Annotated in this window: 53 protein-coding genes and 1 pseudogene (1 of these 54 only partly in view); 28 read left to right on the top strand and 26 right to left on the bottom strand. The window is 63.0% G+C overall.

Annotation, left to right across the window (positions count from 1 at the left end):
- Both IAE39_RS07035 and IAE39_RS07030 read left to right on the top strand, forming a co-directional pair.
- Nucleotides 1-213, top strand: partial view of an Hcp family type VI secretion system effector gene (locus IAE39_RS07035; protein WP_201200691.1) — the final stretch only. The gene continues 273 nt to the left of window position 1, outside the view; the window shows 213 of its 486 coding nt (coding positions 274-486); its start codon lies off the left edge, out of view; its stop codon occupies nucleotides 211-213.
- Nucleotides 214-511: 298 nt separating this feature from the next.
- Nucleotides 512-1,069 (top strand): DUF4225 domain-containing protein, encoded by a 558-nt coding sequence (locus IAE39_RS07030; RefSeq protein WP_201200690.1) that lies wholly within the window; start codon nucleotides 512-514, stop codon nucleotides 1,067-1,069.
- A 347-nt stretch (nucleotides 1,070-1,416) separates the two neighbouring features.
- On the opposite strand, the gene IAE39_RS07025 is transcribed toward IAE39_RS07030, so the two are convergent.
- Genes IAE39_RS07025 through IAE39_RS07015 form a run of 3 tightly spaced genes read right to left on the bottom strand, consistent with a single transcriptional unit; the run spans nucleotide 1,417 to nucleotide 3,233 of the window.
- Nucleotides 1,417-1,938 (bottom strand): DUF2937 family protein, encoded by a 522-nt coding sequence (locus tag IAE39_RS07025; RefSeq protein ID WP_201200687.1) that lies wholly within the window; start codon nucleotides 1,936-1,938, stop codon nucleotides 1,417-1,419.
- A gap of 9 nt (nucleotides 1,939-1,947) precedes the next feature.
- Nucleotides 1,948-2,721, bottom strand: coding sequence for a class II glutamine amidotransferase (locus IAE39_RS07020; RefSeq protein WP_201200685.1), 774 nt, complete (start codon nucleotides 2,719-2,721; stop codon nucleotides 1,948-1,950).
- A 14-nt stretch (nucleotides 2,722-2,735) separates the two neighbouring features.
- Entirely contained in the window at nucleotides 2,736-3,233 is a 498-nt protein-coding gene (locus tag IAE39_RS07015; RefSeq protein WP_201200683.1) for an MFS transporter, read from the bottom strand.
- Nucleotides 3,234-3,347: 114 nt separating this feature from the next.
- Between IAE39_RS07015 and IAE39_RS07010 the strand changes: the two genes are divergently transcribed.
- Nucleotides 3,348-5,390: a S9 family peptidase gene (locus tag IAE39_RS07010; protein WP_201200681.1), complete on the top strand. Its 2,043-nt coding sequence runs from the start codon at nucleotides 3,348-3,350 to the stop codon at nucleotides 5,388-5,390.
- A gap of 159 nt (nucleotides 5,391-5,549) precedes the next feature.
- On the opposite strand, the gene IAE39_RS07005 is transcribed toward IAE39_RS07010, so the two are convergent.
- Nucleotides 5,550-5,828, bottom strand: a complete 279-nt coding sequence (locus tag IAE39_RS07005; RefSeq protein WP_201200679.1) for a hypothetical protein — start codon at nucleotides 5,826-5,828, stop codon at nucleotides 5,550-5,552.
- Nucleotides 5,829-5,961: 133 nt separating this feature from the next.
- Here IAE39_RS07005 and IAE39_RS07000 point away from each other — a divergent pair, with 133 nt between their 5' ends.
- A complete protein-coding gene (locus tag IAE39_RS07000; RefSeq protein WP_016488597.1) occupies nucleotides 5,962-6,333 on the top strand; it encodes a YajD family HNH nuclease in 372 nt (123 codons plus the stop codon).
- Between the two features lie 71 nt (nucleotides 6,334-6,404).
- Nucleotides 6,405-6,875 (top strand): RNA methyltransferase, encoded by a 471-nt coding sequence (locus tag IAE39_RS06995; protein WP_201200677.1) that lies wholly within the window; start codon nucleotides 6,405-6,407, stop codon nucleotides 6,873-6,875.
- Nucleotides 6,876-7,077: 202 nt separating this feature from the next.
- Here IAE39_RS06995 and IAE39_RS06990 read toward each other — a convergent pair whose 3' ends face one another.
- The 6 genes from IAE39_RS06990 to gabP form a co-directional block, all read right to left on the bottom strand.
- Entirely contained in the window at nucleotides 7,078-8,568 is a 1,491-nt protein-coding gene (locus tag IAE39_RS06990) for an aldehyde dehydrogenase (RefSeq protein WP_201200675.1), read from the bottom strand.
- A 13-nt stretch (nucleotides 8,569-8,581) separates the two neighbouring features.
- The gene (locus IAE39_RS06985) at nucleotides 8,582-9,475 is read right to left on the bottom strand and encodes a dihydrodipicolinate synthase family protein (protein ID WP_201200672.1); all 894 of its coding nucleotides are present in this window, start codon (nucleotides 9,473-9,475) and stop codon (nucleotides 8,582-8,584) included.
- 71 nt (nucleotides 9,476-9,546) lie between these two features.
- Nucleotides 9,547-10,875 (bottom strand): MFS transporter, encoded by a 1,329-nt coding sequence (locus IAE39_RS06980; protein WP_201200670.1) that lies wholly within the window; start codon nucleotides 10,873-10,875, stop codon nucleotides 9,547-9,549.
- A gap of 182 nt (nucleotides 10,876-11,057) precedes the next feature.
- Nucleotides 11,058-12,377: an NAD(P)/FAD-dependent oxidoreductase gene (locus IAE39_RS06975; protein WP_201200668.1), complete on the bottom strand. Its 1,320-nt coding sequence runs from the start codon at nucleotides 12,375-12,377 to the stop codon at nucleotides 11,058-11,060.
- A gap of 62 nt (nucleotides 12,378-12,439) precedes the next feature.
- Entirely contained in the window at nucleotides 12,440-13,156 is a 717-nt protein-coding gene (locus IAE39_RS06970) for a GntR family transcriptional regulator (protein ID WP_201200665.1), read from the bottom strand.
- A gap of 320 nt (nucleotides 13,157-13,476) precedes the next feature.
- On the bottom strand, nucleotides 13,477-14,874 hold the full coding sequence (gabP, locus tag IAE39_RS06965) for a GABA permease (RefSeq protein WP_201200664.1): 1,398 nt from the start codon (nucleotides 14,872-14,874) through the stop codon (nucleotides 13,477-13,479).
- A 273-nt stretch (nucleotides 14,875-15,147) separates the two neighbouring features.
- Here gabP and IAE39_RS06960 point away from each other — a divergent pair, with 273 nt between their 5' ends.
- On the top strand, nucleotides 15,148-15,486 hold the full coding sequence (locus IAE39_RS06960) for a DUF2892 domain-containing protein (protein ID WP_201200660.1): 339 nt from the start codon (nucleotides 15,148-15,150) through the stop codon (nucleotides 15,484-15,486).
- Between the two features lie 249 nt (nucleotides 15,487-15,735).
- Here the strand turns inward: IAE39_RS06960 and IAE39_RS06955 are convergent, their stop codons facing one another.
- Entirely contained in the window at nucleotides 15,736-16,944 is a 1,209-nt protein-coding gene (locus IAE39_RS06955; protein WP_201200658.1) for a hypothetical protein, read from the bottom strand.
- Nucleotides 16,945-16,985: 41 nt separating this feature from the next.
- Nucleotides 16,986-17,435, bottom strand: a complete 450-nt coding sequence (locus IAE39_RS06950) for a YcgN family cysteine cluster protein (RefSeq protein WP_201200656.1) — start codon at nucleotides 17,433-17,435, stop codon at nucleotides 16,986-16,988.
- 144 nt (nucleotides 17,436-17,579) lie between these two features.
- Between IAE39_RS06950 and IAE39_RS06945 the strand changes: the two genes are divergently transcribed.
- Complete coding sequence (locus tag IAE39_RS06945) at nucleotides 17,580-18,173, top strand: nitroreductase family protein (RefSeq protein WP_201200654.1); 594 nt, start codon at nucleotides 17,580-17,582, stop codon at nucleotides 18,171-18,173.
- A gap of 113 nt (nucleotides 18,174-18,286) precedes the next feature.
- Here IAE39_RS06945 and IAE39_RS06940 read toward each other — a convergent pair whose 3' ends face one another.
- The 4 genes from IAE39_RS06940 to IAE39_RS06925 form a co-directional block, all read right to left on the bottom strand.
- Nucleotides 18,287-19,219: a D-2-hydroxyacid dehydrogenase gene (locus IAE39_RS06940; RefSeq protein ID WP_201200652.1), complete on the bottom strand. Its 933-nt coding sequence runs from the start codon at nucleotides 19,217-19,219 to the stop codon at nucleotides 18,287-18,289.
- Between the two features lie 2 nt (nucleotides 19,220-19,221).
- Nucleotides 19,222-19,515 (bottom strand): YcgL domain-containing protein, encoded by a 294-nt coding sequence (locus IAE39_RS06935; protein ID WP_201200650.1) that lies wholly within the window; start codon nucleotides 19,513-19,515, stop codon nucleotides 19,222-19,224.
- On the bottom strand, nucleotides 19,512-20,645 hold the full coding sequence (gene rnd / locus IAE39_RS06930; protein WP_201200648.1) for a ribonuclease D: 1,134 nt from the start codon (nucleotides 20,643-20,645) through the stop codon (nucleotides 19,512-19,514). The genes IAE39_RS06935 and rnd overlap by 4 nt, the downstream gene beginning before the upstream one ends.
- A gap of 103 nt (nucleotides 20,646-20,748) precedes the next feature.
- Nucleotides 20,749-22,386, bottom strand: coding sequence for a phosphoethanolamine transferase (locus IAE39_RS06925; protein WP_201200646.1), 1,638 nt, complete (start codon nucleotides 22,384-22,386; stop codon nucleotides 20,749-20,751).
- Nucleotides 22,387-22,639: 253 nt separating this feature from the next.
- Here IAE39_RS06925 and IAE39_RS06920 point away from each other — a divergent pair, with 253 nt between their 5' ends.
- Nucleotides 22,640-22,876, top strand: a complete 237-nt coding sequence (locus IAE39_RS06920; protein ID WP_201200645.1) for a YdcH family protein — start codon at nucleotides 22,640-22,642, stop codon at nucleotides 22,874-22,876.
- A 104-nt stretch (nucleotides 22,877-22,980) separates the two neighbouring features.
- Here the strand turns inward: IAE39_RS06920 and IAE39_RS06915 are convergent, their stop codons facing one another.
- On the bottom strand, nucleotides 22,981-24,162 hold the full coding sequence (locus IAE39_RS06915; protein ID WP_201200729.1) for a trans-sulfuration enzyme family protein: 1,182 nt from the start codon (nucleotides 24,160-24,162) through the stop codon (nucleotides 22,981-22,983).
- Between the two features lie 93 nt (nucleotides 24,163-24,255).
- Here IAE39_RS06915 and IAE39_RS06910 point away from each other — a divergent pair, with 93 nt between their 5' ends.
- Nucleotides 24,256-24,717, top strand: coding sequence for an Lrp/AsnC family transcriptional regulator (locus IAE39_RS06910; RefSeq protein WP_201200644.1), 462 nt, complete (start codon nucleotides 24,256-24,258; stop codon nucleotides 24,715-24,717).
- Nucleotides 24,718-24,834: 117 nt separating this feature from the next.
- On the opposite strand, the gene IAE39_RS06905 is transcribed toward IAE39_RS06910, so the two are convergent.
- The gene (locus tag IAE39_RS06905; protein WP_201200642.1) at nucleotides 24,835-27,165 is read right to left on the bottom strand and encodes an FdhF/YdeP family oxidoreductase; all 2,331 of its coding nucleotides are present in this window, start codon (nucleotides 27,163-27,165) and stop codon (nucleotides 24,835-24,837) included.
- Between the two features lie 357 nt (nucleotides 27,166-27,522).
- Here IAE39_RS06905 and moaA point away from each other — a divergent pair, with 357 nt between their 5' ends.
- Together moaA and IAE39_RS06895 are read left to right on the top strand one after the other, a co-directional pair.
- Complete coding sequence (moaA, locus tag IAE39_RS06900) at nucleotides 27,523-28,527, top strand: GTP 3',8-cyclase MoaA (protein WP_201200641.1); 1,005 nt, start codon at nucleotides 27,523-27,525, stop codon at nucleotides 28,525-28,527.
- 20 nt (nucleotides 28,528-28,547) lie between these two features.
- Nucleotides 28,548-29,447, top strand: coding sequence for a bestrophin family protein (locus tag IAE39_RS06895; RefSeq protein ID WP_201200640.1), 900 nt, complete (start codon nucleotides 28,548-28,550; stop codon nucleotides 29,445-29,447).
- Between the two features lie 131 nt (nucleotides 29,448-29,578).
- Here the strand turns inward: IAE39_RS06895 and moaB are convergent, their stop codons facing one another.
- Entirely contained in the window at nucleotides 29,579-30,118 is a 540-nt protein-coding gene (moaB, locus tag IAE39_RS06890; RefSeq protein ID WP_201200638.1) for a molybdenum cofactor biosynthesis protein B, read from the bottom strand.
- Nucleotides 30,119-30,259: 141 nt separating this feature from the next.
- Between moaB and IAE39_RS06885 the strand changes: the two genes are divergently transcribed.
- Together IAE39_RS06885 and IAE39_RS06880 are read left to right on the top strand one after the other, a co-directional pair.
- Nucleotides 30,260-31,147: a LysR family transcriptional regulator gene (locus IAE39_RS06885; protein WP_201200636.1), complete on the top strand. Its 888-nt coding sequence runs from the start codon at nucleotides 30,260-30,262 to the stop codon at nucleotides 31,145-31,147.
- Between the two features lie 153 nt (nucleotides 31,148-31,300).
- Entirely contained in the window at nucleotides 31,301-32,197 is an 897-nt protein-coding gene (locus IAE39_RS06880; protein WP_201200635.1) for a DUF6216 family protein, read from the top strand.
- On the opposite strand, the gene IAE39_RS06875 is transcribed toward IAE39_RS06880, so the two are convergent.
- On the bottom strand, nucleotides 32,160-32,933 hold the full coding sequence (locus tag IAE39_RS06875; protein WP_201200634.1) for an AraC family transcriptional regulator: 774 nt from the start codon (nucleotides 32,931-32,933) through the stop codon (nucleotides 32,160-32,162). The two genes, IAE39_RS06880 and IAE39_RS06875, sit on opposite strands and share 38 nt — an antisense overlap.
- A 378-nt stretch (nucleotides 32,934-33,311) precedes the next feature.
- Here IAE39_RS06875 and IAE39_RS06870 point away from each other — a divergent pair, with 378 nt between their 5' ends.
- The 5 genes from IAE39_RS06870 (at nucleotide 33,312) to IAE39_RS06850 (ending at nucleotide 39,861) form a co-directional block, all read left to right on the top strand.
- Nucleotides 33,312-34,925, top strand: a complete 1,614-nt coding sequence (locus IAE39_RS06870) for an APC family permease (RefSeq protein ID WP_201200633.1) — start codon at nucleotides 33,312-33,314, stop codon at nucleotides 34,923-34,925.
- Between the two features lie 23 nt (nucleotides 34,926-34,948).
- A complete protein-coding gene (locus IAE39_RS06865) occupies nucleotides 34,949-35,875 on the top strand; it encodes a 4-hydroxyproline epimerase (RefSeq protein WP_201200632.1) in 927 nt (308 codons plus the stop codon).
- 45 nt (nucleotides 35,876-35,920) lie between these two features.
- Complete coding sequence (locus tag IAE39_RS06860; protein WP_201200631.1) at nucleotides 35,921-36,868, top strand: dihydrodipicolinate synthase family protein; 948 nt, start codon at nucleotides 35,921-35,923, stop codon at nucleotides 36,866-36,868.
- A 165-nt stretch (nucleotides 36,869-37,033) separates the two neighbouring features.
- Entirely contained in the window at nucleotides 37,034-38,611 is a 1,578-nt protein-coding gene (locus IAE39_RS06855) for an aldehyde dehydrogenase (NADP(+)) (RefSeq protein ID WP_201200630.1), read from the top strand.
- A 2-nt stretch (nucleotides 38,612-38,613) separates the two neighbouring features.
- Nucleotides 38,614-39,861: an NAD(P)/FAD-dependent oxidoreductase gene (locus IAE39_RS06850; protein WP_201200628.1), complete on the top strand. Its 1,248-nt coding sequence runs from the start codon at nucleotides 38,614-38,616 to the stop codon at nucleotides 39,859-39,861.
- Nucleotides 39,862-39,984: 123 nt separating this feature from the next.
- Here IAE39_RS06850 and xenA read toward each other — a convergent pair whose 3' ends face one another.
- Complete coding sequence (gene xenA, locus IAE39_RS06845; RefSeq protein WP_201200626.1) at nucleotides 39,985-41,076, bottom strand: xenobiotic reductase XenA; 1,092 nt, start codon at nucleotides 41,074-41,076, stop codon at nucleotides 39,985-39,987.
- A 49-nt stretch (nucleotides 41,077-41,125) separates the two neighbouring features.
- Between xenA and IAE39_RS06840 the strand changes: the two genes are divergently transcribed.
- Entirely contained in the window at nucleotides 41,126-41,461 is a 336-nt protein-coding gene (locus tag IAE39_RS06840; protein WP_201200623.1) for an ArsR/SmtB family transcription factor, read from the top strand.
- A 120-nt stretch (nucleotides 41,462-41,581) separates the two neighbouring features.
- Here IAE39_RS06840 and IAE39_RS06835 read toward each other — a convergent pair whose 3' ends face one another.
- The 3 genes from IAE39_RS06835 to mqo all read right to left on the bottom strand — a co-directional run bounded on the left by IAE39_RS06835 (nucleotide 41,582) and on the right by mqo (nucleotide 44,732).
- Nucleotides 41,582-42,199 carry a helix-turn-helix transcriptional regulator gene (locus tag IAE39_RS06835; RefSeq protein ID WP_201200621.1) on the bottom strand — a complete coding sequence of 206 codons (618 nt, stop codon included), beginning with the start codon at nucleotides 42,197-42,199 and terminating at the stop codon, nucleotides 41,582-41,584.
- Nucleotides 42,199-42,837 (bottom strand): hypothetical protein, encoded by a 639-nt coding sequence (locus IAE39_RS06830; protein WP_201200612.1) that lies wholly within the window; start codon nucleotides 42,835-42,837, stop codon nucleotides 42,199-42,201. The genes IAE39_RS06835 and IAE39_RS06830 overlap by 1 nt, the downstream gene beginning before the upstream one ends.
- A 257-nt stretch (nucleotides 42,838-43,094) precedes the next feature.
- Nucleotides 43,095-44,732 carry a malate dehydrogenase (quinone) gene (gene mqo / locus IAE39_RS06825; protein WP_201200610.1) on the bottom strand — a complete coding sequence of 546 codons (1,638 nt, stop codon included), beginning with the start codon at nucleotides 44,730-44,732 and terminating at the stop codon, nucleotides 43,095-43,097.
- A gap of 333 nt (nucleotides 44,733-45,065) precedes the next feature.
- On the opposite strand from mqo, the gene IAE39_RS06820 reads away from it, so the two are divergent.
- The 5 genes from IAE39_RS06820 to IAE39_RS06800 all read left to right on the top strand — a co-directional run bounded on the left by IAE39_RS06820 (nucleotide 45,066) and on the right by IAE39_RS06800 (nucleotide 51,507).
- Complete coding sequence (locus IAE39_RS06820; protein ID WP_201200608.1) at nucleotides 45,066-45,596, top strand: sigma-70 family RNA polymerase sigma factor; 531 nt, start codon at nucleotides 45,066-45,068, stop codon at nucleotides 45,594-45,596.
- A gap of 4 nt (nucleotides 45,597-45,600) precedes the next feature.
- Complete coding sequence (locus IAE39_RS06815; protein ID WP_201200606.1) at nucleotides 45,601-46,566, top strand: FecR domain-containing protein; 966 nt, start codon at nucleotides 45,601-45,603, stop codon at nucleotides 46,564-46,566.
- Nucleotides 46,567-46,809: 243 nt separating this feature from the next.
- Nucleotides 46,810-49,236, top strand: coding sequence for a TonB-dependent siderophore receptor (locus IAE39_RS06810; protein ID WP_201200605.1), 2,427 nt, complete (start codon nucleotides 46,810-46,812; stop codon nucleotides 49,234-49,236).
- A 288-nt stretch (nucleotides 49,237-49,524) separates the two neighbouring features.
- Nucleotides 49,525-50,577, top strand: a complete 1,053-nt coding sequence (locus tag IAE39_RS06805; protein ID WP_201200604.1) for a proline racemase family protein — start codon at nucleotides 49,525-49,527, stop codon at nucleotides 50,575-50,577.
- A 60-nt stretch (nucleotides 50,578-50,637) separates the two neighbouring features.
- Nucleotides 50,638-51,507, top strand: a complete 870-nt coding sequence (locus IAE39_RS06800) for a LysR family transcriptional regulator (RefSeq protein WP_201200598.1) — start codon at nucleotides 50,638-50,640, stop codon at nucleotides 51,505-51,507.
- Between the two features lie 88 nt (nucleotides 51,508-51,595).
- Here the strand turns inward: IAE39_RS06800 and IAE39_RS06795 are convergent, their stop codons facing one another.
- On the bottom strand, nucleotides 51,596-51,787 hold the full coding sequence (locus tag IAE39_RS06795; protein WP_003254720.1) for a YhfL family protein: 192 nt from the start codon (nucleotides 51,785-51,787) through the stop codon (nucleotides 51,596-51,598).
- 257 nt (nucleotides 51,788-52,044) lie between these two features.
- Between IAE39_RS06795 and IAE39_RS06790 the strand changes: the two genes are divergently transcribed.
- Nucleotides 52,045-52,662: a LysE family transporter gene (locus IAE39_RS06790; RefSeq protein ID WP_201200597.1), complete on the top strand. Its 618-nt coding sequence runs from the start codon at nucleotides 52,045-52,047 to the stop codon at nucleotides 52,660-52,662.
- Nucleotides 52,663-52,694: 32 nt separating this feature from the next.
- Here IAE39_RS06790 and IAE39_RS06785 read toward each other — a convergent pair whose 3' ends face one another.
- Nucleotides 52,695-53,858, bottom strand: a complete 1,164-nt coding sequence (locus IAE39_RS06785) for an ATP-binding protein (RefSeq protein ID WP_201200593.1) — start codon at nucleotides 53,856-53,858, stop codon at nucleotides 52,695-52,697.
- A gap of 415 nt (nucleotides 53,859-54,273) precedes the next feature.
- On the opposite strand from IAE39_RS06785, the gene IAE39_RS06780 reads away from it, so the two are divergent.
- The 3 genes and pseudogenes from IAE39_RS06780 to IAE39_RS06770 form a co-directional block, all read left to right on the top strand.
- Nucleotides 54,274-54,537, top strand: coding sequence for a hypothetical protein (locus IAE39_RS06780; RefSeq protein ID WP_201200592.1), 264 nt, complete (start codon nucleotides 54,274-54,276; stop codon nucleotides 54,535-54,537).
- Nucleotides 54,538-54,674: 137 nt separating this feature from the next.
- Nucleotides 54,675-54,947 (top strand): DUF3077 domain-containing protein, encoded by a 273-nt coding sequence (locus IAE39_RS06775; protein ID WP_201200591.1) that lies wholly within the window; start codon nucleotides 54,675-54,677, stop codon nucleotides 54,945-54,947.
- Nucleotides 54,944-55,111, top strand: a pseudogene (locus IAE39_RS06770) (addiction module antidote protein); the annotation flags it as partial. The gene IAE39_RS06775 and the pseudogene IAE39_RS06770, both read left to right, overlap by 4 nt.
- Nucleotides 55,112-55,326: the final 215 nt, after the last annotated feature.

Here is a 55,326-nt window from a genome sequence, read left to right as displayed (position 1 = left end):
TTCCGCAGAAACAAAAATAGCGAGCATGAGCACTATTTTCAAATAACTCTATCCGATGGGTTACTTGTGGACCATCGCATCGAGATGCCGCACTCCATCCTGCTCAACGACCAAGACCCACAGGAGTACCTTGCCATTCGCTATGGATTCATCGGCTGGCATCATCTGGGAGCAAATACCAGTGGCTACGCGAACTGGGGCGAGGGCTTGTGAAGCCGCTTGACAGCAATACACTCGCCAACTCCACCGAAATATCCGCAGTCAATGACATGGCAAATCGCTTGACGCTATATGCACGCCACATCGGGGTGCAATGCTTGAGTGACGAGCGGCTTCGGGCCAAGTTTACCCAGGAAATATCACGTACGGGGCAGGCAATCGTTAATGCGGTTCAAGATGGCCGGCTATCGCCTGAGGAAGCGAAAAAATCACTAGGCTCTGTACGAAAAGTCTTGAGACGCAGGGGCAGGCAAGGCGAAAACAGCCGAGGAAGCGGAGTGTACTGGAGTACATGAGCATTCCGAGGCTGTTTTCAACGCAGCATGGACAAGTATCAAGGCTTTTCGTACAGAGCCTAACAAGGGAACATTCGCTCCTTTTTGAACAAGCACTAGAATATAGCAAGCTTGTTGCAGGCGTTGCCGCCGGAGTACTCCAGATAGGTACCGGGGTTGCGGTGTGCAAATTGTCGCTTGGACTGGGCTGCGCGCTTGGGGGGCTACCACTGATACTCCATGGTGCCAACAACATTTACGAAAACGGGCGTAATATCGTTACCAGGCGAAGTGACACCATTGGCCCAGTACGTAAAGGCTACCAAAAAATAGCCGAAATATCGGGTGGACGCGCATCTCAAGGCAACATTGGGTACGGCGCTGTAGATATAGGTCTGTCAGCATTCGGCATGAGCCGTATGATCCTGAAAACCGGCACATGGCGACTTTTTCGTTACATCGAAGCAGACAAAATTCGGGCTTACAGGGAGATGGGGAAAGGTTCGATTATGTTTGAGGTCGGAATAGACATGATGACGGGTGAGCAAATTCTGGTTGAATGGGAAAAGCAATGAATCCCCTGTCTTTCTCAATTATGATCATAGGCAGCGTAGCCACTGCATTCATATTACGACACCTGTGTTCCGGACGACATCTGGGCTATTCGCTGCTCTCTATCTGCTTTGCCTACAACATCTTCTTCATAACGTATTATATGAGAGCAATTGAACAATCCTACTTCTTGTTTTTTGGCTATCAACCACTCTTACTGAAGTCAAATCCAGCTTTGGGATGGATGACTCTAATTGGAATTTTCCTGCATTGCGGCGCGATGCCCAGCAAGCGAGAGCCAGGAAGAAAATGGCGCTAATCCTATTAGCGCGAAACTGGCGTGAACAGCTAGCCACATGCGCGGCAGAACTCAGCGCCAGCTCTCTTTCACCACCCGGCGCCGCCCACCGAGGATCACCCAACCAATCCCCAGCAACACGCTCTCGACCACAAACGCCAGCACAAACCCTGCGCCAACACCCCAGCCAACCGCCTCGGGCACCAGCAGAATCTGGTAGCTGTAGCCGTTCAGGGTTTCTTCGCGCAGCTGCGGGTCGGCCTGCACCAGCACATGCCATGTGCGCTCGGCCCATGGCCCTTGCAGTGCCTGCCATTCGTTTTCCAGCAGTTCGTTGCGGATCATCAGGCTTGCGATGCTGTTGGCATCACTGTTGAACACCGGGTCGTCACTGCTGCGATAGTGCCGCAGCAACGCCTGCAGGTCGCCATTGAAGAAGCGTTCGGCCGTTTGCCGGAAGCCATCCAGCGCCTCGCGCGACTCGAATAGGTGTGCCTCGACCCGCTGGCTGTAGTCCTTGACCAGCCCCGGGACCTGGATACCGGCCAGCAGGCCGAAGGTGAACAGCAGCAACCGCAGGTAACTTCTGAACATGCAGCGTCCTTAGCTCTGGCCGTGCGCTGTGCACTCTCCGTGCCGCCACAAGGCCCATTGACCCGGCTCGTAGCGGTGCCAGGTCTCGTTCTCGGTCAGGGCCTCGGTGGCAATCACCGTGACCACGTCGTTGGGGGTGGTTTCGGTATGAAAATCGACGATCAGGTCGACATCCTTCAAGCGCGCCGCACCAAACGGTGCACGCCGGGTAATGTGCACCAGCTTGGTCGAACAGAAGCAGAACAACCAGTCACCGTCGCTGAGCATGCAGTTGAACACGCCCTGGCCACGGTAGCCGGCACAGGCTTCGACCAGCACCGGCAGCAGCTGTTCCACCGGCACCGGCTCGGGGAAGGCGCTACGGATGCGGTTGAGCAGGTCGCAGAAAGCCGCTTCGCTGTCGGTGTCGCCCACCGGCCGGTAGAAACTCGCCAGGCCCTTGAACTCGCCCAGCTGGCCGTTGTGCGCGAAGCACCAGTTGCGGCCCCACATTTCCCGCACGAACGGGTGGGTGTTGGACAGGCACACCTTGCCGACGTTGGCCTGGCGAATGTGACCAATGACCACTTCGCTCTTGATCGGGTAGCGCTGCACCAGGTTGGCTACTTCCGACTCGCTGCTGGCCGCCGGGTCCTGGAACAGGCGCAGGCCGCGCCCCTCGTAGAAGCCGATACCCCAGCCGTCACGGTGAGGGCCGGTGCGGCCACCGCGCTGCATCAGGCCGGTGAAGCTGAAGACGATGTCGGTAGGGACGTTGGCACTCATGCCCAACAGTTCGCACATGGCTGGGTCTCCGCTTACAGACGGGGCTCGACCCGGCCATTGCCACGCGGGGCGGCGGGCGGCGGGTCGTCACGGTAACGGTCGCTGCGCTCGGCGGCCAGTGGCGCCTGGGCGCCGAACTGGTCATCTTCGGCCAGCTGACGCTGGGCGGCGGCTTCAGCCTGCGCACGGCGCTCGCGGGCGCGCTTTTCCAGCGGCCAGCGCAGCAGCACGAAGAGGAAATACAGGGCAAAGGCGATCAGGCCATACATGGCAAAGTCGGACACCGCGCGCCAGGCGTTGTTGCCGACCTTGAAGGCGACATCCAGGGCGGTGATGGCGATGGCCGGGGCAAAGCTTTCCTTGACCGGGTCGACAATGGTCGGGGTCAGCAGCAGCACCGCCAGCAGCACCCGCAGCGGTTCGCGCAGCCAGCGCCACATCCAGCCGGTGAGCTTGAAGCCCACCAGGAGGCAGCCCAGGGCCGCAACCGCGTACAGGCCCCAGGCGAAGGTGTAGTCGTTCTCGATCATGGTGTTCGTGCAAGCCAGGCAAAGAGTTGCCTATGATAAACACTTTTCCGGGCTGTAGGAGCGGGTTTACCCGCGAAGAGGCCAGCACAGGCAACCCCAACCAAGAGACCCTCAATGCCAACCAAGCCCCAACCCCCGATTGCCCACGCCGACCAGGCCGCCGACCCGTACGCCTGGCTGCAACAACGCGACACCCCCGGGGTACTCGCCTACCTGCAAGCCGAAAACACCTACCAGGAAGCTTGCCTGGCCAACCAGGCACAACTGCGCGAGCAGCTGTTCGAAGAGATCAAGGGCCGCATCCAGGAAACCGACCTGTCGTTGCCATCACCCTGGGGCCCGTACCTGTATTACACCCGCACCACTGCCGGCGACGAGTACCCGCGCCACTACCGCTGCCCGCGCCCGGCCGACGACTCCAACACGGTCGATGAAAGCCAGGAACAGTTGCTGCTCGACCCCAACGCCCTGGCCAACGGCGGTTTTCTTTCGCTTGGCGCGTTCAACGTCAGCCCCGACCACCGCCTGCTGGCCTACAGCCTCGATACCAGTGGCGACGAGGTCTACAGCCTGTACGTCAAGGACCTGGCCAGCGGCAACGTCACTGCCCTGCCCTTCGATGACTGCGACGGCAGCCTGACCTGGGCCAACGACAGCCAGACGCTGTTCTTCGCCGAACTGGACGACACCCACCGGCCATGGCGCCTGCGCCGCCATACCCTGGGCAGTGCCGGCGCACAGACCGTGTTCGAAGAGCCCGACGGGCGCTTCTTCCTGCATTGCTACCGCACCAGCTCCGAGCGCCAGCTGGTGCTGCTGCTGAACAGCAAGACCACCAGCGAAGCCTGGGTACTCGACGCGCAAACCCCGCAGGCGCCCTTCGTCTGCCTGGCGCCGCGGGTCGAAGGCCACGAATACTTCCCCGACCACGGCCAGCTCGACGGCGAGTGGCGTTGGTTTATCCGCACCAACCAGGACGGCATCAACTTCGCCCTGTATCACGCCCCGGTGGCGCCGGTGCCCAGCCGTGAACAATGGCAAGTGCTGGTGGCGCACCGTGACGCGATCATGCTCGAAGGCCTCAGCCTGAATGCCGGCGCGCTGACCCTGAGCCTGCGCGAAGGCGGCCTGCCGATCATCGAAGTGCGCCCGCAAGGCCTGCCGGGCTACCGCGTCGAGCTGCCGGATGCGGCCTACAGCCTGTATGTGCAAGACAGCCTGGAGTTCGCCAGCCCACGCCTGCGCCTGCGTTACGAAGCCCTCAACCGCCCGGCCCAGGTACGCCAGCTGGAGCTGGCCACAGGCGCCCAGGCCGTACTTAAGCAAACCCCGGTTCTGGGTGCGTTCGATGCCGACGACTATGTCAGCGAGCGCCTGTGGGCCACAGCCGCCGATGGCACCCAGGTACCGATCAGCCTGGTGCGCCGCCGCCAGGACCTGGGCCAGACCGTGCCGCTGTACCTGTATGGCTACGGCGCCTATGGCGAAAGCCTCGACCCGTGGTTCTCGCATGCGCGCCTGAGCCTGCTGCAGCGCGGCGTAGCCTTTGCCATCGCCCATGTACGGGGTGGCGGCGAACTGGGCGAAGCGTGGTACCGCGCCGGCAAGCAGGCGCACAAACACAATACCTTCAGCGACTTCATCGCCTGTGCCGAGCACCTGATCGCCGAGGGCGTGACCGGCGCCGATCGGCTGGCGATCAGTGGTGGCAGCGCTGGCGGCCTGTTGATTGGCGCGGTGCTCAACCTGCGCCCCGAGCTGTTCCGCTGTGCGATTGCCGAAGTGCCGTTCGTCGACGTGCTCAACACCATGCTCGACCCCGAGCTGCCGTTGACCGTGACCGAGTACGACGAATGGGGCAACCCTGAGGAGCCGGAGGTGTACGCGCGGATCAAGGCTTATGCGCCCTACGAGAACGTGAAGGCACAGGCCTACCCGGCGATGCTGGTGGTGGCGGGCTACAACGACAGCCGCGTGCAGTACTGGGAAGCGGCCAAGTGGGTGGCGCGGCTGCGCACGCTGAAGACTGACGGCAACTTGCTGCTGCTCAAGACCGAGATGGGCGCCGGGCATGGCGGGATGAGCGGGCGGTATCAGGGGTTGAAGGATGTGGCGCTGGAGTATGCGTTCGTGTTTGGCGAATTAGGGGTGGCGTAAAATCCAGCGTTGAATACCCGCGCCGCCCCCTGTGGGAGCGGGTTTACCCGCGAAGAAGACACCGCGGTGGATGGCACGGGCTTCGCCCGTGTTCGCGGGTGAACCCGCTCCCACAGGGACCACGGGCCTCCAACAGAAGCCGGTGCAGGCTGGCTTTATTCAATCATCATCCACCACCGGCTTCGCCGGCTCCGGCCGCAACCCGGGCAATGGCTGGTCCTTCGGCGGCCCCGGCACCGGCATCGGTGGCAACAACGGCGCCCCCGGCTGGCTGTCATAAGCCTTGGGCGGCGTACTCGGGGTTATCTGCGGGTATGGCGTAGGCGTAGGCGTACCCGGCGCACCGGGCACCGGCGTGGTCAGCCGGGGTGGCGTGCTGGCGGCTTCGGCCATGGGCAGGCCGGCCATGACCAGCGCGGCGAGGATCGCATGAAACATCAGCAACCTCCTGTCGGGAACCTTCCTACAGGCTACGCCTAAATCAAAGCTTTCGCCTGTCCGCCTGCCCTGCAAGCGCGCTAGACTCAATGGCATAACCGTCACTTGCCTGATCAGAACAAAGGAAACACCCATGAGTTCCACCTCTTCCGCCGCCGCCACCGCGCGCCTGGACCGCATCCTTGCCGATGCCAAGCGCGACAAGGAAATGGGCTACCGCGACAAGGCCCTGAGAATGTACCCGCACGTATGCGGCCGCTGCGCCCGCGAGTTCGCCGGCAAGCGCCTGAGCGAGCTGACCGTGCACCACCGTGACCACAACCACGACAACAACCCGCAGGACGGCTCCAACTGGGAGCTGCTGTGCCTGTACTGCCACGACAACGAGCACTCGCGCTACACCGACCAGCAGTACTTCAGCGAAGGCTCCACCAGCACCCCGAGCATCGCCAAGGCCACCCACAACCCGTTCGCTGCGTTGGCCGGCATGCTGAAGAAAGACTGACCATCGATTCGCCCCCCGCTGCTACCGGGCAGCCCGTATAATCGCGCTTTTTTCGCGAAGGGCCCCGGTACGTGGCAAACAAACGATACAGCTGCATCGGCCTGTTCAACCCCAAGTCCCCAGAAAACGTCGGCTCGGTAATGCGCGCCGCGGGCTGCTATGGCGTCAATTCGGTGTTTTACACCGGCAAACGGTACGAACGCGCGCGTGACTTCGTCACCGACACCAAGCGCGTGCACTACGACATCCCGCTGATCGGCATCGACGACCTGCAACGTATCGTTCCGCTGGGCTGCACGCCGGTGGCGGTGGAGCTGGTGGAAGGGGCGCGGCCATTGCCGGAGTACACCCACCCGGACCGGGCCATCTACATCTTCGGGCCGGAGGATGGTTCGCTGAGCGAAGAGGTGCGGGGGTGGTGTGAAGAGACGATCTACATACCGACCGAGGGTTGCATGAACCTGGCGGCGACGGTGAATGTGGTGCTATATGACCGGATGGCCAAGGGGCTGAATACCCGGTCGGGGCCCAAGTTCAAGTAATAAAAAGGCCGCCATTGTGGTAGCAGGGCCGGCCTCTTCGCGGCGGTTCGACGCCTCGATGAACCCGCTCCCACAAGTAACGCACAACCATCAAGGCAGTGGAGATCCTGTGGGAGCGGGTTCACCCGCGAAAGGGCCAGCCCTGCAAACACAGGGCGGCCAGGTGCCGAACTCCGTCAGAACAGCACCGGTCTTGCTCAGATCACGAAGCGTTGATCCAGATGGTCTTCAGCTCCGTGTATTGGTCATGGGCCCAGATGGACTTGTCGCGCCCACCAAAGCCAGACTCCTTGTAGCCCCCGAACGGCGTGGTCACATCCCCCTCACCGAAGCAGTTGACCGTTACCACGCCCGCGCGGATTTCACGCGACAGGCGCAGCGCATTGCGCAGGCTGCCGGTGTAAGCCGAAGCGGCCAGGCCGTAAACGGTATCGTTGGCCAGCTCGATCGCTTCGTCGATGGTCTCGAAGCTGGTCACGCTCAGCACCGGGCCAAAGATTTCCTCGACGAACAGTTTGTTGTCGCGGCCAACGTTGTCGACGATGGTCGGCTGCACGAACACGCCTTCTTCGGTTTCGCCGCCCTGAACGATGCTGAGTTTCTGCTCGGCAGCATATTCCAGATACGACTTGACCTTCTCGAAGTGCGACTTGCTGACCATCGCGCCCAGGCGGTTGTCCGGGTCCAGCGGGTCGCCCAGCTTCCAGTCCTTCAGGTGCTTGGCGATCAGGCCCAGCAACTCGTCCTTGACGTCCTTGTGCACGATCAGGCGCGACGAGGCGGAGCAGTTCTCGCCCATGTTCCAGAACGCACCGGCGGTGACGAACTGGGCCACTTCGTCGAGGTCTTCACAGTCGTTCATGACCACGGCCGGGTTCTTGCCACCCAGCTCCAAAACGATGCGCTTGAGGTTGGACTCGGCAGCGTATTTCAGGAACAGGCGACCGGTGTCGGTGGAACCGGTGAAGCTGACCATCGGGATGTCCATGTGGCGGCCGATGGCCTCACCCACTTCGCGGCCACCACCAGGCACCAGGTTGAACACGCCAGCCGGAATGCCGGCCTCGTGGGCCAGTTCGGCCACGCGCAGGGCGCTGAGGGTGGTTTCCTTGGCTGGCTTGACCACGATCGAGCAACCGGCGGCCAGCGACGGGGCGATCTTCCAGGCCAGCATCAGCAGCGGGAAGTTCCACGGCAGTACCAGGCCGACCACGCCGATGGCTTCACGCACCACCATGGTCACGGCAGCGTTGCCGGTCGGGGCGGTGGCGTCGTAGATCTTGTCGATCAGCTCGGCGTGCCAGCGGATGGTGTGGATGGTTTCCGGCACGTCGACGGTCTGGCACTCGCTGACCGGCTTGCCGCTGTCCAGCGCTTCCAGCACCGCCAGCTCGTGGGCGTTGTCTTCCAGCAGCTGGGCGAACTTCTGCAGCACGTGCTTGCGGTCATTCGGCTGCATCTTCGACCAGGTGCCTTCTTCGAACACACGCTTGGCCGCGGCCACGGCCACGTTGACGTCATTGACGTCGCAGGCGGCGACCTCGGCCAGCTGCTTGCCGGTGGCCGGGTTGGTGGTGACGAAGGTGCGACCGGAGATGGCGTCGCGGAACTCACCGTCGATGAACGCCTGGGTGCGCAGTTGCAGTTCGGCGGCGATGGCCGCGTATTGTTCCTTGCTCAGCAATTCAGCCATTTTTCCGGCCTCCTTATTGGATCTGGGCGATGGTGGCTTTCAGCTCGGTGACCACGCGCTTGAGTTCTTGCTTCTCGGCGTCATCCAGGTCGTACAGCGGCTTGCGCACGCCACCGGTCTTCAGGCCGTTCAGGGCCACGCCGTTCTTGATCGCCTGAACGAACTTGCCACCTTCGAGGAAGTCCATCAGCGGCATCATGGCGCTCATGATCTTGCGGCCTTTGTCGAAGTTCTTCTCGATCACGCAGGCCTCATACAAGGCTACGTGCTCGCGCGGGATGAAGTTGGAGCCGGCGCAGACCCAGCTCTGGGCGCCCCAGGCGAAGAACTCCAGGGCCTGATCGTCCCAGCCGCACGACAACTGGATGTTCGGGCGCTGGATGGCCAGGCGGTGCAGCTGGGCCATGTCACCGGAGCTTTCCTTGATGGCGACGATGTTCTTCACGTCGGCAACGGCGTCGAAGAACTCCTCGCCCATGCTCACGCTCATGCGGCCCGGGTAGTTGTAGAGCATGATCGGCAGGCCGGCGGCGGCGTCGACGGCTTTGACGTGCAGGGCGATTTCCTGCTGGGTCGGCAACGCGTACGGTGGGGTACCGACCAGCAGCGCGTCAGCCTTGATTTCCTTGGCATGCTGGGCGAACGCCACGGCATCTTCGGTGCGGATGCCACCGGTGCCGACGATCAGCGGCAGGCGGCCATTGAGCACGTCCTTGGCCTGGGCAGCCAGCTCGATGCGCTCCTGGGTGGTGTGGGCGTAGTACTCGCCGGTGGAGCCGCCAATGATGACGCCGTGGATCTTCGACTCGACCAGGTATTCGAGGACCTCGGCGAACGCCGCCTTGTCGATCGAGCCGTCCGCAGCCAGCGGGGTGATTGCCGGGGTATAGATGCCTTGGAATTTCACGGTAGGTTCTCCAGTGCGTTGCTCAGTGTGGTATAGCCCGCAGCAGCGTCGCTGCGGTGGGTTGTTTGGGTTCAGCTCAGCGATGCCGCTTGTTGCAGGTTCAGCGAACGGGTTTCCGGTGCCAGCGCGACCGAGAAGGCCAGGCCGACGAAGGTCACGGCGGCGGCGGCATACATGGTTGCGCCGATGCCGTAGCTATCCAGGGCGATGGGCACCAGCCAGGTGCCGACGGCTGCGCCGATACGCGACATCGAGGTGCCCACGCCCACCGCGCCAGCGCGGATCTCGGTGGGGAACAGTTCGTTGGGGTAGACCAGCTGCAGCACCTGGGCGCCGCCGATGAACAGCGCGTAGGCGCCGAACAGGGCGAGGATGAGCATCTCGTTGCCGTTGCTGAAGGCGCCCAGGCCCAGCAGTGCCAGCCCCGACCAGAAGAAGCTGTGCAGCAGTGTGGTACGGCGGCCAATGGTGTTCAGCAGGCGGGTGCCGATGATGCAACCGACCACGAACAGGCAAGTGATGGCGACCGAACCGATGGCTGCCCAGTCCCCTTTCAGGTTGAGCGCACCCAACACCTTCGGGGCGAAAGCGTAGACGGCGAACACCGGGATCACCGAGCAGGTCCAGAACATGGTGACGAACAGCATGCGTTTGCCGTAGCCGGAGTGCAGCAGGCTAATGAACGACAGCTTGCGCGACTTGGGCTCTTCCGGCAGGTTGCTCAGCGAGAAGCCATTGCCGTACACGCGCTTGATCACCTGCTCGGCTTCAGCCGAACGGCCTTTGCTGATCAGCCAGCGTGGCGATTCCGGGGTACCCAGGCGAATGGCGAACAGCAGCGCGCCAATCACCGCGGCACTGGCCAGCACCAGGCGCCAGGCATCGTCACCGCCGTGGCGCAGGATGGCTTCACCGACCATGTAGGCGGTGGCCGCACCGGCGAACCACAGCACGGTCAGGGTGGCCAGGCGTGGGCCACGGTTTTTCTTGGGCAGGAACTCCACCAGCAGCGAAGTGGCCACCGGGTACTCGATGCCCACCGCAATGCCGATGGCAAAGCGCAGCAGGAACAGGGCCAGCGCCGACTCCACCCAGAACTGCGCCACCGAGGCCAGGATAAACAGGGTCGGGCCGACGAAGAACACGCGCTTGCGGCCGAAACGGTCGGTCAGCCAACCGCCGAAGAAGCCACCGAAGAAAATCCCGATCAGCGCCGAGGCGGCAATCATGCCCTGCCAGAAACTGGTCAGGCTCAGGCCCGCGGACATCTGCACCATGGCCACGCCGATGATGCTCAGTACATAACCGTCGACGAACGAGCCGCCACCGGAACGCAGGGTCAGCAACTGGTGAAAGTTGTTGATCGGTACTTCTTCAATCGAAACATTCGGACTTGTCATTATTGTTCCTACCACGTCTGCTACATGCACAAATTCAAGGCGAGCGTGCCCGCGAAACTGAAAACACTGTTCAGCCCCGGGTACCCGGTAATTACTACCGGCCGTCAATTTCAGGCTGCGTGAGCCCGTGCCGGCGTTATCGACGCCGACCTTTCTGTTCTATGCCTATTGCCTGTTATCGATCAGCTTTCTTTGCCAGCGCGGAACTGCCCCCACATCAGGTTGGCGTTCAGGCCCAGGGAAACCAGGGGCTGCGGCGGGTTTGCGCAAGGCCCGGGGGCATTGAGCAGGAATTCGATCAGTTCGTTCTTGTCACCGGCCAGCCAGTCGGCCAGCAACTTGCCGGTGACCGTGCCCCGGGTAACGCCCAAGCCGTTGCAGCACAGTGCGCCGACCACATTGGGCGCCAACTTGCCAAAGAAGCCCATGTGGTTGCGCGACAATGCCAGTGCACCGCCCCAGGTGTATTCGAAGTTCACCCCGGGCAACATCGGGAAACGCCGGGCGAACGATTCGCGGTGGCGCTCGACAAATCGCTCCAGGTACTTGCGGTTGCTGCGCCCGTCGGGGTTGTAGCTGAAACTGTTGCGGATCAGCAGGCGGTTGTCGACGGTGCGGCGCATGGTGGTGCCGAACGGGTCGGCAGGGATCACGCCCCAGTACGGCTTGCCGCCCAGGCGCGCCTGCTCTTCCTCGGTCAGCGGGCGGGTGATACTGCCGTAGGTGAACACCGGCAGCATGCGGCCCTTGAGGAAGCCGAAGCTCATGCCAAAGGCATTGGTCGTGAGCACCAGCTTGTCGGCGGTAATCGAACCGTTGGCGTGGCGCAACACGACCTTGTCACCGTACTCGACGTCGGTGATCGGCGTGTGCTCGTACAGCGAAACATTGCTCGGCAGGCTGTCGGCCAGGCCTTTGACCAGTGCCGAGGGCTGCAGCAAAGCGGTGCCAGGGGTGAACAGGCCCTTGCGGTAGAAGTGCGTGCCGATGTGGTCTGGCAGATCGCGGCCTTCGATCACTTCGTAAGGCTGGCCAAGCTTGTCCAGGCCACGGCGATAGGCATCCAGCACGGCAATGCCACGGTCTTCGATGGCCGCCTGGTATTTGCCGCAGTGGCGGAACTGGCACTCGATGTCGTAGCGTTCGATCAGTTCCTTCAGGTACGACTGGCCGCCCAGGTTGAGCTTGAGCACGGTCTTGGCGATGTCGATGTCGCCAATGTAGTCCTCGGCGCCGATGTCGTGCGGCAGGTCGATGGCAAAGCCGGCGTTGCGCCCGGAGGTGCCAAAGCCGACCTCCTGCGCCTCGATCAGCACGATCTCGTCATCCGGAAAGTTCGTTGCCAGCTGCCGCGCAGCGGCCAGGCCGGTAAAGCCGGCGCCGACCACTACCCAACGCGCCTGGCTGTGACCATTGTGGGCCGGCCTTGGCGTGCGGGGCTTGCTCAGGTGATACCAGCCACAGGTGGCATCATCGGCAGGTAACGAACTTATTCTTGTCATGTCACTAACCTGGATCTTGTTGTTTGACGAGTGGTCAGCGCCAGTGGCCCGACCGGGGTATTTCATATCTGGATCGGTACATCCAGCCCTTGCGGTGCGGCGTACTCAGCCATGCGCCGACGCGACAGTTCCATGTGTTCACGCGCCAACTGGCCAGCGGTGGGCGCATCACGGCGCTCGATGGCTTCGATCATCTGCTCGTGCTGTTCGCAGGCGATCTCGAGGTCGCGCTGCATGTCGTCGGTGGTCGGGTGGCGGTAGAAAATCTTGCCCAGGCGGGTATGGTCGATCAGCAGCCGGCGCAGGCTTGGCATCAGGTAATCGTTGTGCGCCATCTTGCCGATTTCGAGGTGGAAGGCGTCGTTGTAGAGCACGCGGTTTTCCACGTCGCGCTCTTCGATGGCCTGGCGGAATTTAGCCTGGATGGCCTTGAGCACTTCGATTTCATCGGCACTGGCGTAGGTGGCGGCCAGCTGGGTGGTGGCCACGTAGATAAGCGGCGCGGCAACGTAGAAGCTGTGCAGCGACTCGTGGTTCATGGCGGCGACGCGTGGCGCGCGGTTGGCTTCCAGTTCGATGTAGCCTTCGGCTGCGATCTGGCGCAGCAGCTCACGGACCGGGGGGCGCGAAAGGCCAAATTCGTCGCACAGGGCCAGTTCGTCCACCACCGCGCCCGGGGCCAGTTCCATGCTGAGGATCCGGCGGCGCAGTGCTTCGGCAAGGACGGCTTTGCGGTCCTGCGGCACTTCAGCGATGAGTGGTTGAGCACTGGCTTTCATGGCGGCCTTCTTTGTTGTCATAGAGCTATGTCTACTATTTGTATAACGACTATATGGCACTGTTAGACAATGTGTCTACAGCATTTTCGATGAACGGTGAAATCTGCCTGGGCCTTTGTTTTTAGGGGGTTCAAGAGGGCCCAAAGGTGGAATTAAACACCCTGGGGGCTGCATTGCCAAACCGGACAGGTAATTATCCAGATCAGACAAATGGGCAAAATGTGCCGGCCTCTTCGCGGGTGAACCCGCTCCCACAGGGACCGCACAAACAAAAAAGCCACCTGCAGGCAGATGGCTTTCTTTCAATCACGCATATCCCATTACGCGGTCGCCAGCGCCTCCCGCCGCGCATGCCGCCTGCTGGTAATCACCCCCAGCGCCAGGATCACCAGCGCCAACGCCAAGGTCAGCGACACTTCCATACGGTGCTTGGGCATGACAAACATGGTGCCCAGGGCAAAGATGATGAAACCGATCACTGCATAGGTCAGCCAGGGATACAGCCACATCTTGAAGGCAATCTCCACGTTCTGCCGCTGCAGGATGGCGCGCATGCGCAGTTGCGAGAAGGCAATCGCCAGGTACACCAGCAAGGCAATCGACCCGGAGCTGGCCAGCAGGAAGGCAAACACCTCGGCCGGGGCAAAGTAGTTGACGATGGTTGCCAGCATGCCGATCAGCGTGCTGCCGATCACCGCCGCACGCGGCACGCCTACCTTGGAGGTGCGCTGGATGAAGCCCGGCGCATCACCCCGCTTGCTCAGCGAGTAAAGCATCCGCGACGAAATGTAGATCGACGAGTTCAGGCAACTGGCTACTGCCACCAGCACCACCATGTCCACCAGCAGCTTGGCGTAAGGGATGTGCATGATTTCCAGTGCGCGCTGGTACGAGCCCTGCACCGGCAGCAGTGGGTCGTTCCATGGCACCACCGAGATGATCACGAAGATCGACAGCAGGTAGAACACGCTGATGCGCCAGATCACCGAGCGGGTGGCCTTGGCGATGTTGCGCGCCGGGTCTTTCGACTCGGAGGCGGCGATGGTCACCGCTTCGGTACCCAGGTAGCTGAACATGGTGGTAAGCAAGGCGCCGATGATCGCCGTCCAGCCATTGGGCATGAAGCCGCCCTCCTGCTGCAGCAGCAGTGGCAGACCACTGACTTCACGACCCGGCAGCACCCCGGCCAACGCCGCTGCGCCCAAGGCGATGAAGGCAACGATGGCGATGACCTTGAGCATGGCGAACCAGAACTCGAATTCGCCGTACTTGGCCACGCTGAACAGGTTGGTGGCGGTCAGCAGCACGGTCATGCTCAGGGCGAAGAACCAGGCATCGATGTGCGGGAACCAGTTGTTGAGCACCACGCCGGCGGCAATGGCTTCGATGGGAATCACCAGCACCCAGAACCACCAGTACAACCAGCCGATGGTAAAGCCGGCCCAACGACCGATGGCGCGGTCGGCGTAGGTGGAGAACGAGCCGGTATCGGGGCTGGCGACCGCCATTTCCCCGAGCATGCGCATGACCAGCACCACCAGCGCACCTGCCAGTGCGTAGGCGACGATGGCCGAAGGGCCGGCCGCCGCGATGGCGTGCCCGGAGCCGATGAACAACCCGGCACCGATCACCCCGGCGATGGACAGCATGGTCACATGGCGTTGCTTGAAGCCTTGCGCCAGCTGATTGCCGGCGCCACTCGCGCTTGTCATTGTCATCCTGATCCCTGCTTTTGTTTTCTTTGTGGGGGGACGTGAAGCTCCTGGATCGAAACCCAGCGTGGATGAGCTTCGCGCCCGGTCACGGTACGCCAGCGAGGGGGCACTCAAGTTGCCTGAATCCGCCACGGACTTGACCATAGATGACATTGGCAGCGCTGAAAGCTGCATGGCAGAGCCCTGAAGGCGACATGAGTTGCCGCTGGGCGACCTGAATGAACGCGGGCGGCGCGCTGCGGGTCAGCTGCTTACATTTCACATGGAGGGGTTGTCATGCTCGATATCCATTCCGCTGCGTCGTCGCAGCACAATGTCCAGGGTCTGGAGCGGGTCAGTTCGTTGGCGGGGGGCGCGCTGATGTTCAGCAAGGGGCTGCGCCATGGCGGCCTGGTCGGATTGCTGCAGATGGTGGTGGGCGGGCTGGCCGTGGCGCGTGGGGTCAGCGGGCATTGCTCGACCAAGGCCTGGTGGCAGCGGCATCGCCGGGAGTATCAGCGGTTGCGGTTGGATATCGAGCGTAGTGCGGCGGAGCTGGAGGCGTTGAAGGCCAGCGCCAAGGCGGCGACGCGCGGGGTGACGGTGACGGGCAAGGATCCGTTGGCTGGCGGTTGATTAATGCATTGCCTGTGCTGGCCCTATCGCCGGCAAGCCTCCCACAGGTCGCTGATGGCTGCAGGGACATCACTGGCCTGTGCCGGCCTTTTCGCGGGTAAACCCGCTCCCACAGGGCGCTCATGGCTGCAGGGATATCACTGGCCTGTGCGGGCCTATTCGCGGGTAAACCCGCTCCTACAACGGGCGGTGATTGCCCTGTAGGAGCGGGTTTACCCGCGAAGAGGCCGGCACAGGCGATAGAGATGTCTAACGCAACGCCTTGCTCTGCAACACCTCGGACCGCCGCCCCAGCACATTCTCGCTGATCTGCACGAACTCTTCGGTGCTCACGCTCGGCAAGCGCATCAACCCGCGCACCACATCGTCCAGCGAGCGCTTGGCCTGGGTGTGAATGCGGATTTCCTTGTCCAGCGCCTGCAGCAGCATCACTCCACGGGCCACCTGGGCCGGGGTGGCGCGCTCGCCCTTGAGCCGGGTGACCTTGGCGCCCTGCTTGCTCAGGCGCGCCTGCCAGGCCTGGTAGCGGTCATCGCTCACCCCGCCGGAACGGCGCAACAACTCACTGGCGTAATAGTCGGTCAGGCTTTCCACCAGCCAGTCACTGTTGTCACGCCCACGAATCTGCGCAAACAACTGCACCACTTCACGCAACAACGGGCTGCTGCCGTTCTCGCTGACCATCGGCCGAGCACTGTGCAGGTACAACGAGCCCTGCGCCGCCATCGCTCCGCGCCACATGCCGTCACGTGCGCCCACCAGCAAAAGCTTCGGCGGGTTGCGCGGGAATACCGCCTGCAACTGCGGCCAGACGAAGGTGAGCAAGGTCAGGCTGTCCATGCGCCGCATGCCCTGCCCCACCGGCGCGGCCACGGTCACGTCGGTTTCGCCCAGGCGGGCGCGGCGGCTGCCCAAGTCACCGGCGAGCATCCAGCCAGTAGGGCGGTCGAACAGGCGCGATACATTGTCGATGCGGAACTTGTCCTTGCCGACGCGCGGCCAGGACGTCTCGATGCTCTTCCAGCCCTCCGGCAGGTCGAATGCCAGGCGCGCCACCAGCTCGGTCCCATCCTGCTGGTCGAGGCGTGCGGGCGGCACCAACTGGTCGCCCAGGAACAGCGCCCAGTGCGGGGTGATACGCGACGAAAACGCGCCGCTGGCAAGCTTCTGGTCCAGCAGCACGCGGTAGCTTAGGCTGGTCTTGCCGGCCGCAGGCTGCCATACCCCGCGCTGACCTTTCAGTTGCCATTGGCCATCGGCCTGGAAGCCGCTGTAGGCCCCGGCCTTGCCCAGGTCGAAGTCAAGGCTGCGCACCGCGCTGCCGTCAGCCAAGGTCAGGCGAACTTCCGCCTGGCCGCTGGCAGGCAGCAGGCGCACTTCGTAGTCGAGATTGACCTTTTTCGCCCAGGCGGGCGCACTGGCCATCAGGCCCAACAGCAACAACAGCTGGCAACGCATACAGAAACTCCTTGTTTCCCCGTGGCAGCGGGCCGCGCCGGTCAGCTGGCGCGGAAAATCAGGTGGTCTTCCCAGTCGTCTTCGTGCACATCCTGCTCCCTGAGCATACGCCCCGCCTGGGAAATGCGCTGTTCATGGACCTGCTGGCGATCGCCGCAGACCAGGTGATGCCAGGCAGGCAGGTCCTTGCCCTCACTGACCAGGCGGTAACCGCAGGTGCTCGGCAGCCAGGTAAACTGGTCAGCCTTGCCCGGGGTGAGCTGGATGCAGTCTGGCACCTGGGCGAAGCGGTTGGGGTAGTCGCTGCACTGGCAGGTTTGCAGGTCCAGCAACTTGCAGGCAATGCGCGTGTAGTAAACGCTGTTGTCGTCCTCGTCCTCGAGCTTTTGCAGGCAGCACAGGCCGCAGCCGTCGCACAGCGACTCCCACTCTTGCGGGTTGAGTTGTTCGAGGGTCTTGCGCCGCCAGAACGGCGCGTTTTCAGCGATCATTACACGGGTTTCCTGCATTCATCTTGAGGCCACGGCGCGCGGCGGCGCCAGTCTAGAGCCTGGCCTTCGGCAAAGCCAGACCGCTTGTCAGTCGCGACGGGACGCAGTAGCGTGCGCGTTTCCCGTCCTTTTGCAGGAGCCGCCATGAGCGCCAACCCCCGCATTGCCGATTACGCCATCAACGAGCAGTTCATCAACCGCTGGTCGCCACGCGCCTTCACCGCCGAGCCGATCAGCGAAGAGACCCTGCTGAGCTTCCTGGAAGCCGCCCGCTGGGCACCGTCGGCGTACAACTCGCAGCCTTGGCGCTTCCTGTATGCCCGCCGTGATACGCCGAGCTGGGAGCGTTACCTGAGCCTGCTGGTGCCGTTCAACCGCAGCTGGGCGCAACAGGCGTCGGCGCTGGTGATGGTGATCTCCAAGACCACCTTCGGCGCCCCGGGTGCCACCGAAGAAAAACCGGCGCTGTGGCACACCTTCGACACCGGCTCCGCCTGGGGGCACCTGGCCCTGCAGGCCAGCATCAGTGGCTGGCATACCCACGGCATGGCCGGTTTCGACCAGGAGCTGGCACGTCAGGAGTTGAAGATTCCTGAAGGCTATGTGCTGCATGCCATGGTGGCGATCGGCAAGCTGGGTGACAAGGCCAGCCTGGACGAAGCGCTGCAGTCGCGTGAAGTGCCTAGCCCGCGCAAGCCGCTGAGTGAGCTGGCGGCTGAGGGTGATTTCAGCCTGTAAGCCTTGTGTCGTCTGTACCGGCCTCTTCGCGGGTAAACCCGCTCCTACAAGGGGATCACCACCCGATGTAGGAGCGGGTTCACCCGCGAAGAGGCCCGTACAAGCACTACAAATCAATAACCCCGGGCGAAGTCGACTTCACCACGCATCCCCTGCCCTGCTTCATACGCCCGCACATTCTCGACAAACAACCGCACCATCGCCGCTGGCGAGGTGGGCGCCGAGCTGTGCCCGGTCAGCAGCAAGCCCCAGGCCGTCCAGAACGGGTGCTGCTTGGGCAGCGGCTCCTGCCGGCACACATCGATCACTGCCCCGGCCAGATGGCCCTCTTTCAGCGCCTCTACCAAGTCAGCATCCACCACTGCCGCGCCACGCCCGGCATTGATGAACAGCGCCGTAGGCTGGAAGCACTTGAACAGCGCCGTGTCGTACAGGTCGTGGGTAGCCGGGGTATCCGGCAGCAGGTTGAGCACGTAGTCGACCTGGCCAACCATGCGCGGCAGGTCGGCCAGCGCCGCCACTTCGACGAACGGTGCCTGTTCACGGGCGCTGCTGGCAACTCCGTACAGCACCACGCCAAACGGCTGCAGGAACTCGGCCACGCGCTGGCCGATGTCGCCGGTGCCCACGATCAGCACCTTGCGCCCTTCCAGGGTGCGCCCCGGGCGGTCGTCCCAGCGCCGCTCGACCTGGCTGACCAGGCGCGACAGCACCTCGCGCTCATGGCCTAGCAGGTAGGTAAGCATGTATTCGGCCATCACCTGGCCAAAGATACCCACCGCACGGGTCAGGCGGTAATCACGCGGCAAGCCGTCGGCCAGCAACGGCGTGATGCCGGCCCAGGTCGACTGTACCCACTCGGGCTTGTGGCCCTGGCGCAGCAAGCTCGCCAGCAGGTCTGGCTGGCCCAGCCACACCGGGCACCGGGGTGCCTGGCGGGCCAGTTCGGCCGAGTCGCCACTGGTCAGGATTTCCACTTCAGGCGCGGCTGCGCGCAAAAGCTCGGCGTAGCGGGCATGGTCATGCTCGGCAATCAGTACGCGCATGATCAGGCCGGGTCGTTACGGCGCAGCAGCTCTTCGGGCAGGTGCTCGATGTAGTCGTCATCCGGCGGCGGCATCTGCAGGTGATAGCCCTGGTTGTCGAGGTTTTCCAGCACCTTGGTGATGTCTTCGCGGGCCAGCTTGCGCTCGGGGCTGAGCACCAGGTCGAAGGCGTGCACTGGGGTGCCGAAGAACGGCAGCAGGCCTTCGGGCACGCGCTCCAGGCCATCGGCCTTGAGCACGTACAGGTACATTTCGTTCTTGCGGGGGCTCTTGTAAATCGAGCAAATGCGTTTCATCGGGTTTCTCCAGCGCCTGCAAGGCTGTCCAGCAGGGCCTGGCCCATGCGCTCACGGCGCCAGCCGCGCAGCGAATCGGGCAATTGATAAGGGCCATTGGGGTAGCCGCTCTTGAGCAGCGCCTCCAGGGCTTTCTTGCGCAGCATCAGCTCGGGGGCAATGCCCAGGCGCTCGCCTTCGGCCTGGCCGATGGCGCGCAGCTGCTTGAGGATGCCGGCGGCTTCGATCGGCAGCGGCTCGGGCAAAGGCGCTGGCCACTGCTCGGGCGGCAGGCTGGCGGCGCGCTTGATCAGCTGGATCAGGTACTCACCGTCCTGACGAATGGTGCGCGGGTGCATCTCGTCGATCTTGGCCAGTGCCGACAGGTTGTTCGGCTGGCCCTTGGCCATGGGCCACAGCGAGTGCTCCTTGAGGATGCGGTTGCGCGGCACATCGCGGCTGCGCGCTTCACGCTCACGCCAGGCGCACAGCTCGCGCAGTACTGCCAGTTGCTGCGGGGCCAGCTTCCAGGCCAGCTTGACGTCGCGGTACAGGCTTTCGGGTTCGACTTCGCGGCGCAAGGCGGCCACCAGCTCGGCACCGTCCTCCAGCACCCAGGCGTACTTGTCGTCACTCAGGCGCGGGCGCAGCGCGGTGAACAGCTCGGCGAGGTGCACGGCATCCTCGGCAGCGTAGCTGACCTGGGTTTCCGATAGCGGGCGCTGCAACCAGTCGGAGCGGGTTTCACCCTTGGGCAGCTCGATGCCCAGCACTTCCTGCACCAGGCGCGAATAGCCCATGGAGAAGCCCAGGTTCAGGTAACCGGCGGCCAGCTGGGTGTCGAACAGCGGTTGGGGCAGCTTGCCGGTCAGGCGCAGCAGCACCTCGAGGTCTTCGCTGCAGGCGTGCAGCACCTTGACCACGCCGCTGTCTTCCAGCAGGTCGGCCAACGGTTGCCAGTTGCCGATCAGCAACGGGTCGATCAGGAAGGCCCGCTGGCCGTCGCCGATCTGGATCAGCCCGGCTTTCGGGTAAAAGGTGTCGACCCGCATGAATTCGGTATCGACGGCGACAAAGGGCAGCTGGTGCCAGTCGCGGCAGTGTTCGGCCAGGCTCTGGTCGTCACGGATCCAGTGAATTTCGATGGCCACAAGGCTCTCCCACTAACATTGGCGCGCAGTATATACGGCGCGGGCACTGCTGGTGAAACCCGGGCCATCCTTGATATCGATCAATGGTGCAGTTTGTGAGGCGTCAGCGCTTGGCCGCCAGCCAGGGGCGGCAGCTGGCGAACATATCCAGCGACTGCTGGTAGACCTCGGTGTGCACCTGCAGCAGGCCGAGCATCGAGTGGAACAGGTTGTCCTGCGACAGCGGGGCATCGCCGAGCTTGGCCAGGCAGTCGGTATCGACGCCGAAGTCCTCCTTGTAGCTGTCGGAGAACCAGGTCAGCAGCGGTACGTGTTTCTGTTGCTCAGGGGCGATGGCGTACGGTGTGCCGTGCAGGAACAGGTTGTACTCACCCAGCGACTCGCCATGGTCGGACAGGTAGATCATCGCCGTGTCGACCTTGTCCTGCTTGCTGCGCAAGGTATCGATCAGCGAAGCCAGCACTTTGTCGGTATAGGCCAGGGTGTTGTCGTAGCCGTTGATGATCTCTTCTTCACTGCACTGGTTCAGCGCGTTGCTCTTGCATACCGGGGTGAAACGTTCGCCGCCGTTGGGGTAGCGTTTGAAGTACTCGGGGCCGTGGCTGCCCATCTGGTGCAGCACCAGCACGGTGTCCTTGTCGAGGTTGTCGATCAGTTCGTCCAGGCCCTGCAGCAGGATCTGGTCATGGCATTCGCCATTGGCGCACAGCTGCGGGTCCTTGAGGTTGCTGACATCAATGAACTGCACGCGGTCGCAGGTGCCCTTGCAGCCCGACTGGTTGTCGCGCCACTGCACGGCCAGGCCGGCACGCTGGAGGATATCCAGCAGCCCTTCACGGTTTTTCGCCACCCGGGCATCGTAGTCCTTGCGCTTCATGCCGGAGAACATGCACGGCACCGACACGGCTGTTTCAGTGCCGCACGAGTGCACATCGGAGAACGCCAGCAGGCCCTGTTCCTTGGCCAGGTTCGGTGTGGTATCGCGGTCATAGCCCAGCACGCCAAAGTGGTCTGCCCGGGCACTTTCACCCACCACCAGCACGGTCAGCGACTTGCGCTCGTGTTTTTGCCAGGCGGCATCGCGCTTGGCATCTTCGCCGTAAAGCTGGAACGGGCGCGACGCCGTACCGACGCGCTCACTGACATAACCAATGGAGGCGCCGACGATATTGCTCGGGGTAAGCATCAGGCGCAGTTCGTGGTGATTGCGAAACAGCGACGACAGCCCTTGATAGTTGACCAGCGCCACCGAGCCAAGCGCCACCACGCAGGCGCCACTGACCACCAGCTTGCCGAGCAACTCGCGGTGCCAGCGGCGATAGGCGATAGGCGCCTTCCACAAAAGCACCGAAGGCAATACACCCAGTAGCAAGATATAGGCGGCAAACTTGAACGACATCAGGTCACGCACTTCCGCAACATTGGTCTCGGCCATATTACGGAACATGCCGGCATCAATAAGTACGCCGTACTGGTTCATGAAGTAAGCCACGCCCGCGCCACTCATGAACAACACAATGAGCAACGGTTTCAATACATAGCGGAAGGCAAAAAAGGTGAGGACCAGATTGAAGGCGAACAGCATCAGCACGGCAAACGCCAGGCTCAGCCACAGCCCCGACAGCCCGGGGGGCACAACCTCTTGCAGGTGTTCCCAGAGGAACATGTTGAAGCCGATCAGCAGGTAAAGGCTGGCCAGCAGCGTGACCCATTCAGTCCGCAGGGATTTGAAGTTGAGCATCAGCGTTCGCAATCAAGAGTGATTATCAACCCCCAGGCCGGATGGCACCGTGGGAAAGTTGGGCGAACTCTAGAAAGTGCGTCATCAATTTTTTGTGAAAAAGTCGGTAGCAATTTCGTGAACAGGCGTCTTTTATCAAATACGTGAAAGCCGTTCAGCTGCCATTCAGCCAGGCAGCCGTCACCAGGCTACGCAAAGACGGCTATCCTCAGAGGTCAGGACCTTACCGACAACCCCTGACAGAGGTGAAGAAATGCCAGTTCCGCATGATCTGCTCGCTGACCTGCACGTTACCGCTGATGCATTCCAGGCGCTCATGGACAAGGACCAGGCGCTGCATTCGCTGCACAAGGAATACAACGCCAAGGACAAAGAGGTGGTCGCCGCCGAAGGCAACGGCACCTACGACGAGGCCGTCAACCAGCTGCGCAGGGAGCGCTTGCTGATCAAGGACAAGATCGAACGGATCATTCATCCGCCCAAATCCTGATGGAAATGTATTGAATTCACTGGCCTCTTCGCGGGTGAACCCGCTCCTACATCGGACCGCGTACCTTGTAGGAGCGGGTTCACCCGCGAATAGGCCAGCAGCCCTTACACAGCAATCAAAGCCTGCAACGCCCCATCCAGGTCCTCGACCAGGTCGCGGTAATCCTCGATCCCCACCGACAACCGCAGCAGGTTCTCGCTGATCCCCATCACGCCTTTCTGCTCCGGGCTCAGCGAGCAGTGCGACATGCTCCACGAGTGGTTGATCATGCTCTCCACGCCACCCAGCGAGTCGGCCAGTACAAAGATCTGCAGCGCCTCTACCAGGCGGTTGAGCGCGGCGCGGTCGCCTTTCACCTTCATCGCCACCACCGCCCCGCCACTGCGCATCTGGCGTTTGCACAGCTCATGTTGCGGGTGGCTCTCCAGCCCCGGGTAATACACCTGCTCGACCTGCGCGTGGCCCTCGAGGAAGCGTGCTACCTGCAGGGCATTGCTGCACTGGCGCTCCATGCGTACATCCAGGGTTTTCAGGCCACGCAGGGCCAGGTAGCAGTCGAACGGCCCCTGTACCGCACCAATCGCCATGCTGATGCGGCGCAGGCGCGCCAGCAGCGCATCGTTGGCCGCCACTACCACGCCACCGGTGAGGTCGGAGTGGCCGCCGATGTACTTGCTGGCCGAGTGCATCACCAGGTCAACGCCCAGGGTGATCGGGCGCTGGTTCCAGGGCGAGCAGAAGGTATTGTCGATGCAGGTGAGAATGCCGCGCGCCTTGGCCAGGTCGCACACGGCCTTGATGTCGACGAGGTGCAGCAACGGGTTGGTCGGCGACTCGATCCAGATCAGCTGGGTTTCTGGCTTGATCGCGGCAGCCACGGCGTCGAGGTCGTTGAGGTCGACATAGGTGGTGGTCAGGCCCGAAGTGCGGCTGCGGTAGTCTTCCATGATGCGGAAGGTGCCGCCGTACACGCCGTTCATCACCACCACGTGGGCATCCTTGGGCAGCAGTTCCAGCACCGTGGCAGTGGCATTCACCCCCGAGGCGCAGGCGACCGCACCCACGCCCTCTTCCAGCGCGGCGACACAGGTTTCATAGGCATGCCGGGTGGGGTTGCCGACGCGGCTGTAGGAGTACTCCGGCTTGTCGTCCAGGCTGCGCTTGGTGAACGAGCTGGCGGTGACGATGGCCGGGAAAATGGCGTTGTCGGCAACGCTGAACTGCTCGCCGGCGTGGATGGTACGGGTGGCGAAATTGCGCGGCTTGTCGGACATGGTCAGGCCCATTGGCAGAATGAAAGCCGCCACTATGGCACAAGCCAAATCTTCTGGGCTTGGGGTAATCTGTGAAATATTTTTCCGGCACGGCCAACGCGCGATATGGACAGTTTCGACCAGCACATTCTTACCCTGCTTCAGCGCGATGCCTCGATTTCGCTGAAAGACCTGGCCGAGGCCGTCAACCTGTCTACCACGCCGTGCTGGAAGCGGGTCAAGCGCCTGGAGGAGGACGGCTACATTGTTGGCCGTGTCGCCCTGCTCGACCCGGAGAAGCTGGGGTTGGGGCTTACCGTGTTCGTCCAGCTCAAGACCCAGCGCCACGACAGCGCCTGGCTGGAGCAGTTTGCCGCGACCGTGACCGGGTTCGAGGAAGTGATGGAGTTCTACCGCATGTCGGGGGACTGGGACTATATGCTGCGGGTGGTGGTGAGGGATATTGCGGCGTATGACCGGTTTTACAAAAAGCTGATTACCAGCACCGATGGGCTGTCGAACATTACCTCCAGCTTTGCCATGGAGCAGATGAAGTACACCACGGCTTACCCGGTGAACCGTGCCTGAATAGGTGCTGGATTCTTCGCGGGCTCGCCCGCTCCCACAGGTTCACCAAAACCTTGAGGACTGTGGAGTCCCTGTGGGAGCGGGTTTACCCGCGAAGAGGCCAGCACAGGCAACCCATCAATCCGAAGCCAGCACCGCCGCAATGCGGTTCCCGGCCTTGGCCTTCTCCACCTTGATCGCCACAAACTTCGAGGTCGGGGTATAGGTGCCCTCGCCATAACTCTCCAGCGGCACCAGCGGGTTGGTCTCCGGGTAATACGCCGCCGCCTGCCCTTCCGGCACGTCATACGCCACCAGGCGGAACCCCGACACCCGCCGCTCCACACCATCCTCCCACAGCGACACCAGGTCCACCTGCTCGCCCGGCTCGAAGCCCAGGCGGCGAATGTCGGCCTCGTTGACGAACACCACTTCACGCAGGCCGAACACCCCGCGGTAACGGTCGTCCAGGCCATACAGCGTGGTGTTGTACTGATCGTGCGAACGCAGGGTTTGCAGGATCAGGTCAGGCTTGTCGCCACGGGCCAACACCTTGGCGTTGACCAATTCCTCGGGCAGCGCGTGGGGCATGAAGCGGGCTTTGCCCGTGGCCGTGCGGAAGTTGCGGTCGGCCGCGTTGTTGCCCAGGTGGAAACCGCCCGGGCTGTTCAAGCGCTCATTGAAGCCGGTGAAGCCAGGAATGACGTCGGAAATCATGTCGCGAATACGGTTGTAATCGGCCACCGCATACTCCCAGTCGATCGGCTGGTTGCCCAGCGTGGCCTTGGCCATGCCGGCGATGATCCACGGCTCCGAGCGCATGTGTGGCGAGCGTGGGCGCAACTGGCCGTTGGAAATGTGCACCATGCTGAAGGTGTCTTCCACGGTCACACCTTGCGGCCCTTCGCTTTGCAGGTCGATTTCGGTACGGCCCAGGCACGGCAGAATCAGCGCATCGCGGCCCGTGACCAGGTGCGAGCGGTTGAGCTTGGTGGAAATCTGCACGGTCAGCGCGCAGTTCTGCAGCGCCGCATGGGTGCGCGGGGTGTCCGGGGTGGCCTGGGCAAAGTTGCCGCCCAGGGCGACGAACACCTTGGCCCGCCCTTCTTCCATGGCCTTGATCGCCAGTACCGCGTTATGCCCGTGGGCCCGCGGCACACGGAACTGGAAGCGTTTTTCGATGGCATCGAGCAGGGCCGCCTTGGGTTTCTCGTCGATACCCATGGTGCGGTCGCCCTGAACGTTGCTGTGGCCGCGCACGGGCGACAGGCCGGCGCCTGGCTTGCCGACGTTGCCGCGCAACAGTTGCAGGTTGACGATTTCCTGCACGGTCGGCACCGAATGGCGGTGCTGGGTGACGCCCATGGCCCAGCACATGATGACCCGCTCGGCCTTGCGGTACATGCGCGCAGCCAGCTCGATCTCGGCCAGGGTCAAGCCCGACTGCTTGACGATATGCTCCCAGGGGGTAGCGTCCACCGCCGCCAGGTAGTCATCGAGGCCACTGGTGTGCTCGGCGATGAAGGCATGGTCAAACACCGCTGGCTCGCCCTTGGCCTGGGCCTCACGCTCCCACTGCAACAGGAACTTGGCAATGCCGCGCATGGCCGCCATGTCGCCACCCAAAGCCGGGCGGAAGTAGGCGCTGGAGGTTGGCTCGGAGCCGTTGCTGAGCATCTCGAACGGGTGCTGCGGGTGCTGGAAGCGCTCCAGGCCACGCTCTTTCAGCGGGTTGAAGCACACCACCTGGGCACCGCGCTTGACCGCCTCGCGCAGCGGTTCGAGCATGCGCGGGTGGTTGGTGCCAGGGTTCTGGCCGATGACGAAGATCGCGTCGGCCAGCTCCAGGTCGTGGAACACCACGGTACCCTTGCCCACCCCGAGTGTTTCCGACATGCCCGCACCGCTGGCCTCGTGGCACATGTTCGAGCAATCGGGGAAGTTGTTGGTGCCGTAGGCGCGCACGAACAGCTGGTAGAGGAATGCCGCCTCGTTGCTGGCCCGGCCCGAGGTGTAGAACTCGGCCTCATCCGGCGACTGCAGCGCACGCAGGTGCTTGGCAACCAGCTCGAAGGCCTCTTGCCAGGTGGTTTCCACATAGTGGTCGGTGGCTGCGTCGTAGCGCATCGGGTGCGTAAGGCGGCCCTGGTATTCGAGCCAGTAGTCGGTCTGGTCTTTCAGCGCACTTACACTGTATTTGGCGAAGAACGCCGGGTCTACCGAACGGCCGGTGGCCTCCCAGTTGACCGCCTTGGCGCCGTTTTCGCAGAACTTGACCATGTCGCTTTCCGGCGACTCGCCCCAGGCGCAGCCGGGGCAGTCGAAGCCGCCGTTCTGGTTGGTCTTGAGCATGGCCCGCAGGTTCTTGAAGGCGTTCTCGCTGCCCAGCCAGCTCTTGGTCACGCTTTTCAGCGCGCCCCAGCCGGCGGCGGCGCCTTTGTAGTCCCTGATGTGTTCGTCCTGGCTCATGCGATGAATCCTCACGCTTCGATGCTTTTATCCAGCGTATGGAGCGGGGGGTGGGGGCGTCCAATCGAAAGATCTTACGGCGTGATAGGCGGTTTCGATCATGGGCTGGAACCGTGTCGCGGCCTTCGCGGGCGCGCCCGCTCCCACAGGTACAGCGCAGCTTTCAAAACCTGTGTAATCCTCGGTGGGAGCGGGTTTACCCGCGAATGCAGCAACCCGATACCCGCTTGGAAACACAGGGCCTGCAGCCTTGATAGAGGCCATCGATCAAGCAGTCGGACAAAGCAATTTGACGCCCCTGCCCCCAGGTTATAGCTTGGAGTTGTGTCCCAACCCCTTCGAGATTCGAGCGCGAACGTGGAACAGAACAGCCGGGCCCTGATCGACGGCTTCAACCGGAAAATCGACTACCTGCGGATGTCGGTCACAGACCGCTGCGACTTCCGCTGCGTGTACTGCATGGCCGAAGACATGCAGTTTTTGCCGCGCCAGCAGATCCTCAGCCTCGAAGAACTGTTCCAGGTGGCCGAGCGCTTTGTTGCCCTCGGCACCCGCAAGATCCGCCTGACCGGTGGCGAGCCGCTGGTACGCCAGGGCATCGTCGAGCTGTGCGGTCGCATCGCCGCCCTGCCCGGCCTGCGCGAACTGTGCATGACCAGCAACGGCTCGCAACTCGGGCGCCTGGCCCAACCGCTGTTCGACGCGGGCGTTACCCGGCTGAACATCAGCCTCGACAGCCTGGACGCCGAGCGCTTCAAGCAACTGACCCGCACCGGCGACCTGCACCAGGTCATTGCCGGCATCGACGCGGCGCGGCGGGCCGGCTTCAAACGCACCAAGCTCAATTGCGTGGTACTCAAGGGCCGCAACGACCACGAACTGGTCGACCTGGTGCGCTTTGCCATCGACCGCGAGCTGGACATCACCTTTATCGAAGAAATGCCCCTGGGTGTGATAAGCGAGCACGAGCGCGGCGAGTCGTTCTGCTCCAGCGATGAAGTACGTGGGCTGTTGGCCGAACAGTTCACCCTGGTCGAGTCGACCGAATCCTCGCAGGGCCCGGCCCGTTACTGGCGCCTGGCCGAAGCGGCCAACACCCGGGTCGGCTTCATTTCGCCGCACAGCCACAACTTCTGCGCCACCTGCAACCGCGTGCGCCTCACCGTTGAAGGGCGCCTGCTGCTGTGCCTGGGCAACGAGCACTCGGTCGACCTCAAACACGTGCTGCGCGCCCACCCGGGCAACACCGAACGCCTGGAAAAGGCCATCCGCGACTCCCTGCACCTCAAGCCTTACCGCCACCACTTCGAAGTCGGTGGTGAGGTGCAGATCCTGCGCTTCATGAACATGACCGGCGGCTAAGCAGCCGTCTCTGGAATTCCATGATCGTCCACCCCAACCCCGATGTACTGCGTGTGCTGTTCACCCTCAAAGGGTCGATCGTCAAGCGCATCGCCCTGCGCTGCCTGATGGTCACCCTGCTGGCCGCGCTGATCGTGCTGGTGGAGCGGCATTACCCGGCGTTTTTCTACCCGGTCAGCGCCACGCCATTCACCTTGCTGGGCCTGTCGCTGTCGATCTTCATGAGCTTTCGCAACAACGCCTGTTATGACCGTTGGTGGGAAGGGCGCAAGGCCTGGGGCAAGCTGATTATCGAAACCCGCTCGTTCGTGCGTGAAAGCGTGGTGATCGGCGATGAAAAACTGCGTGCCGAGTTGCTGCGCAGCCTGTGCGGGTTTGCCCATGCGCTGAATGCGCGTTTGCGCAATGAATGTGAAATGCGCGCGGCCAAGCCCTGGCTGGCGGAAGACAGCAAGGTCAGCGCGCACAATGTGTGTGATGGCATCCTGCAAGAGATTGGCGCGCACTGTTCGCAACTGGCTGCGCAGCAACACATCAGCGATTGGCGCTACAGCCTGCTGGAGCAGCGGCTGGTGGGCCTGACCGAAGTGCAGGCTACCTGCGAGCGGATCAAGGGCACACCGCTGCCCTTCCCCTATACGCTGTTGCTGCACCGCACCATCTATATCTTCTGCATTCTGCTGCCGTTTGCTCTGGCCGAGCCGCTGGGCTGGCTGGCGCCGCTGTTCACTACCATCGTGGGTTACACGTTCTTCGGGCTGGATGCGATTGGTAATGAGCTGGAAGATCCGTTCGGGCGGGATGAGAATGATTTGCCGACCGATGCCATGGTGCGGACCGTGGAGCGGGATGTGCTGGCGGGGTTGGGGGAACAGCAGTTGCCGCCGGCGTTGTTGCCGGTGGGGTATGTGTTGAGTTGAGCGATTGTGGGTGCCTGTGCTGGCCTCTTCGCGGGTAAACCCGCTCCTACAAGGTACAGCGCAAGGCTTGAAACCGGTGGGGTCGTTGTAGGAGCGGGTTCACCCGCGAAGAGGCCAGCACAGGAGAAAACTCAGCCGCGGCTGGAGCAAGCCTCGATCGGCAACAGGTGCTTGACGAAGTTGCACGGCCGGTGCCGCGCATCCAGCTGCTCCGCCAAAATCCCTTCCCACGCCGTACGGCAAGCCCCGGTAGACCCCGGCAGGCAGCACACCAACGTACGGTTGGACAGCCCGGCCAGCGCCCGGCTCTGCACGGTCGAGGTGCCGATGTCCAGAATCGACAATGCCCGGAACAGCTCACCAAAGCCATCGATGCGTTTCTCCAGCAGGCACTCGACCGCCTCCGGCGTGCTGTCACGCCCGGTAAAGCCGGTACCGCCGGTGATCAGCACCACCTGCACCTGCTCATCGGCAATCCAGGTGGCCACCTGGGCGCGGATCTTGTACAGGTCGTCCTTGAGCAGCGCCCGCGCCACCAGGCGGTGGCCGACCTCTACCGAACGGCTGGCCAGCAGTTCACCGGAAGTATCGTTGTCGTAGGTGCGGGTGTCGCTGACAGTCAGCACGGCGATGTTCAGCGGTACGAAGACCGCATCAGGTTGGACGCGCACGTTTGAAGCTCCTTGAATGGCATTATCGCCACGCTAGAGGCATGCCCCCGGGGCGTCCAATCGATATGGCGTACCGGCCGATCAATGACATCTATCGCAGACGTAGGTTAAGGTCTGCACAACCAGACGCCAGGCATTTCCATGGACATCAAGCAGCTCAAGTTCCTCATCGCCCTCGACCAGACCCGCCATTTCGGCCAGGCGGCGGCGCTGTGCCACATCACCCAGCCGACGCTGTCCATGCGCCTGCGCAACCTGGAAGATGAACTGGACCTGGTGCTGGTCAAGCGTGGCCAGCGCTTCGAAGGTTTTACCGAGGCCGGCGAGCGCATCCTGGCCTGGGCGCGCACCCTGCTCGCCGCCCACGACGGCCTGCAGGCCGAGGCGGCCAGCTGCCGTGGCCAGGTGGTCGGCAGCCTGCGCCTGGGCACGGTACCGCTGGCCAGTTTCAACCCCATGCACCTGCTGCTGCCGCTGCGCGAGAAATACCCCGAGCTGCACTTCCAGCTGAGCTCGCTGAGTTCGGAGCAGGTCATCGACGGGCTCAGCCGCAACCAGCTCGACCTGGGTATCTGCTACCTGGACCAGGTCAATACCAGCTTCTTCGAAGTGATCGAACTGGGCACCACCACCATGGGCCTGCTGCACGACACCCGGCATTTCCAGTTTGCCGGCGACACCCTGCGCTGGGACGAGCTGAGCGACATTCCGCTGGGGCTGCTGAGCAAAGGCATGCACTACCGCCAGTCGCTGGACCTGAGCTTCCGCAGCCGTGGCCTGGAGCCCAATTCGGTACTGGAAAGTGACTCGAGCTTCCAACTGATCCAGGCCATCAACACCGGCATGTGCTGCGCGATCATGCCGCTGGGCTGCGGCCTGGAAGACCTCAGCGAGCACCTGCGCATCCTGCCGGTGGCCGACGCTGCCATCCACAGCCAGGTGGGTTTGCTGCTGCGCCGCAGCGAGCCGCGTTCGGCGATTGCCGAGCAGTGTTTTGCCGAGGCGCGCGTGTTGTTCGCCAGAGCCTGAGCACGTTGCCAGCAATTTAGAAGTTTCCCACAAACAACTCAGAAGTTTCGCTAACGACAGGTCAGATTAAGCGCCTTTATCATCGTCGTTTCATCGGACCTGTGGGCCTGCGACGTGTATGGCAGGCCTGCTTACATCGTTAAAGGAGCTGACATGAGCACTTCAACCAACCTGGCCTCATCGTTCTGGAGCGTAGAAAACCTGGCGCCCGTGGCCGGCATCGTCGGGCCCATACTGCTGGTGCTGCTGCTGTGCTTTATCTACCGGCGAGCTGGGTCTTTGTATTTTCTCAGAGATCTCATCTGGCGGATCTTCGGTGGCACCACTGAATTCGACCAGCACTCGCAGTTGAACAGGCTGCGCAAGGAACTGAGAGAAATCGAGTTCTTTCGCTATGAGTTCAACATTCCCGCCAACAACCTTCACGAGGCCAGTCTGGCCCATCGCTGGATCGTCGACAACGGCTTCGCGCCCGGCGATGTGAGCCGCAGCCGTGCTTATATAGACTGGAGTGATTTCAACGCGCCCAAGTTTGCTAATGCGCGGTTCTCCCGGGGTCGCTTCAAGGGGTTCATAATCCTGTTAATCGTAATTTTCGCGATGATTGCCCCCTTGCCGATGGCCAACCAGTCGGAGTACATGATGGTGAGGCTGAAAAATGACAAGGAGTCTCCTGCCTTCTACCTATCGCAACAGGACATCAAGTTCGAAATGTGGTTTCCGGATGAAAAGCTGACAGTGGACCAGTGCCGGTCTTCGGAAAGCCTGGCGCCCTTTACCCGCTACATGCAGGAAAAAAAGCTCGACATCATTTGCTCGTTCTTCATGCAACCCGATTACGCAGCCCAAGTTGAAAAGGGTGTGAAGGGCCAGCGTGCACTGCTGACAGGTTTGGCCGCCATACTGTTCCTCGGCCTGCTGCTGACCGTTCTGAAGCTGTCGCGGATGGAACGCGCCCGAGACCTGTATAACAGCTGGCAAGCAAAAGCCGCTTCACGTGCGGCAACTGCACCTACAGCACCGTCGCCTGCCGATACTGCCTCGGTGTAAAACCGGTCAGTTGCTTGAACTGGCGGCTGAAGGCGCTGTGGTCGGTGTAGCCGCAGCACATTGCCACTTCGGTGATCGGCAGTTCCGAATGCAGCAGGCGGTGGGCGTGTTCCAGGCGAGCCTTGTGAATCATCTGCCGCGGCGTGAGGTGGAATACCCGCTTGCAGTAGCGCTCCAGCTGGGCCACGGAAATGCCGGCGATGCGGGTCAGCTCGCCCATGCTGATCGGCTGGTGAAAATGCTGGCGGATGTGTTCGTCCACCGCCGCCAGGCGCTGGTAGGCGGGGTGGCTGTCGGCGGCTGACTGCAGGTCGACCGAGATACCGACCAGGCCGATGATTTCGCCCAGCGGGTTGTACAGTGGGCGCTTGTGGGTCAGGCACCAGCCGGGCTCGCGGCTGCCGTACAGGTGCAGCTCCAGCTGGTCTTCGAGTACCAGCCCTTCCTTGAGCACACGACGGTCCTGTTCGGTGTAACCGGGGCCCAGCTGTGCCGGGAACACTTCGGCGCTGGTCTTGCCCAGCAGCGGTTGCAGGCGCTTGAGGCCGCAGCGCTGGACCAAGGTGTTGTTGGCCAGCACGTAGCGGGCGGCCGGGTCCTTGATGAAGATCGCGGCGTTGGGGATGGCGTCGAGGATTGGCAGCAGCAGCGATACGCCGGCCAGCAGGGCTTCCAGGGTGGCCGGGCGGTGCTGGTCGAGGGACTGGTAGAGGGTTGCCAAGGGGGTGTCTGTCATCTGCTCGATCTCGGTTTATTGTGCCGGCCTCTTCGCGGGTAAACCCGCTCCCACAGGGAACCGCATAGCCCTCACGACTTGTGGAATGCCTGTGGGAGCGGGTTCACCCGCGAAAGGGCCGGCACTACCAACGCATTTCTCAAGCCCTTGTCCGGTGTGGCTTTCAGGCTATCCGCCCCCCATCCACCCCGCCACTGCTTTTTCGCAACTGTGCCGATTTCGTCATCCCCCTTGCAGAAAACCATCAAGAACCGCCGCCCCGATCGGTCCACTCTATGCCCCACGCAAGCCGCCCAAGTCCTACAAGAGCGCGGCCCAAAAAGCCGCATCTCGTGACATCAGACCTGCCTATCCAATAACCAACAAAAAGGCGAACCCATGTCAGGCAAATTCAAGAAACAGTTATCACTGCTGGACCTCACCTTCATCGGCCTGGGGGCCATCTTCGGCTCTGGCTGGTTGTTCGCCGCCAGCCACGTTTCGGCCATCGCCGGCCCGGCCGGTATCCTCTCCTGGTTCCTTGGCGGCTTCGCCGTCCTGCTGCTGGGCATCGTCTACTGCGAACTGGGCGCCGCCCTGCCGCGTGCCGGTGGCGTGGTGCGCTACCCGGTTTACTCGCACGGCCCGCTACTCGGCTACCTGATGGGCTTTATCACCCTGATCGCCTTTTCCAGCCTGATCGCCATCGAAGTGGTCGCCTCGCGCCAATACGCCGCCGCCTGGTTCCCAGGGCTGACCAAGGCCGGCTCCAGCGACCCGACCGTGCTTGGCTGGCTGGTGCAGTTCGCCTTGCTGGGGCTGTTCTTCTTCCTCAACTACCGCAGCGTTAAAACCTTCGCCAAGGCCAACAACCTGGTCAGCGTGTTCAAGTTCATCGTGCCGCTGCTGGTGATCGGCGTGCTGTTCACTTTCTTCAAGCCAGAAAACTTCACCGTGCAGGGCTTTGCTCCGTTCGGCCTGTCCGGCGTAGAAATGGCTGTGTCGGCCGGTGGCATCATCTTCGCCTACCTGGGCCTGACGCCGATCATTTCGGTGGCCAGCGAGGTGAAGAACCCGCAGCGCACCATCCCGATTGCGCTGATCCTGTCGGTGCTGCTGTCCACCGCCATCTATGCCCTGCTGCAACTGGCCTTCCTGGGCAGCGTGCCGACCGAAATGCTGGCCAACGGCTGGGCCAGCGTGACCAAGGAACTGGCCCTGCCCTACCGTGATATCGCCCTGGCCCTGGGTGTGGGCTGGCTGGCCTACCTGGTGGTGGCCGACGCGGTGATCTCGCCCAGCGGCTGCGGCAACATCTACATGAACGCTACCCCGCGCGTTGTTTATGGCTGGGCGCAGACCGGCACCTTCTTCAAGTACTTCACCCGCATCGACGCCGAGTCCGGCATCCCGCGCCCTGCGCTGTGGCTCACCTTCGGCCTGTCGGTGTTCTGGACCCTGCCTTTCCCGTCGTGGGAAGCACTGATCAACGTGGTGTCCGCCGCCCTGGTGCTGAGCTACGCCGTGGCCCCGGTCAGCGTCGCCGCCCTGCGCCGCAACGCCCCCGACATGCCGCGCCCGTTCCGGGTCAAGGGCATGGGCGTGCTCGGCCCGCTGTCGTTCATCATCGCCGCGCTGATCGTGTACTGGTCGGGCTGGAACACCGTGTCGTGGCTGCTGGCCCTGCAGATCGTAATGTTCGTGCTTTACCTGCTGTGCGGCCGCTTCGTACCTACCCAGCACCTGTCGCTGGCCCAGCAAGTACGCTCGTCGGCGTGGCTGATCGGCTTCTACGCGGTGACCATCCTGCTGTCGTGGCTGGGCAGCTTCGGTGGCCTTGGGGTGCTCGGCCACCCGTTCGACACCGTGGCGGTGGCTGTTTGTGCCCTGGGCATCTACTACTGGGGTGCCGCCACCGGTGTGCCTGCCCACCTGGTGCGCCTGGAAGGCGAGGACGAAAGCGAAGCCTCTGCTGAAACCTATACCGGCCGCCCTGCCGCCGTCGCCTCCTGATCTTTTACGCAAGGGACAAGCCCATGAAACAGATTCACGTCATCGACTCCCACACTGGCGGCGAACCCACCCGCCTGGTGATGAAGGGCTTCCCGCAACTGCATGGCCGCAGCATGGCCGAGCAACGTGACGAACTGCGCGAACTGCACGACCAATGGCGCCGCGCCTGCCTGCTGGAACCGCGCGGCAACGATGTGCTGGTCGGCGCGCTGTACTGCCCGCCGGTGTCGGCCGATGCCACCTGCGGGGTGATCTTCTTCAACAACGCCGGCTACCTGAACATGTGCGGCCACGGCACCATCGGCCTGGTCGCCTCGCTGCAGCACCTGGGCCTGATCACCGCGGGGGTGCACAAGATCGATACACCGGTCGGCCAGGTCAGCGCGACCCTGCATGAAGACGGCGCCATCACCGTCGGCAACGTGCCGTCCTACCGCTACCGCCAGCAGGTGGCAGTGGAGGTGCCCGGCCACGGCGTGGTGCGCGGCGACATCGCCTGGGGCGGCAACTGGTTCTTCCTGGTTGCCGAACACGGCCAGCGCATCGAACTGGATAACCGCGAGGCGCTGACCGAATACACCTGGGCCATGCTCAAGGCCCTCGAAGCCCAAGGCATTACCGGCGAGAACGGCGCGCCCATCGACCACGTCGAGCTGTTTGCCGACGACGCCAACGCCGACAGCCGCAACTTCGTGATGTGCCCCGGCAAGGCCTACGACCGCTCGCCCTGCGGCACCGGCACCAGCGCCAAGCTGGCCTGCCTGGCCGCCGACGGCAAGCTTGCCGAAGGCCAGACCTGGGTGCAGGCCAGCATCACCGGCAGCCAGTTCCAGGGCCGCTACGAGCGCGACGGCGAACGCATTCGCCCATTCATCACCGGCCGCGCCTACATGACTGCCGACAGCACCTTGCTGATCGACGAACAGGACCCGTTCGCCTGGGGCATCTGAGCCCCGGCTTTTCTACCCAACCGATTTTCGCCAGGAGTGACAACAATGACCAACAACATCTTCACCGGCACCATGCCCGCCCTGATGACCCCGTGCACCGCCGAGCGCAAGCCGGACTTCGACGCCCTGGTGCGCAAGGGCCGCGAACTGATCGAGGCTGGCATGAGCGCGGTGGTGTACTGCGGCTCGATGGGCGACTGGCCGCTGCTGACCGAGGCCGAGCGCCAGGAAGGTGTGGCGCGCCTGGTCGCCGCCGGCATCCCGACCATCGTCGGCACCGGCGCGGTGAACACCCGTGAAGCCGTTTCGCACGCCGCCCACGCCGCCAAGGTTGGCGCCGCCGGCCTGATGGTCATCCCCCGCGTACTCAGCCGCGGCGCCTCGCTGATCGCCCAGAAGCACCACTTCTCGGCCATCCTCGCCGCAGCGCCGAAGCTGCCGGCGGTGATCTACAACAGCCCTTACTACGGCTTCGCCACCCGCGCCGACCTGTTCTTCGAACTGCGCAGCGCGTTCCCCAACCTGATCGGCTTCAAGGAGTTTGGCGGCGGTGCCGACCTGCGCTACGCCGCCGAGCACATCACCTCCAAGGACGATGACGTGACCCTGATGGTCGGCGTCGACACCCAGGTGGTGCATGGCTTCGTCAACTGCAACGCCACCGGCGCCATCACCGGCATCGGCAACGCCCTGCCACGCGAAGTGCTGCAGCTGGTAAGCCTGAGCAAACAGGCAGCCAAGGGCGACGCCCGCGCCCGCCGCCTGGCGCGCGAGCTGGAAGCGGCGCTGGCGGTGCTGTCGTCGTTCGATGAAGGCTGCGACCTGGTGCTGTACTACAAGCACCTGATGGTGCTGAACGGTGATACCGAGTACAGCCTGCACTTCAACGAGACCGACGCACTGACGGATGCCCAGCGCAACTATGCCGAGCAGCAGTACGGGCTGTTCCGCAGCTGGTATGCCAGCTGGTCGGCTGAGCAGAACCTGGCCTGATCACCTGCTTCGAGGCAGAACCGCTGCCCCTGTGGGAGCGGGTTCACCCGCGAACACCGGCAAAGCCGGTGCCAGGCACCGAGTCGCCTGATTCGCGGGTGAACCCGCTCCCACAGGGTAACCAGCACACCCTTGCTATTGCATGTGATTTCCCAAGGAGGCTCCATGACCCTGACAGGCAACCTGCTGATCGGCCAGACCCCGGTAACCGGCAGCCGCACAGCCATCCACGCCGTCAACCCGGCTACCGGCCAGGCGCTGCAACCGGCCTACTACGGCGGCACCGGTGAACACGTGGCCCAGGCCTGCGCCCTGGCCTGGGCGGCGTTCGATGCCTACCGCGAAACCTCGCTGGAACAACGGGCACAATTTCTTGAGGCCATCGCCGCACAGATCGAAGCCCTCGGCGATGCCCTGATCGACCGTGCCGTGGCTGAAACCGGCCTGCCCCCGGCGCGTATCCTGGGCGAACGTGGCCGCACCTGCACCCAGCTGCGTACCTTCGCCCGGGTAGTACGCGCCGGCGAATGGCTGGACGTGCGCGTCGACAATGCCCTGCCCGAGCGCCAGCCGCTACCACGTGCCGACCTGCGCCAGCGCCAGGTGGCCCTGGGGCCGGTGGCCGTGTTCGGTGCCAGCAATTTCCCGCTGGCCTTCTCGGTGGCCGGCGGTGACACCGCTTCGGCATTGGCCGCCGGTTGCCCGGTGGTGGTCAAGGCCCACAGCGCCCACCCCGGCACCAGCGAACTGGTCGGCCAGGCGGTAGCACAAGCGGTCAAACAGTGCGGCTTGCCAGATGGCGTGTTCTCGCTGCTGTACGGCTCGGGCCGTGAAGTCGGCATTGCGCTGGTCAGCGACCCGCGTATCAAGGCGGTCGGCTTCACCGGCTCCCGCAGCGGGGGCGTGGCGCTGTGCCAGGCGGCCCAGGCGCGCCCGGAGCCCATTCCGGTGTATGCCGAAATGAGCTCGATCAACCCGGTATTCCTGTTCGAGGCCGCCCTGCAGGCCCGTGCCGAAGCATTGGCACAGGGCTTTGTCGCCTCGCTGACCCAGGGCGCCGGCCAGTTCTGCACCAACCCCGGCCTGGTGATCGCCCGTCAAGGCCCGGCGTTGCAGCGCTTCATCAGCGCAGCCAGCGGCCATGTGCAGCAGGCGGCCGCGCAAACCATGCTGACCCCGGGCATTTTCAGCGCCTATAAGGCTGGCGTTGATGCCCTTGCAGACAACGCCAGTGCCCAGTCCGCCGCCCGCGGCCAGGCCGGCCAAGGTCCCAATCAGTGCCAGGCGCAGTTGTTCGTGACCCAGGCCGAAGCCTTCCTCGCCGACCCGGCCTTGCAGGCCGAAGTGTTCGGCGCAGCTTCGCTGGTGGTAGCGTGTGCCAGCGATGAGCAAGTGCGCCAGGTCGCCGAGCACCTGGAGGGCCAGTTGACCGCCACCCTGCAACTGGACGACGCCGACCTCGACCGCGCCCGCGCCCTGCTGCCCACCCTGGAACGCAAGGCCGGGCGCATCCTGGTCAATGGCTGGCCGACCGGTGTCGAGGTCTGCGATGCGATGGTGCATGGCGGGCCGTTCCCGGCCACCTCCGATGCCCGTACCACTTCGGTGGGCACGGCGGCGATCCTGCGCTTCCTGCGCCCGGTGTGCTACCAGGACTTCCCTGATGCCCTGCTGCCGCAGGCGTTGCAGCACGGCAACCCGCTGCAGCTGCGGCGCCTGCTAGACGGTAAACGGGAAGGCTGAACATGGTCGAAACCGCTGAAACCGATATCGCCGTGGTCGGCGCCGGCATCGTCGGCGTTGCCTGTGCCCTGCAACTGGCCCGCCAAGGCCGCCGGGTAACGCTGGTCGACCGGCAGGCACCCGGCCACGGTGCGTCCTTCGGTAATGCCGGGCACCTGGCCACCGAGCAGGTGTTCCCGATTGCCGACCTGTCGATCCTCAAGCGCCTGCCACGCATGCTGCTCGACCCCATGGGCCCGCTGCGCCTGGACTGGAAGTACCTGCCCAAGGCCCTACCGTGGTTTACCCGGTTGCTGCTCAACCTGCGCCCGGCGCCATTCCAGCGCAGCGTGGCGGGTATCCGCGCCTTGAACGAAGGCAGCCTGGGTGCCTGGCAACGGCTGCTGGGCTCGATCGGGCGCAGCGAACTGTTTCACGAAGATGGCTCGCTGCTGGTGTTCGAACGGCCGGAATCGCGGCAGGCGCTAGAGGCGCTGCGTGCGCGTATGCAGCAGCAGGCGGTGCCGGTGGATTTCTGGTCAGCGGATGCTGTGCGCGAAGCAGCGCCACAGCTGAATCCGTCATTGCTGGGCGGGCTGTTCTTCCCCAAGACCGGGCATTTCATCGATCCGTACCGGGTGGTGTGCGCGTTGTTCGAAGCGGCCAAGGCCAGTGGCGTGCGTTTTGTCCAGGCGCAGGTCGAGGGCGGCCAGGTGCACAGCGGCGGCGTCCGCCTGGCCAGCGACCACGGCACGCTCAATGCGCGCCAGGTGCTGATCAGCTGCGGGGCGCATTCGGCACGATTGACGGGCGCACTCACTGGCAAGCAAGTACCACTGGACACCGAGCGCGGCTACCACCTGATGCTGCCTGGTGAGCATCAGCGTCTGCCATTTGCGGTTACTTCGCTGGAGCGCAAGTTCATCATGACACCCATGGCCGACGGTTTGCGCCTGGCCGGCACGGTGGAGTTCGCCGGGCTGGACGCGCCACCGAGCATGCAACGGGCGTGGCAGTTGCACCGGTTGAGCAAGGGTTTGTTCCGGCAGGAGTTGAGTGTTGAAGGGGCGACGCCGTGGATGGGCTTTCGGCCGTCGTTGCCGGACTCGTTGCCGGTGATTGACCGGGTGTGTGACGGGCGGGTTTTGTTGGCGTTCGGGCATCAGCACCTGGGGTTGACCCAGGCGGCGGTGACGGCGGAATGGGTGGGGCGGTTGGCTGAGCGAGATGGTGGGGGTGAGATGTCGGCATACCGGTTGGACCGGTTTTAGCCTGTGCCGGCCTATTCGCGGGTGAACCCGCTCCCACAGGGTCATCACAGTTTTTGAAACTGGTGCCGTACCTGTGGGAGCGGGTTTACCCGCGAATGGGCTGCAAAGCAGCCCCTCTGCGCCTCAGCGATACCGCTCAAGCCAGTGCGCATACGGCGCCGGCAAGGTCCAGGAAGCTTTCTCCACCCCCAGCTCCTTGGCCGCAAAGTACGCCCAGTGCGGGTCTGCCAAGTGCGCCCGGCCTACCGACACCAGGTCCAGCTGGTTGGCCTGCAGCGCCGCTTCCGCCAGCTGCGGCGTACCAAAGCCCCACGCCGAAGTCACCGGCAGCTTGGCCTCACGGCGCACGCGCTCGGCAATCGGCCCCATGAAGGCCGGGCCCCACGGGATGTTGGTGTCAGGAATGGTGAAGCCGACACTCACGCTCAACAGGTCCAGGCCACCGGCCTTGAAGCGGCGCGCCAGTTCGATCGACTCTTCCAGGGTCTGCTCATCGCGGCCATCGTATTCCAGCACGCCAAAGCGCGCGGTCAACGGCAGGTTTTCCGGCCACACTTCACGCACTGCAGCCAGGGTTTCCAGCAGGAAACGGCTGCGGTTGTCGAAGCTGCCGCCGTAAGCGTCGGTGCGCTTGTTGGAGTGCTCGGAGAAGAAGCTCTGGCCCAGGTAGCCATGGGCAAAGTGCAGTTCGATCCACTCGAAGCCGGCATCGCGCGCACGGCGGGCAGCATCGACGAAGTCCTGCTTGACCCGGTCGATGTCGTCCAGGGTCATCGCGCGCGGCACTTGCGGCAGGTGCGCACCGAAGGCAATGGCAGACGGGGCGATGGTTTCCCAGCCGCGAGCGTTATCGGCGGCAATGTGGTCGTCACCTTCCCACGGGCGGTTGGCGCTGGCCTTGCGCCCAGCGTGGGCAATCTGGATGCCCGGCACCGAACCTGCAGCCTTGATTGCCTGCACCACCGGCACGAAAGCCTGGGCATGGGCATCGCTCCAGATGCCGGCACAGCCGGGGGTGATCCGCCCTTCCGGCGCCACCGCCGTAGCTTCGACCACCAGCAGGCCGGCACCGCCACGGGCGAGGCCTGCGTAATGCACGTGATGCCAGTCGTTGATCATGCCGTCCTCGGCCATGTACTGGCACATCGGCGGAATGGCAATGCGGTTGCGCAGGGTGACGTCCTTGAGGGTGTAGGGTTCGAACAAAGCGGACATGGGAAACTCCCGGGCTATCTGGATACGATAGTTCGATCATAATCGAACTATGGCAATAATGAAAAGCCCCGGTATCATGTCGGGTATGCGAGCCTATACACATCCCAATTCTGAAGACCTGGTGCTGGAGCGTCTGCTCTACGCCCTTAGCGACCCTGTGCGCATGGGCATCGTGCGCCACCTGGCCGGTGTGGCCGAAGCCAGCTGCGGCGAGCTGGACGGCGGACGGCCGAAGTCGAGCATGTCGCACCACTTCCGCGTGTTGCGTGACGCGGGGTTGGTGCATACCCGCAATGTGGGCACGACCCATATGAATTCGCTGCGCAGCGAAATGCTGGATGAGCGGTTTCCGGGGTTGCTGGAGTGTATTCTACGGCAGAGCTGATTTTTCCTGTGCTGGCCTCTTCGCGGGTAAACCCGCTCCCACAGGATCCCCACTGCCCTCAAGACCTGTGCGATCCCTGTGGGAGCGGGTTTACCCGCGAAAAGGGCGGCACAGGCAACATCAATCCTCTTTCTTGCCCAGGGCAAACCGACACACCTGCCCGCCCCTGAGCATGCATTCCTCATGGCTGACCTCGGCCCCGCCCAACGCCCCGATCAGCGCCAGGTCCAGCTCGCACACCACCGGGTGCGCCTTGGCCAGGTGATGGAACACGCAATTGTGCGCGACGATCTGCGCCTCCCCCGCCGAGCGGAAGAACACCTGCGCTTCGTAGCCGGCATGGTTCATGTGCTCGACGATGCGCGCCTCATCCACTACCTCGCGCTCAAGGTCGGCCGCCAGCTTGCGCCCCAGCTGACGCATCAGCGCCAGCAACGCCTCGTGCCCCAACAACCCTGCCACCTCACCAATCAGCAAGTTGGCCAATAGCGGATACTGCCGGGGGAACTGCTCACGGGCATGCTCGGTCAGTTCGTGCAACTGCTCCGGGCGCCGCCCGGTAGGCCGGGTGGCACCGCGCTTGACCAGGCCGTCCCGCTCCAGCGCGGCCAGGTGCTGGCGCACCGCCGTGCGGGTAATGGCCAGGGCCTGCGCCAGGTCGTCGATGCTCATGCCGGCAGGCTGGTGCAGCAACGCGTGGAGCAGGTCCCGTTGGGTACGGCCCAGGCCTTCGAGCATCAGAACTTGTCCGGGAACTGCTTGACCAGCGCCCCGGCCAGGGCGTCGGACAAGGTCAGGATATGCTCACGCATCATCGCCCAGGTGCGCGCCTCGCCGGCGTAATCACCGGCCGCCAGCTGGTCGATCTGCGCCACGTGGTGGCCGCCGTGGGCGCTCAGCAGCGTCAGCAGGGTCGCTTCGGGCAGGTACGGGTTGGCCTTGGCCAGGAAAGCGGCGATGGCCTTGGCATTGCTGGTCAGCTCATCGACGGCGGCCTGCTGGCCTTTTTTGTCCTTGGCCACAGTGGCGTCGCTGTAATGCTTGATGGCACCCCAGTGCCCGGCCAGCAGTTTCAGCAACTGGTCGGCGGCGGGTTGGCCGTATAGCGGGGCAATGCTGTTGGCAATTTTAGTGGCGTCGGTCACCACTTCGTTGGCAGCGACGGCGGCCTGTTTGGCGTTGCCGTCCTGGTTGGCCACGGCGTAGTTGCGCACCCAGAAAATGTGCTCCACCCACAGGTCGCGCAGGGCCATGCGCGTGGTCACTGCAGCGGATTCGGCGGGTTTGGCGGCGGGGGTGGTGCTGGCGTAGCTCTGGCTCCATGCCGGCTGGGCGCACAGGGCGAGCAGCAGCAGTGCGGCAATCTTGATGTTCATGACGGCACCCTCCTGGAGGGGATCGACTGACAAGATTAATTTAAGCATCAAAATATGTTTTTATTGGTTGATTGGCGGGTTTCCGATCAGTGGTTTCCTGTACGGGCCTCTTCGCGGGTGAACCCGCTCCCACAGGTAGGGTGTTGCCTGCAGCTTGGTGCGGATCCTGTGGGAGCGGGTTTACCCGCGAAGAGGCCCGCACAGGCAAAAAAAAGCCACGAGGTCACCCCCGTGGCTTCTGTCACAACAATGGCCGATTACAGCGCCATGTCATTCTCAGGCTTGCTTTCAACCGGCTGGCTCGGTGCAACGGTGGTACCGACGCTGGCGTCGATCACCGGTGGCTTCGCCAGTTGCAGCACTTCAGCGGTGTAGTTCCACTCTTTCTGGGTGGCCGCTGCCGAGTCGTTCAGCTTGGTGCCGTAGCTCGGTACGATTTCCTTGATCTTGGCCTGCCACTCTGGGGTAGCGACCTTCTCCTTGAACACGGTTTCCAGCACGTTCAGCATGATCGGTGCAGCGGTCGAGGCACCTGGCGAGGCGCCCAGCAGGCCGGCGATGGTGCGGTCCTGCGAAGCCACCACTTCGGTGCCCAGCTTCAGCACGCCGCCCTTCTCGGCATCACGCTTGATGATCTGTACGCGCTGGCCAGCCTGCCACAGTTTCCAGTCTTCCTTCTTGGCGTTCGGGAAGTAGGTGCGCAGGGCTTCGAAGCGGTCGTCGTCAGACAGCATCAGCTGGCCAGCGAGGTACTCGACCAGCGGGTACTGTTCGATACCGACCTTGGTCATTGGCCACACGTTGTGCATCGTGGTGCTGCCCAGCAGGTCCAGGTACGAGCCGTTCTTCAGGAACTTGGTCGAGAAGGTGGCGAACGGGCCAAACAGGATCACGCGCTTGCCGTCCAGCACGCGGGTGTCCAGGTGCGGTACCGACATGGGTGGCGCACCGGTCGAGGCAATGCCGTAGGCCTTGGCCATGTGCTGCATGGCCACGGTCGGGTTCTCGGTCACCAGGAACGAACCGCCCACCGGGAAGCCTGCGTATTCCTTGGCTTCAGGGATGCCCGACTTCTGCAGCAGCTTCAGTGCGCCGCCGCCGGCACCGATGAACAGGAACTTGGCGTCGGTGGCCGACTCGGTACCGTCCTTCAGGTTCTTGTACTCGACGTGCCAGGAGCCGTCCTTGTTGCGGCTGATGTCCTGCACTTCGCTGGACAGCTTCAGGTCGAACTTGTCTTGGGTCTGCAGGTGGCCAACGAACTGGCGGGTGATCTCGCCGAAGTTGACGTCGGTGCCGATTGGCGTCCAGGTCACGGCCAGCTTCTGGTTCGGGTCGCGGCCTTCCATCATCAGCGGGACCCACTTGGCGATCTGCGCGTGGTCCTCGGAGTACTGCATCGGGCGGAACAGCGGGCTGGCCTGCAGCGCGTCGTAACGCTTCTTCAGGAACTTGATGTTGTCATCGCCCCACACGAAGCTCATGTGCGGGGTGGTGTTGATGAACGAGTGCGGGTTCTTCAGCACGCCCTGGCGTACCTGCCACGACCAGAACTGGCGGGAAATCTGGAAGGCCTCGTTGATTTCGATGGCCTTGGAGATGTTGACGTTGCCGTCTTTGTCTTCCGGGGTGTAGTTCAGCTCGGCCAAGGCAGAGTGACCGGTACCGGCGTTGTTCCAGCCGTTGGAGCTTTCTTCGGCCACGCCGTCCAGGCGCTCGACCATTTCCATCGACCAGCTTGGTTCCAGCTCGTGCAGCCACACGGCCAGGGTCGAACTCATGATGCCGCCGCCGACCAGCAGCACGTCTACTTTCTTGGTTTCTGCGGCGTGCGCTTGCATGAAGCTTGCAGCGACAGCCAGACCCAGCAAGGTCTTGCCAGCTTTCTTGAACATTGATCAATTCCAGTCATAAGAACAGAGGGAGGGCCTGTGGCTGGCCCCGGTAAAGCGTGTTCTTCAGCGCAGGCTTGTTGTTGATCATTGTTCAGCAGCCAGAGAACCAGAAAACGACTCGGCCTTTTGTCGAATTGACCGACAAGGCTGAATCGTTTTTCTGATTGTATCTGAAATGCCAGCACAAACAAATTGCAGGCCCTGACGTCAAGGCGGCAGGTTGTCCCATGGCGGCAGGGCAAAATGCCCTGCCGATTGCAGTATTGTCCCGACAGCCCTACTATCGCGATCATTTCTCATTCGCACCAGTATGCGCTCGCGCCGGATGCCGCCGTGGTTTCGATACCCGAGTTGAATCGCCCGCTCCATACCCTGTACCACAGCCACTCGCGCTGGCTGCTTGGCTTCCTGTATCGCCGGCTGGGCTGCCGCTGCGATGCCGCCGACCTGGTGCAGGACACTTTTGTGCGCATCCTCAACCGCCCCCGGCAGCTGGACGGAGAGCGCGGCGAACGCTCGTACCTGGCGACCATCGCCCGTGGCCTGTGCGTGGATCACTGGCGTCGGCAGAAGCTGGAGCAGGCCTGGTTGCAGCAACTGGCCTTGCAGCCCGAGGCGGTGCAGCCTTCCCCTGAACAGCGCGCGATCATTGTCGAGACCCTGCATGAGGTGGACGCCATGTTGCTGCGCTTGCCAAGCAAGGTGCGACAGGCGTTCCTGCTGGCACAGCTCGACGGCCTGGCCTACCGCGACATCGCCGCGCATATCGGCGTGAGCGAACGCATGGTCAAGAAGTACCTGGCCCAGGCGTTCCTGCACTGCGCCATTCTTGAAGCCGAACTTGACGGCTTGCTGGTGGAGTGACGCCATGACCGCACCCGCGCACAAGCTCAGCCACGCCAGCCTGCAGCAGGCTGCGCACTGGTACGTGCAGTTGCAGGACGAAAACGCCGCCCCGCAGTTGCGCCAGCAGTGGCAGCACTGGCTTGAGCAGCACGGCGACCACCAGGCGGCCTGGCACTATGTACAACGTGTGGGCCAGCGCTTTGCGCCGCTGCAGGGCGAGGGTGCCGCAGCCGGCCGGGCACTGCGCGAGCATGACGCGCGCCGCTTCAGCCGGCGTAGTGGGCTGAAGTCGCTGCTGGTGCTGGGCGCCAGCTCGTTGCTTGGCTGGCGGGCCTGGCACGGCGAGCCGATGTCCGGCTGGGGTGCTGACCTGGCCACCGGCATCGGCGAGATCCGCGAAACGCGCCTGGCCGATGGCAGCCAGTTGTGGCTGGGGGCACAGAGTGCCGTCGACATGGAGTTCTCGGCGTTCAGCCGGGTGCTGAAGCTGCGCTTTGGCGAACTGCTGGTAGAAACCGCCCACGACCCGCGCCGGCCCTTCTTTGTCGACACCGCACAAGGGCGCATGCAGGCCCTGGGTACGCGCTTTGCGGTGTGCCAGCAGGGCGAAAGCACCCGGCTGGACGTGTATGCCGGCGCTGTGGAGGTGTGCACCGCGTTGAGCGGTGAGCGCTGCATCGTGCAGGCAGGCCAACAGGTGGACTTCAATGCCCGAGGCATCGGCCGTGCACGGCCGGCGCAAAGCGCGGGCGAGTCGTGGATTCATCAACGGCTGAATGCCGAAGACATGCCCTTGGCGGATTTGCTGCAAACGCTCGGGCGCTATCGGCATGGGCACCTGGGCTGGCACCCGGAGGTGGCCAGGCTGTCGGTGATGGGGGCGTTTCCGCTCAATGATACCGACCGGGCGCTGGCGCTGCTGCAAGCGGCGTTGCCGGTGCGGGTGCAGCGGCTGACGCCATGGTGGGTGACGGTCGAGCCGGTTTGATGGGCTAGCTCAGATCCCTCTGGGATATCCCTGTGGGAGCGGCTTCAGCCGCGAACACCGGCGCAGCCGGTGCCAATCACCGTGTCGAATTCTTCGCGGGTAAACCCGCTCCCACAGGGTGCTCTGTTGAAGCTAAAAGCGCACAAGGCAAAAAAATCTGCCCCTCCGGTTCCCTTTTTCCAATCTCGTTCGGTTAACCCGGCATAGCCCTCCCAACTCACCCTTTCGACCCCAGAGACCAGCATGCCGACGCCCTTCCACCCCGTGCTCCGCCTGGCGCTTGCCGCGCCCCTTTCGCTGTGTGCCGCCGCACCGCTGATGTTGCCGGCTACCCTGGCCCACGCCGAACAACCCGCCGAAACCAGCTTCAACATCGCCCCCGGTTCGCTCGCCAGCGCCCTCAACCAGTTCAGCAGCCAGGCCGGCATCTACCTGGCCGGCAGCAACGAACTGGCCGCCGGCAAAGACAGCCAGGGCCTGCAAGGCCGCTACAGCGTGGCCCAGGGCCTGGCGCGCCTGCTGCAAGGCAGCGGCCTGCAAGCAGTACCGCAGGGCAGCGCAGGCTATGTGCTGCAACCCTTGGCCGATGGCAGCGCCCTGCAACTGGACGCCACCTCGATCAATGCCGCTGCCCTGCTCGCCAGCAACGGCCAAAGCGACAGCGGCTACCGCGCCGTGGCCAGCAGCACCGCCAGCAAGACCAGCAGCGCCCTGGCCGAGACCCCGCGCTCGGTTTCGGTGGTGACCCGCCAGCGCATGGACGACCAACAATCGCAAACCCTCACCGAAGTGCTGGGCTATGTGCCCGGTATTTTCTCGCCACCGTTTGCCGGTGGTGATGGCCAGGCCGGCGACCTGTTCTTCATCCGCGGCTTCAACGCCACCGACTATGGCTATGGCCTATTGCGCGACGGCCTGCGGGTGCAGGGCAACCGCTACGACACCAGCAGCGAACCGTATGGCCTGGAGCGGGTGGAGGTGTTCCGTGGCCCGACCTCGATCCTGTATGGCGAAAACGCCCCGGGTGGCGTGGTCAACCTGGTCAGCAAGCGGCCGACCGCCGAAGCCCGTGGCGAAGTGCAACTGAGCTACGGCTCGCACAACCGCCGCCAGCTGGGCGTCGACGTTTCCGGCCCGTTGACCGATGCAGGCAATGTGCTCGGCCGCCTGGTGATGATGGGCCGCAAGTCCGATACGCAGATCGAACACCAGCCCGATGACCGCCTGTATATTGCGCCGTCGATGACCCTGAACTTCGACGACTTCAACAGCCTGACCGTACTGGCCACCTACCAGCGTGACCGCACCCTGATGGAGCTCGGCTACCCGGCCGCCGGCACCCTGCTGCACAACCCCAACGGCAAGATCGACAAGGACCAGTTGTCCGGCAACCCGGACTGGGACAACTTCGAACGCGAAACCTGGAGCCTGGGCTACGAGTTCAGCCACCGCTTCAACGACACCTGGCAGTTCCGCCAGAACTCGCGCTACATGCAGTCGCGCATCGACCGCCAGGAAATGTGGCCAGGCAGCTTGAACAACGGCGGCTTCGGCACCACTCTGAGCAACACGGCCTACGACCGCTACAACAAGTCCATCGCCTACTCGCTGGACAACCAGTTCGAAGGCCACTTCGTCAGTGGCGCGTTCGACCACACCTTCCTGGTGGGGGCCAGCCTGGACCGCACCTCGTTCAACCAGGACTGGGACGCCCTCAACGGCGGCACCATCAATGTGTTCGACCCGGTCTGGAGCAAACCGACCTTCCTGGCCCATGTGCAGAACGCCCTGCTGGAACAAACCATGTACGGTCTCTACAGCCAGTTGCAGACCAAGGTCGACAACTGGGTCTTGCTGCTGGGCGGCCGCCTGGACCGGGTCAACAGCCAGTTCCGCAACAAGGCGGGTACCCTCAACGTGCCAGCCGACATGGACAACTGGGACAGCAAGTTCACCTGGCAGACCGGGGTGATGTACCAGTTCGAAAACGGCCTGTCGCCGTACTTCAGCTACTCCACCGCCTTTGCCCCGACCCAGCAAACCGAAAGTGCGAACGGCCCGCTGGACCCGACCACCAGCGAACAGTACGAAGTGGGTATCAAGTACGAACCCAAGGGCTGGAACACCGCCTTTACCGCGTCGGTGTACGACCTGCGCAAGAAGGACGACGTGATCTTCGAGTCGGGTGACTACCGCCAGGTCGGCGCCAGCCGGTCCAAGGGTGTGGAACTTGAGCTGAACAGCGATATCAGCGAGAACCTCAACGTTACGGCGGCGTATACCTACACCGATTCGCGCATTACCAAGGACGTGGCCGGCTCGCTGTATGAAGACCACCAGATGACCGGCGTGCCGCGCAACCAGGCGTCGGTGTGGAGCACCTACCGCTTCCGTGACGGCTTGCTCAAGGGCCTGCAGATTGGCGGTGGCGTGCGCCACTTCGACAGCACCTTTGCGTATACCCCGGCGAGCCTGTACGGCAAGCTGGATACCGGTGACGTGACGCTGGTGGACGCCAAGGTGGGGTATGAGATCGACGAAAACTGGTCGGTCGAGGTCAATGCACGCAACCTGTTCGACAAGGAGTATGTGGCGGGCTGCAACAACGCCGGGCGCTGCTACTGGGGTGAAGAGCGGACGTTGCTGGGGACCGTTTCGTTGCGCTGGTAGCGTACTCCTGTAGCGGCCTCTTCGCGGGTAAACCCGCTCCTACAGAAAATTCACTGCATTCCAAACCTGTGATATTTCTGTGGGAGCGGGTTCACCCGCCCATAATTTGGGCGAGTTGCGCCCTCTGTGGGAGGGGGTTCACCCGCTAAGAGGCCAGCACAGGCCACCACAACCCCCATTCAAAAAACCGATCACCCGATCGGAATTATTCGCCTTACAGCCCCGCCCCGCCGCTTTATCCTGCGCCCCAGACCCCGCCTCCACAGCACAATAAAAGGGCCGCGCCACATGGCATTCAAACGCACCATCCACGCCGTCGATACCCACGCCGGCACCCCTATGCGCGTCATCACCGGCGGCGTGCCGCACATTCCCGGCGACAGCGTGCACGCCAAGATGAAATGGCTGGAAGCCAACGACGACCAACTGCGCAAACTGATGCTGCGTGAACCGCGCGGCTACCCGGCGCACTGCTGCAACATCATCGTCCCGCCCAGCCACCCCGAAGCCGACGCCGGCTACATCATCATGGAGCAGATCGAATACCCGGTCATGTCCGGCGGCAACACCATTTCGGTGGTCACGGTACTGCTGGAAATGGGCATGCTGCCGATGCGCGAGCCACTCACCGAGCTGGTGCTGGAGGCCCCGGCCGGCCTCATTCGGATCAAGGCGCAATGCGCGAACGGCAAGGTCAAGGCCGTCACCTTCCAGAACGTGCCGGCCTTCGCCGCACATATCGATGCCGAAATCGATGTGCCGCACCTGGGCAAGGTTCGCGTCGACGTAGGCTGGGGCGGCATGTTCTACGTGATCGCCGACGTGCGCCAGTTCAAAGGCCTGCAGTTGATCCCCCAGCATGGCGCGGAAATCGCCCGGGTATCGTCGATGATCCGCCAGGCCGCTATCGAACAGTTGCCGGTGGCGCACCCCGATTACCCGGGGATCGGCATCACCATTTCGCAGCTGTCCGGCCCCAGCGAAGACCCGAACGCCGACTGGAAAAACGCCGTGACCATGGCCTCTGGTGCGTTCTCGTGGGACGACCCAGCCACCTGGACCGGCGCCCTCGACCGCTGCCCGTGCGGCACCGGCACGTCGGCGAAAATGGCCACCCTGCACGCCAAGGGCGAGCTGCCGCTGCACCAGGATTTCCGTCACCAGGGCCTGCTCGGCAACATCTACACCGGCCGCCTGGTCGATGAAACCCGCATCGGCGGAAAAAAGGCGGTAGTACCTACCATCACCGGTAAAAGCTGGATCTACGGCCTGAACACCTTCGTGCTCGACCACGATGACCCGTTCCCGGAAGGCTTCACCATCGGCGACATCTGGGCCTGAGTGCCGTTACTATCGGCGAGTCGGGCCATCCGGCTCGCCTTTTGACGACGGTCGCATTTCATGAACATCGAGCACCTGCGGGCCTTCATCGAAGTGGCCGCCAGCGGCAGCTTCCACAAGGCCGCCGAACGCCTGCACATCACCCAGTCGTCGGTCAGCGCGCGCATCAAGGCCCTGGAAGACCGCCTCAACCGCCCGCTGTTCAACCGCAGCCGCCACGGCGTGACGCTTACCTCCGGCGGCAATCTGTTCTATCGCCATGCGGTGTCGGTGATCAGCACCTGGGAACGCGCCCAGCACGACGTGGCCCTGCCTACCGATGTACGCACCACGGTCAGCCTCGGCCTGCCGATGAACCACTGGGGCAACATCACCGCCGACTGGATCGCCTGGATGGAACAGCACCAGCCGCGGGTCGCCACCCAGGTGCAGTCGGACTACTCGGTCCTGTTGATGAACGAGCTACGCGAAGGCTTGCTGGACGTGGCTATCCTTTATGAACCGCACCACTGGCCAGACGTGGTACTGGAACCGTTCCTCGAAGAGCCGCTGCAACTGGTCTCGACCCAGGCCGACACGCAGTTCGCCGGCCATGGCGAAGGCTACGTGTACATCAGCTGGGGGCGCTCGTTCAGCGAACAGCACAACAAGGCCTTCCCCGGCGCACGGCGCCATCGGCTGTCGATCACCCAGGAAACCATCGCCCTGGAGTACATCCTCAAGCACGGCGGCTCGGCGTATTTCTCGCAGTTCATGGTCAAGGACCTGCTGGCAGACGGGCGCCTGCACACGGTGGCCGGCGCCCCCGAACTGAGCGTGCGCACCTACCTGGCGTTCTCCACCCTGCGCGAACGCTCGATCGAGACCCTGAAGGCTGTCGAAGGGCTGAAAGCGATCCCCTTTTATACCCAAGGCAAGACCTTCCGCTGAAACGCCCACAAACAAAAACCCCCGGCCATGTTCATGACCGGGGGCCTTGGATCACGCCGCAAGCGTCGCGATCAGGGTACCGCCAAGATTACTGCTGCTGAGGCAGTTTATCGATCGGGCCGCAGCCACCGATGATCTTGGAGATGGAAACCGAAGGGTGGAACAGGTAGTCGTAGGTGCAGTTTTTCGGTTGGTTGTAGACCTGGCCAGTGCAACCCGACAGCAGGGCAACACCCGATACGACAGCAACGGCAACAGTGGCCTTGAACAGCTTTTTCATTACTCAGTCCTTTAAATGAATCATCTTCGGCCATCGTCTGATGGCGGCGGGATGATACAGAACCTGAGCATTGGATCCAAGTCGCGAGTAGCACAAGTTCGTTGCAGGCGTGCAACAACAAGTTGCTGCGCAATAAATAGCGGCCATTTCGGAAAATTCGGTGGTTACTTGCAATTTCACGATACTCGGTTGAATTGCAGGCCGGTGACGACGATAGTCTTGAACGCTGCCTTCGCACTGCCCAACAGGAGTTCCCCATGCTCGGCGTCACCGACTACGGCGCGTTCGTCATCGCCTTCATCATCGTCCTGGCCATCCCGGGCCCGGGCAACTTCGCCCTGATCACCGCCACCGGCAAGGGCGGCATCAAGGCCGGCATGGCCGCCACCTGTGGCGTCATCCTCGGTGACCAGGTGCTGCTGTGGCTGGCAGTGGCTGGCGTGGCCACCCTGCTGGCCGCCTACCCGGCGGCCTTCCACGTGGTGCAATGGGCCGGTGCGGCGTACCTGGCCTACCTGGGCCTGCGCATGGTGCTGAGCAAACCCGGCGGCGCACCACGCACCAGCCGTATGGACAACGGCCAGTACCTGCGCCAGACCATGCTGATCACCCTGCTCAACCCCAAGGCGATCATGTTCTACATGGCATTCTTCCCGCTGTTCGTCGACCCGGTGAGGCACCAGGGGCTGGTGACCTTCGGCTTCCTGGCGGCGACGGTTGCGGTGGTGACCTTCCTGTACGGGCTGATTGCCGTGGTGCTCACCCACCAACTGGCCGAACGCATGCGCGCCAACCCGCGCATTACCAATGTGTTCGAGCGGTTAGCGGGGGTTTGCCTGGTGGGGTTTGGCATCAAGCTGGCGGCGATGCGCTGAGGGCGCCGGGGGCGCGCGTTGCGCCCCAGGGCTCAACCCTGGCGGCGCATGAACTCTGCAAAAAGCGGCACAGTGAAATCCAGCACACCATGATCGGTGCTGTAGGCCATACCCTTGGCAATGACCTTGGCCCTGATAGGCCCCAATGACGACTGGGTGCGCCCCATCGCCTTGGCGATATCACCCACCGCGTAAGGCCCATCGCCGAGGCCGGACATTGCCCGGACGAAAAGCACTTCGCTTGGGGTCAGTTGGTCAATGCGCACCCTGAAGAACCCCGCATCCAGCAAGGCCAGTGTTTCCGAATACGATTGAACGACATCGTCCAGCGATATCTCCGGCCCTTCTGCGTAGTTCCAGGCGGTGGAAGCCCACTCCTGCAGAAAGAACGGATAACCCTTCGTGCGCACCACAATCTCATTCAAGGCGGCTTCTGCGATGGACGCCTCTTCTTCCAGAATCGGCTTGAGCACCGCCTGGGCCGCAGCATCGGCATCGAGTGCATTGATTTCGGGATAGAGGAACAGCCGCTCGGCATATGACTTCGCCTCCCCTGCCAGGCGCGCGACCTGGGGCAGACCGGCACCCACCAGCAGTATCGGCAGGCCTTCCTGCGACATGCGGTGCATGGCAACGATCAACGCCCTGAGGTCGGCTTCACTCAGGTACTGGACTTCGTCGATCAGCAGAATCCAGCCCTTGCCAGCAGCCTTGGCTGCCCGCCCAATTACGTTGAACAGATCTGGCAGGTCGTATTGCAGGTTGCCACTGTCGGCAAGCCCTGGCTCCGGCTCTACGCCAACTTCCACGCCGGCAATATCGATCTTGAACATGGAGGCAAACCCGCGCAGGCCTTTGAGGCCCCGGTTCGCAATCTGCTTGGCGGCTTCCACAGTGGACAGCGAGCGCATGACCTTGCGCATTTCCGGGTAAAGCAGACGGGCAAGGCTTTCCTCTTCCGGCGACTCGACCTTGGAAACCAGCAGGCCTGCCTGTTCGGCAATTTTTCCTACTTCGTTAAGCAACACCGTCTTGCCGGTGCCGCGTAGGCCGAGCAGCATCATCGACCGCGCACTGCGCCCGTTGATTGCCCGACCACACGAGACACGGGCGTGCTCAAGCACCGTGTCGCGCCCTGCCAGTTCGGGCGGCCTGCTGCCGGCGCCGGGGGCGAAAGGGTTACGGTACGGGTCCATGGGCTACCTCCAGGCAACTGTTATAGCAATAGATAGCTAAGTCTAGCGATTTTCGCTATCTATCAGTAGATTTCGCTAGCCTTCAGTATTTTGCGCCCGCCGAGTCTGCCCTTCCTACAGCAAAAACTCAGAAACATCCCCTTCCTTGTAGGCCATTTCCCAAACATACTGCCAAACCGCTCAAACGCTTGCGACGGATTATGTCGCGCCCTAGTCTCGGCTTGTCGTTGCAAAATCAACGACCGGCTTTGACAGGCCGATTACTCAAGTATCCGTTGCAGCGCTTTATGGCAGCTGTGCATGGGGCACACTCGTGTGCGCCGGGTCCTTGGGTACCGGTCTGTCAACCCATGTATGGCTGCCTCCATTCGTTTGACAGCGTTGCCAGGCGGCTCCACTTACCCAAGGAGCTTACATGCGCAAGATAGTCCCCGATCCACCCTACTCCCTCGATTCCACCCAGGTGTTGCTAGACACCCTCGTCCAGTCCTCAGAGTACGTACTCTGCGCTCTGTCCGTGGCCCGCCTATCCGTACAACTCAAGCCCACTGCCCAGAGCTCGATCGTGATGCAGGCGGTGATCCATGAAATGGAGGCGGTACAGGGCCTGGTCGAATCGGCATTGACGCAATTGCAGATGCGGCCGCATTTACCGGCTGAGCCGTACACCTTGCATTAGCAGGCCCGGCCTCTTCGCGGGTGAACCCGCTCCCACAGGTTTATCAACCATCCCGGGTACAGCACCGCACCTGTGGGAGCGGGTTTACCCGCGAAAGGGCCAGCCCAGACAACCAATATTCCAGGGAGATAAAAACAATGCCAACCGACAACACCAAAGAACCCACAACCGTCGGCAAGACCTGCTTCTACCAAGGCGAAAACAACACCCACCCGCTGTTCCGCATCGAACCCGGCATCCCCTGCCAGGACGCCCGCGAACAGGCATCGGAACTGATGGGCTACGTGCGCGACCTGATCATCACCGGCCTGATGGAAGGCGACCAGAAACTGATCTGGGCCTCGCATTACCTCAGTGCGATGGCCAAGGCGCTACTGGATGATGCTGAGTTGGGGATGATGAAAAAATGAGCGGCGATATGCCAATATTCGACTTGGATTTGAGCAACACCAAGCGCTTCGAGGCCTCCCGGTTTCTCAAAAGCCGCGAAACGATCAAGGCGTTCTTGAAAGAAGCCATGATGACCAACGATGCGCAGATTTTGCAGCAAGCTTTTAAAGAGGCCATAAAGGCAATCCAGATGACGTAGAGGTGCATTACCGCCTTCTACATCAAAGCCGCCCGGCAATATAATGCCGATCCGTTAAGCAATCTGGGGCTGCTGCGCAGCCCATCGCTGGCAAGCAAGGCTCCACATCGATTGCACATGGCTCGAGGTCAATGCAATCGATGTGGGAGCGGGGGGGGGGGGGGGGGGGGGGGGGGGGCCGGGCCCCCCCCCCCACTGGC

This window comes from Pseudomonas sp. S37, from assembly GCF_016658545.1.
GTDB lineage: Bacteria > Pseudomonadota > Gammaproteobacteria > Pseudomonadales > Pseudomonadaceae > Aquipseudomonas.
Note: the sequence above shows the minus strand (reverse complement) of the source record. Positions and strands in the feature narration are given on the sequence as shown.

What these genes read in the sequence shown, in the direction of transcription:
- IAE39_RS06940 (WP_201200652.1), bottom strand. Translation starts at nt 19,219, where the DNA reads ATGCGCGTACTGATTGCCGAGCATGACCATGCCCGCTACGCCGAGCTT.
- IAE39_RS06925 (WP_201200646.1), bottom strand. Translation starts at nt 22,386, where the DNA reads ATGCTCAACTTCAAATCCCTGCGGACTGAATGGGTCACGCTGCTGGCC.
- IAE39_RS06810 (WP_201200605.1), top strand. Translation starts at nt 46,810, where the DNA reads ATGCCGACGCCCTTCCACCCCGTGCTCCGCCTGGCGCTTGCCGCGCCC.
- IAE39_RS06780 (WP_201200592.1), top strand. Translation starts at nt 54,274, where the DNA reads ATGCGCAAGATAGTCCCCGATCCACCCTACTCCCTCGATTCCACCCAG.
- IAE39_RS07025 (WP_201200687.1), bottom strand. Translation starts at nt 1,938, where the DNA reads ATGTTCAGAAGTTACCTGCGGTTGCTGCTGTTCACCTTCGGCCTGCTG.
- IAE39_RS06865 (WP_201200632.1), top strand. Translation starts at nt 34,949, where the DNA reads ATGAAACAGATTCACGTCATCGACTCCCACACTGGCGGCGAACCCACC.
- mqo (WP_201200610.1), bottom strand. Translation starts at nt 44,732, where the DNA reads ATGTTCAAGAAAGCTGGCAAGACCTTGCTGGGTCTGGCTGTCGCTGCA.
- IAE39_RS06855 (WP_201200630.1), top strand. Translation starts at nt 37,034, where the DNA reads ATGACCCTGACAGGCAACCTGCTGATCGGCCAGACCCCGGTAACCGGC.
- IAE39_RS07020 (WP_201200685.1), bottom strand. Translation starts at nt 2,721, where the DNA reads ATGTGCGAACTGTTGGGCATGAGTGCCAACGTCCCTACCGACATCGTC.
- IAE39_RS07030 (WP_201200690.1), top strand. Translation starts at nt 512, where the DNA reads ATGAGCATTCCGAGGCTGTTTTCAACGCAGCATGGACAAGTATCAAGG.
- IAE39_RS06860 (WP_201200631.1), top strand. Translation starts at nt 35,921, where the DNA reads ATGACCAACAACATCTTCACCGGCACCATGCCCGCCCTGATGACCCCG.
- IAE39_RS06970 (WP_201200665.1), bottom strand. Translation starts at nt 13,156, where the DNA reads ATGAAAGCCAGTGCTCAACCACTCATCGCTGAAGTGCCGCAGGACCGC.
- IAE39_RS06795 (WP_003254720.1), bottom strand. Translation starts at nt 51,787, where the DNA reads ATGAAAAAGCTGTTCAAGGCCACTGTTGCCGTTGCTGTCGTATCGGGT.
- IAE39_RS06785 (WP_201200593.1), bottom strand. Translation starts at nt 53,858, where the DNA reads ATGGACCCGTACCGTAACCCTTTCGCCCCCGGCGCCGGCAGCAGGCCG.
- IAE39_RS06960 (WP_201200660.1), top strand. Translation starts at nt 15,148, where the DNA reads ATGCTCGATATCCATTCCGCTGCGTCGTCGCAGCACAATGTCCAGGGT.
- IAE39_RS06880 (WP_201200635.1), top strand. Translation starts at nt 31,301, where the DNA reads ATGAGCACTTCAACCAACCTGGCCTCATCGTTCTGGAGCGTAGAAAAC.
- xenA (WP_201200626.1), bottom strand. Translation starts at nt 41,076, where the DNA reads ATGTCCGCTTTGTTCGAACCCTACACCCTCAAGGACGTCACCCTGCGC.
- IAE39_RS06885 (WP_201200636.1), top strand. Translation starts at nt 30,260, where the DNA reads ATGGACATCAAGCAGCTCAAGTTCCTCATCGCCCTCGACCAGACCCGC.
- IAE39_RS07000 (WP_016488597.1), top strand. Translation starts at nt 5,962, where the DNA reads ATGAGTTCCACCTCTTCCGCCGCCGCCACCGCGCGCCTGGACCGCATC.
- IAE39_RS06955 (WP_201200658.1), bottom strand. Translation starts at nt 16,944, where the DNA reads ATGCGTTGCCAGCTGTTGTTGCTGTTGGGCCTGATGGCCAGTGCGCCC.
- IAE39_RS06850 (WP_201200628.1), top strand. Translation starts at nt 38,614, where the DNA reads ATGGTCGAAACCGCTGAAACCGATATCGCCGTGGTCGGCGCCGGCATC.
- IAE39_RS06905 (WP_201200642.1), bottom strand. Translation starts at nt 27,165, where the DNA reads ATGAGCCAGGACGAACACATCAGGGACTACAAAGGCGCCGCCGCCGGC.
- IAE39_RS06915 (WP_201200729.1), bottom strand. Translation starts at nt 24,162, where the DNA reads ATGGGCCTGACCATGTCCGACAAGCCGCGCAATTTCGCCACCCGTACC.
- IAE39_RS06950 (WP_201200656.1), bottom strand. Translation starts at nt 17,435, where the DNA reads ATGATCGCTGAAAACGCGCCGTTCTGGCGGCGCAAGACCCTCGAACAA.
- gabP (WP_201200664.1), bottom strand. Translation starts at nt 14,874, where the DNA reads ATGACAATGACAAGCGCGAGTGGCGCCGGCAATCAGCTGGCGCAAGGC.
- IAE39_RS06835 (WP_201200621.1), bottom strand. Translation starts at nt 42,199, where the DNA reads ATGCTCGAAGGCCTGGGCCGTACCCAACGGGACCTGCTCCACGCGTTG.
- IAE39_RS06790 (WP_201200597.1), top strand. Translation starts at nt 52,045, where the DNA reads ATGCTCGGCGTCACCGACTACGGCGCGTTCGTCATCGCCTTCATCATC.
- IAE39_RS07005 (WP_201200679.1), bottom strand. Translation starts at nt 5,828, where the DNA reads ATGTTTCATGCGATCCTCGCCGCGCTGGTCATGGCCGGCCTGCCCATG.
- IAE39_RS06815 (WP_201200606.1), top strand. Translation starts at nt 45,601, where the DNA reads ATGACCGCACCCGCGCACAAGCTCAGCCACGCCAGCCTGCAGCAGGCT.
- IAE39_RS06920 (WP_201200645.1), top strand. Translation starts at nt 22,640, where the DNA reads ATGCCAGTTCCGCATGATCTGCTCGCTGACCTGCACGTTACCGCTGAT.
- IAE39_RS07010 (WP_201200681.1), top strand. Translation starts at nt 3,348, where the DNA reads ATGCCAACCAAGCCCCAACCCCCGATTGCCCACGCCGACCAGGCCGCC.
- IAE39_RS06805 (WP_201200604.1), top strand. Translation starts at nt 49,525, where the DNA reads ATGGCATTCAAACGCACCATCCACGCCGTCGATACCCACGCCGGCACC.
- IAE39_RS06875 (WP_201200634.1), bottom strand. Translation starts at nt 32,933, where the DNA reads ATGACAGACACCCCCTTGGCAACCCTCTACCAGTCCCTCGACCAGCAC.
- IAE39_RS06895 (WP_201200640.1), top strand. Translation starts at nt 28,548, where the DNA reads ATGATCGTCCACCCCAACCCCGATGTACTGCGTGTGCTGTTCACCCTC.
- IAE39_RS06975 (WP_201200668.1), bottom strand. Translation starts at nt 12,377, where the DNA reads ATGACAAGAATAAGTTCGTTACCTGCCGATGATGCCACCTGTGGCTGG.
- IAE39_RS06935 (WP_201200650.1), bottom strand. Translation starts at nt 19,515, where the DNA reads ATGAAACGCATTTGCTCGATTTACAAGAGCCCCCGCAAGAACGAAATG.
- IAE39_RS06980 (WP_201200670.1), bottom strand. Translation starts at nt 10,875, where the DNA reads ATGACAAGTCCGAATGTTTCGATTGAAGAAGTACCGATCAACAACTTT.
- IAE39_RS06840 (WP_201200623.1), top strand. Translation starts at nt 41,126, where the DNA reads ATGGCAATAATGAAAAGCCCCGGTATCATGTCGGGTATGCGAGCCTAT.
- IAE39_RS06830 (WP_201200612.1), bottom strand. Translation starts at nt 42,837, where the DNA reads ATGAACATCAAGATTGCCGCACTGCTGCTGCTCGCCCTGTGCGCCCAG.
- IAE39_RS07015 (WP_201200683.1), bottom strand. Translation starts at nt 3,233, where the DNA reads ATGATCGAGAACGACTACACCTTCGCCTGGGGCCTGTACGCGGTTGCG.
- IAE39_RS06910 (WP_201200644.1), top strand. Translation starts at nt 24,256, where the DNA reads ATGGACAGTTTCGACCAGCACATTCTTACCCTGCTTCAGCGCGATGCC.
- IAE39_RS06990 (WP_201200675.1), bottom strand. Translation starts at nt 8,568, where the DNA reads ATGGCTGAATTGCTGAGCAAGGAACAATACGCGGCCATCGCCGCCGAA.
- IAE39_RS06870 (WP_201200633.1), top strand. Translation starts at nt 33,312, where the DNA reads ATGTCAGGCAAATTCAAGAAACAGTTATCACTGCTGGACCTCACCTTC.
- IAE39_RS06800 (WP_201200598.1), top strand. Translation starts at nt 50,638, where the DNA reads ATGAACATCGAGCACCTGCGGGCCTTCATCGAAGTGGCCGCCAGCGGC.
- IAE39_RS06945 (WP_201200654.1), top strand. Translation starts at nt 17,580, where the DNA reads ATGAGCGCCAACCCCCGCATTGCCGATTACGCCATCAACGAGCAGTTC.
- IAE39_RS06775 (WP_201200591.1), top strand. Translation starts at nt 54,675, where the DNA reads ATGCCAACCGACAACACCAAAGAACCCACAACCGTCGGCAAGACCTGC.